Source organism: Haloarchaeobius sp. FL176 (assembly GCF_024609245.1).
In the GTDB taxonomy this organism is placed as follows: Archaea; Halobacteriota; Halobacteria; order Halobacteriales; family Natrialbaceae; genus Haloarchaeobius.
In genome coordinates, this window is sequence record NZ_JANJYH010000001.1 from 165,248 (window position 1) to 220,745 (window position 55,498).

Here is a 55,498-nt window from a genome sequence, read left to right on the forward strand (position 1 = left end):
GTTCGACCGTGACGAGCCCGGTGGGGAACGGCACCAGCGAGTGCAGGTCGACGCGGCGGACGGCACCCGAGAGCGGGACGCCGCAGTCCCGCATCGTCCGGCTGTTCACCAGCCCCACGTCCGCGTCGCCGGCCCGCCGGAACGACTCGGCGACGAACGTCCCGACCGGCGACGGCTCGCGGGCGCGACGGTCGACGCTGCCGTCGACGTGGGTCACGACCTCGTCGAGACCGAGCGCGTCGAGCTGGCCCCGGAGCTCGCCCGTTAGCGCCGGGTCCGGCTCGTGGTCGGTCACGTCGTGGAACCGCGTCTCCGTCTCGCCGTCGTCGATGCGGACCTCGACGAGATGTTCACCGGCCGCACCCGGACGCACGAGTCGGGTCCCCGCCACGACCTCGTCGCGGGGTTCGTGGACGTGGCCCCCGAGCACCGCGTCCACGTCGACGGCGCGGGCGATGGGCTCGTCGTCGCCGCAGTGGGAGACGCAGACGACGGTCTCCGCGTCGGCGTCCCGCAGGGCGTCGACCGCCTCGGTCGCCGCCGCGACCGGGTCCCGGATGTCGAGTTCGAGGTCGGGTTTGATGTCGCCGAGCACTGGCGTGGTCACGGCGAAGAGACCGACCCGGCCCGCCGCGGTGTCGACGACGGTCCAGGGCTCGGTCGCCTCGGCCGCGAACCGGCGGCCGTCGGCCTCGGAGAGGTTCGCGGTGAGCCAGGTCGGCGGCGTCTCCCCGGCCAGCCGGCGGGCGCTCTCCGTCGGCCCGTCGAACTCGTGATTGCCGAACGTCTCCACGTCCGGTTCGACCGCGTCGAGGAACGTCGCGGCGTGGCCGCCGTCGCTCTCGAAGTCCACGACACAGGGCCCGGTGTCGTCGCCACCGCCCGTCACGACGGTGCGGTCGTCGCGGCGCTTGCGGATGGCGGTCGCGAGCCGCCCGACCCGTTCGGGCACGTCGTAGGCGGCCTCCAGATCGGCGTAGTGCAGCAGTCGGAGGGTCATATCCGTGGCTCGTTCGGCCGTGTTCAAAACGGTTCTCCCCGTCGAGACGAACAGACCTAAGCGACCCTATCCCCAAAGCCGTCGCATGAGCGAGCACGCGCTGGAGGAGCTGCGGACGGCCGACGGTGAGACGGTGTACGTGGACCGGCGTGAGGGCGACCGCGGCTCGAAGGCACCGTTCTTCGTCGTCTACCGGACGCCGGACCGGGAGCGCAAGTACGGCTGGTTCTGTGCGAACTGCGAGACCGTCGACAACGCGATGGACTCGATGGGCCGCATCCAGTGCAACGTCTGCGAGAACTTCCGCAAGGCGACCGAGTGGGACGCGGCTCACGAGTGAGTGACCGGTCGCTCCGCCAGCCTCCGGCGGCGAGCCGCTCGAATCGGTCACCAGCGGGATTCCGGCACCACAGCGCCCGTCGACGGCTTTCCGATTGGTAGCTTGGGTGAACGCTTATTACCGTGGCCGTGGTAGTAGCTACCGAATGTGCCCCGTTAACACGAATCGGCACTTGCGGGAGGAAGCGGAGTCGATTTTCAGCCGCCTCGGCTACACCGTCACGACAGACGGCGACGAAGTCCGCGCGGAACGAGACTGGAAAGTCGTCCACGTGACCGCCACCGAGGACCTGCCCAATCCGCCCGAGTCCACCTCGCCCGGTTCGTATCGCTGTTTCGTCACCCGAGCGGAACACGCCGACACGGTCCGCCGTCGCGTCCGCGAGACCGACCCGGAGTACGAGTGGGCCGTCATCGGCGTCGACGAGGAGGCCGACTACCAGGTCGAGCGCGCACCGCCCGCCATCTGACCGGGGACAGATAACGCGCCCCGCTACAGCTTCTTCGCGGTCGCCGCAGCGCCAGCGGCAGGGTCGACGTCTGCGCCCTCCTCTTCCAGCACGCTCCCGAGCGCGTTGACGAGGTAGGTGACGTTCTTCGGCCGCGCCGAGTGGCCCATGCAGCCGATGCGGAATATCTCGCCGGAGAGGTCGCCGAGACCGCCGGCGATCTCGAGGTCGTACTCGTCGAGCAGCCGGGAGATGACCTGTCCGTCCTCGACGCCGGCGGGGACACGGACAGCGTTCAGGCTCGGGAGCCAGTACTCGTCGGGCGCGTTCATCTCCAGCCCCATCGCCTCCACGCCGGCCTTCAGCGCCCCGGCCATGCGCTCGTGACGCTGCCACCGTCTCTCGATGCCCTCCTCGGCGACGAGTCGGAGCGCCTCGCGGAGCGCGTAGACGTTCGTGATGGGTGCCGTGTGGTGGTACGCGCGCTCCTCGCCCCAGTAGCCTTCCAGCAGCGAGAGGTCGAGGTACCAGGAGCGTGCGGGCTCCTCGCGGGAGAGGACCTTGTCCATCGCGTCGTCGTTGAGCGTCAGCGGCGACGCACCCGGTGGACAGGAGAGACACTTCTGCGGGCCGGCGTAGGCCACGTCGATACCCCACTCGTCGACGCGCAGTTCCACGCCGCCGATACTGGTGACGCTGTCGGCGACGACGAGGGCGTCGTGCCCGTGGGCGATGCTGGTGAGTTCTGACACGTCGGGCTGGCGGACTCCGGTACTCGTCTCGGCGTGGACGAAGCCGAACACGTCGGGCTGATGCTCGGCGAACGCGTCGGCGACGTCCGCGGGCGAGAGCGGTTCGCCCCACGGCGCGTCGACGTGGACGACATCGCCGCCGGCGCGGCGGGCCATCTCGGCCATCCGACCACCGAAGTAGCCGTTCGTCGGGACGAGCATCGTGTCACCGGGTTCGACGACGTTGCCGATGGCCGCCTCCATGGCCGCGCTCCCGGTGCCCGACACCGGAATCGTCCACTGATTGTCGGTCCGGAACGTGTACCGGAGCAGGTCCTGCACCTCGTCCATGACCTCGATGAACGAGGGGTCGAGGTGGCCCACGAGCGGTGTGCTCATCGCACGGAGCACCCGCGGGTCGACGTCGCTCGGCCCGGGCCCCATCAGCGTACGGTTCGGCGGTGTGAGTTCGCCCACCTGTGGTGCGTCCTGCATACCGGGTGAATCAGCCCGTCGCGGGAAAAAGCTACCTTGCCGACCCGTGGCGAAGGCGTCCAGCGCCCCGGGAGCCGACCGCCTCCCACGTCCGTCGCCGCGTCCGACCGTCGCTGGGGTCGGCTATAGTTTTACCACCCCCGCGGTCGAGGAACTGGCCATGCAGGACCAGCCCGACCCACCGACCGGCGTCGTCGAGGTCGTCCAGCGCTCGCTCGACCTGTTCGTCACGGATATCACCGAGGCACTTCCGAAGATACTGGCCGGCATCGTGTTCCTCGTGCTCGCCAGCCTGCTGGTGAAGCTCGTGATGGTCGTGGTCCGGCGGGTCCTTACGCGGGCACTCCCCGGCGAGGCACCGGTCTACCGTCAGTTCCTCTCGACCATCGTCGCCGTCCTGCTCTGGTTCGCGGTCGCCCTCTCCTTCCTCTCGGTCGTCGGGCTCTCCGAGCTCGCCGCCGCACTGGGGACCTCCGCCGGCTTCGTCGCGCTCGGTGTCTCCTACGCGCTCTCGGGGATGATCGCGGACGCCGTCGCCGGCGTCTACCTGCTCCGCGACCCGGACTTCAACCCCGGCGACGAGGTGACCGTCGGCGACGTCAGCGGCGAGGTGACGACCATCGAGCTCCGCAAGACCCGGTTCGCGGTCGACGGCGACACCGTCGTCCGTGGGAACGCCGAGATAGAGAAGAAGTGGACGAAACGCGGCGAGCCGAGCGACGCGGCCGTTGCCGAGGACTGAGACGGTATCACACGGTTGGCGAGTGACTTATTACCCGCCGCGACGTATTGAAGTTGACATGATGATCGGGCACTCGCTGCTGGCGTTCGCACTCGTCGCCACGGTAGCGCGTGCCCTCGACGCCTCGCCGGGACGCGCGTTGGCCGCTGGCGCAGCCGCGGGGGCGTTCGCTGCGGTGCCCGACATGGACATGGTGTACGCGCTCACCGGCTTCGCCGGCGCGGAGTTCGACGGCGTGTTCTCCATGACGACGGCGTTCTGGTCGGCGAGCACCGTCGTCCACCGGTCGATGACGCACTCGCTCGTCGTCGCCCCGGTCGCGGCCCTCGCGTTCGCGCTCGTCGTCGTCCAGGGACGCCACGCGAGCCGCGCGACGGTCGGCGGCTTCGCCCTGCTCGGCGGCCTGACCGTCGTCGCCACCACGCTCCACGGCCTGCTCGGCCTCGTCGTCCTCGGCGCGTTCTCGCTCGCCGGCGTCGCCGTCGCGGCCATCGTCCGCGAGAGCAGCCAGCTCGACGCGCGGACGACCTTCGCGGTGGCGGTCGTCGGGCTCGCCTCGCATCCGTTCGGCGACTTGTTCACGGGGGAGCCGCCGGCGATGCTCTGGCCGCTCGACGCCGCCATCTTCCCCGGACGCGTCCTCCTCTCGGCGGACCCGACGCTCCACCTGCTGGGCGCGTTCGCGCTGGAGCTGGCGGTCGTCTGGGCCGCGCTGCTCGCGTTCTGCTGGGTGACCGACCGCCGCCCGCGGGTCAAGCCCCGCGCCACGGCCGGCCTCGCCTACGGCGGCGTCTTCTTCCTGCTCCCGCCACCGACGCTCGACGTCTCGTACCACTTCGTGTTCTCCATCCTCGCGGTCGGGACGGTGCTCGCGATGCCAGTCGCGGCCCCGACCCGGACGAGCATGGCGGTCGAGACCGTCCGCCGGGGTGTCGCGGCCCACGGCGTTCGCTCGGTCACGACCGGACTCGCGGCGGTCACGCTCGCGCTGGTCGCCTACGGCGGGCTCTACCTCCTCGTCTGAACGGGGCGGGATTCCACGAAAACAGACTCTTGTACCTCCGGCCCCTCGGGGTGTCGTATGGCCGAACGACGGGACCTGGGAAAACTGTTCGAGGAGCACCGGCTGAACGCCGTCGTCTCGTGGGTTCTCGTCGCCATCGTCGTCCTGGCGGCCGTCGAGGAGGTAGTCCTCGGCGACTGGCTCTGGACGGTGTTCGCGCTGGCGGTGGCCGCCGTCGCGGTCATCCCACCGGTGAAATACAGGCGCCGGCTCGTGATGCTGCCATGGGAGGTGTTGCTGCTGGCTGCGTTGCCCGTCCTCGGACGGACCGCGCTGGTCCGGGGACTGGTGAACGACCTCGTCCTCGCGACGATGCCCGGGGTTCAGGAGTTCCTCTCCGCTTCGCCGGTGTCGAGCACCGCCGCCTACGTCGCGGTGGCTGCCTTCGCGCTCATCGTCGTCGTCGAGCTGCACGTGTTCACGCCGGTCAAGCTCACGTCCGGCTTCGCCGTGCTCACGGTCGTGGTGCTGACGCTCGCCGCCGCGGGCGTCTGGGCGGTCGTCCGCTGGCTCGCACACATCTACATCGGGACGGCGTTCTACTCGGAGCTCGACCCGCTGATGTTCGAGTTCGTCTACTCCGCCGCGGCGGGCCTCCTCGCCGGCGTCACGTTCGAGGGGTACTTCCGGCGGCGCAATCACACCGCGCGACGGTCGCTCGCGATGGCCGACGAGGTCTCCGAGGAGCTCGGCGAACAGTTCGACCTCGAGGTGGGCGAGAAGTGAGACTCCGGGACAGACTCGGTATCGACGAGGCGTTCCAGCGTCGCGTCACCCGGTTCATGCAGATCACGCTGGTCGGGCTGCTGTTCGTCGGCATCGAGCGAGGGAACCTGGGCATCGTCGTCAACACGCTCGTCGCGCTCGCCGTCACCCAGCTCCCGGCCGTGCTGGAACGCGACTACGGTATGCCGCTCGACGCCGGGCTCACGCTTTGGATCACCACCGCAGCGTTCCTCCACGCGTTCGGGACGGTCGGCATTCCCGGCACGGTGGGAACGCCCTACCGGAACACCACCTGGTGGGACCACATGACCCACGCGCTCTCCTCGTCCGTCGTCGCGGCGGCCGGCTACATCACCGTCCGAGCGCTCGACGAGCACAACCCCGGCATCGACATCCCGTCGCGGCTCATGTTCGTGTTCATCCTCTCGTTCGTGATGGCGTTCGGCGTCGTCTGGGAGCTGGTGGAGTTCAGTATCGGCGTCGTCACCGAGTTGCTCGGGAGCGAGGGCTTCCTCGTCCAGTTCGGCGTCGAGGACACGATGCTCGACCTGCTGTTCAACACCGCGGGCGGGCTCATCGTCGCGGTCTGGGGGCAGGCCTACCTCTCCGACGTGGCGGGCATGTTGCGTGACAGACTCGACGGTCGCGACGACGATTCGGCCGGCGGCGCGACGTAGCTTTAAGTCAGTATGCTCCGTGCTATCACACGGATATGGTGTTCAAGAAGATCACGCTCATCGGGACGAGTTCGGAGAGTTTCGAGGATGCCGCGGACGACGCCATCGACCGCGCGCAGGACACGATAGACAACGTCCACTGGGTCGAGGTTGAGGAACTCGGCGTCGAGCTCGCGTCGGCGCCGGAACGAGAGTACCAGGCGGAGGTGACGGTCGCGTTCGAACTGGACGGCTAGGTTCTGAACGACTCGCCGCAGCCACACTCCGACACCACGTTCGGGTTCTCGACGTGGAAGCCGGCGCCCTGAAGGCCGCCCTCGAAGTCGAGGACACTGCCCTCGACGTAGTTCAGGCTCGACGGGTCGACGAAGACGCGCAGCCCGTGGTGTTCGTAGATGGTGTCGTCCGGCTCCGGCTCGTCGTCGAACCGCATCCCGTAGGAGAGGCCGGCGCAGCCGCCCTGCTGGACGAACAGCCGAAGGCCCGACTCGTCGGTGTCGAGCCCCTCGCCGTCGAGCAACGAGAGGGCCTCGTCGGCGGCCGTCTCTGTCACTTCGATTCGTGGGGTGGTCTCCCCGTCTGCGGTGCCCGTGCTCATACGTTCCCGTACGGTACCGTGGGATGTTAACCCTGTTGCACACGGGGGTCGTTCCGCCGGTAGTTTGAAGCTACTTCCCCTGCTCTCGTCAGTAGATGTCGAGGACCATCCGTGTCCTCCACGTAGACGACGACGAGGCGTTGCTGGGGTTGACGAAGACGATGTTGGAACGGGAGGGGGAGGACATAACCGTCGAAAGCGCCGGCTCCGTCTCCGGCGCGCTGACGTGCCTGCAGGAGAATGGACGTATCGACTGCATCGTGAGTGACTACGAGATGCCCGACATGGACGGGCTCGATCTGCTGGAGACGGTCAGGGAGACGGAGCCGGACCTCCCGTTCGTGCTGTTCACCGGCAAGGGGAGCGAGGAGATCGCGAGTCGGGCGCTCTCTGCCGGTGCGACCGAGTACCTCCAGAAAGGTACGGGCACCGACCAGTACAGCGTCCTCGCGAATCGCATCGAGAACGCGGTCGCGAAGCGACGGGCCGAACGAGAGCGCAACCACACCCAGAACCGCTACCGGGCACTCATCGAACACTCTTCCGACCTCGTCGCCATCATCGACGAAGACGGTGTTTTCAAGTACGTGAGCCCGGCGACGCGCGATGTCCTGGACTACGAGCCGGAGGTCTTCGTCGGCGAACTGTCGTACGGGTTCGCCCACCCCGAAGACCGGTCGGACGTGGTCGACGCGTTCGAGCGCATGACCGAGGACCCGGGTGCGACGCCGTCGGTCAGCTACCGGCTGCGCCACGCCGACGGGAGCTGGCGATACATGGAGTCCAGAGGAACGAACCGGCTCGACGACCCAGCCATCGAGGGCCTCGTTATCAACACGCGCGACGTGACCGAGCGCGTCGAGGCCGAGCGACGACTCAGCGAGGAGCAGGAGCTGTTCGACGCCGCGCTCGACGCCCTCCCGCACGTCTTCTACGTCGCGAACATCGACGGCTCGGGCTGGCGCTGGAACCACAAGCTGGAGGAGGTGACCGGCTACTCGGCCGAGGAGCTCCGGGACATCGGGATCGACGAGATGTTCGCCGCGGCGGACGTTCCCAAGGTGGAGTCCGTCGTCGAACGGGTACTCGATGGTGAGACGGTGACCTACGAGGCACGGATAAAGAAGAAGTCGGGCGAACTCGAGCCGCGACGCATCAGTGCGTCCCTGCTCACCGACGACGGCGGCGACCCGATCGGAATCTGTGGTATCGGTGTCGCTATGGACGCGGACGAGTAGCTCCTACTCCTCGAACCGACGACGAACGCTGTCGGCGTGTGCGCCCAGCCCTTCCGCGTCGGCGAGCGTCGTGACCGTGGACGAGAGGTCGTCGAGCGCGTCGCGGTCGAGTCGCTGGACCGTCGTCGAGCGGAGGAAGTGGTCGACGGAGAGTCCGCCGTGGCGCTTCGCGCCGCCGCCGGTCGGCAGCACGTGGTTCGTGCCGGAGGCGTAGTCGCCGGCGGCGACGGGCGTGTACGGTCCCAGGAAGACGCTGCCAGCGCTGTCGATACGGTCGAGGACGGCCTCCTCGTCGTCGGTCTGGATAGAGAGGTGCTCGGCCGCGTACTCCTCGGCGAACAGGATGGCCTCGCTCATCGACCGCGCGACGAGGACGCCCGAAGCGTCGTTGTCGAGGGCTTCACGGGCCACGTCCTCGCGCTCGGCGTCGGCGACCTGTGACTCGACCTCCTCGGCGATGGCCTCGGCGACTGCCTCGTCGTCGGTCACGCAGACCACGGAGGCGTCGGTGTCGTGTTCGGCCTGCGCGACGAGGTCGGCCGCGACGAAGGCAGGCTCGGCAGTTGCGTCGGCGAGAACGAGCACCTCCGAAGGGCCGGCGAGGAAGTCGATGTCGACGTCGCCCTGGACTTCTGCCTTCGCGGCGGTTACCCACCGGTTGCCGGGGCCGACGATCTTCTGGACCGCCGGGATGGACTCCGTGCCGTAGGCCATCGCAGCGACGGCCTGGGCGCCGCCGACGGAGTACACCTCGTCGGCACCGGCGACGTGGATGGCCGCGAGCGTCACCGGGTTCAGCTCGTCGGCCGGCGGCGTACAGACGACCACGTCCTCGACGCCCGCCACGACGGCCGGCACGACCCCCATGATGACCGACGACGGGTACGCGGCGGTCCCGCCGGGCGCGTAGACCCCGACGCGCTGGAGCGGCCGGAAGCGACGGCCCAGCTCGCGGCCGTCGAAGTCGTCGCGCCAGTCTTCGGGCACCTGCGCCTCGTGGAACTCCCGGACGTTCGCGGCCGCCGTCTCGACGGCCGCTCGCACGTCAGCGTCGATCTCCTCGTACGCTCGCTCGCACTGGTCGGCCACGTCCAGATTGGCGACCTGCACGTCGTCGAACTCCGCACAGAACTCCCGGACCGCCACGTCGCCCTCCTCGTGCACCCGGTCGACGATGTCGGCCACGTCGCTCCGGACCGCGTCGACGCCCGCGTCGCGCTCGAAGACGGCGCGGCGCTCGTCGGGCCCCAGGTCGGCGACTGCTCGTACGTTCATGGGAACGGGTTCGGACGGCCCGCGAAAAACGGTTGCGTTCGGTTCCCCGGGCGGTCAGTCGCCGGCACGACGTCGGACGACCGTCCGGACGCCGTCGAGAAAGAGCACGACGACGATGGCAAAGCCCGTGAGCCCGAACGGGGCCGAGAGCAGCTGTGCGGTGTGGTAGCCGAGGAAGATGCGGCCGAACCCCAGCAGCACGAACCCCACGAGCACGAGCCCGAAGGCGAGGAGTGCGAGCGTGACGTACCGGTCCCGGTCCATACCCGTCCTCGGCAGCGCGTCGTCTAACCCGTTTTGGAACGGCGACCGGGTGGTGCCGCGTTTCCGGGGCCGACGCTCAGGCGTCCTCCCGGCGCGGGTCGTACTCGTAGCCGACACGGCCGCCAGTGCCCTGCGCCCGGAGCTGCCGAGCGAGTTCGGCCACGTCCGCCGGGCCGGCGAACGCGAACGGCCCTGCGACGAACGGGAGCGCGGCTGCCATCCCCCGCGCGGTCGGCTCGAAGCCCGGGGCGGCGGCGAGCGGATTGCACCAGACGACAGCGGCGGCGCGCGCCGAGAGCCAGGCGAGTTCGCGCTCCAGCGCCGCGACCTCACCCATCTCCAGCCCGTCGCTGACCACGAACACGACCGTTCGGTTGTCGACCGCGTCCGGCGTCCGCGTGCGCAGTTCCGCGAGCGAGCCACCGATACGGGTGCCCCCACCCCACGCCGCCTCCGCGTCGGCGAGCGCCTCGGCCGCCCCGCTGGCGGTGCCGTCGTCGAACGCCGACGTGACCTCGCGCAGGTCCTCGTCGAAGAAGAAGACGCGACAGTCGCGCCACGCCGTCCGGCTCCGGCCGAGAATATCGAGCAGGAACCCACGGTCCAGCGTGTCCAGCACGGACCGACTCACGTCAACCAGCCAGGTCGCGCGCACCTCGCGCCGCTTGCGGTCCCTGGTGGGCAGCGAGACGACCGTGCCGCCGGTGCCGACGCTGGCCCGGAGCGCGCGCCGGGCGTCCGTGTGGCGGTCGCCGGCGGTGTCCCACGCCCGCCCCCGGAGCGTCGCGAGCGCGACCGTCAGCTCCTCGACGGCGTCTCCCAGCTCGTCGTGCTCGGCGAACCCCGGGAGCGCCTCGACGGGTGCTCGCGACCCGGTCGGGCTGTACCGCGAGACGGCCAGCGGTTCGTCGTCTCGGTCGTCGAGGTGGGTCGCCAGCGACGAGGAGCGCCAGGCCACGGTGCTCTCCGTGTCGTCGTCGGACTCCGACGCGCTCTCGCTCTCGTCCGTCGCCTCGGGGTCCTCGCCGTCGGCCGGGTCACCCCCGAGTGGTGCCAGCGCGCCCTCCGGCGGGTCGTCCCACCGGGCCGCCGGTCCCGTCTCGCCGAGTCCTGCCGTGAGCCGTCGCCAGAACTCGGGGAACATGCGCTCGAACTCGTCGGCGTCCCGCGGGTCGGTGACGAGCGTCGCACGGGTCGCCGCCCTGGCGCGGTCCTCGTCCGAGAACCCGACCACGACGAGCGACCGTGCAGCCGTGGTCGCGGCGTTCGCAGGCACCGACGCGCCGGCCCGGCGGAGCGCACGGGCGAACCGGACCAGCTCGTCGCGGACGTGCTCGGTGGCGCGGGCGACCGCCTCGCCGTCGATGTCGCCCGGGTCGTCGGTGACGTCCGGGCCGTGTGCCGGCGCTTCGTCCGTCACGACTCGGCCGCCTCCCGCGCGGCCCTGGCGGCCTCGACCAGCGAGTCGAGCAGGTCGTCGTCCACGCGTTCGACGTCCTCGACCTCCTTCAGGACGGCCCCGAGGGTTCGACGGACCTCCGCGTGGGAGAGCGTGCCCTCGCTGCCGTTCTCCCGCAGCGTGGCGACGGCGCGGGCCCAGTCGATGGTCTCGGCCGCACCCGGCGGTTTCCTGAGGGGTTCCTCCCGGAGGCGACGGACGATGCCACACAGCTCGGCGGCGACGGCGTCGTGGAGTTCGGGCACCTTCCGGGCGAGTATCTCGCGTTCCTTCTCGAAGCTCGGCGGCGTGACGTGCAGGTAGAGACAGCGCCGCTTGAGCGCGTCACTCAGCGGCCGCGTCCGGTTCGAGGTGACGACGACGACCGGGGGTGTGCTCGCCGCGATGGTGCCGAGCTCCGGCACCGAGACCTGGAAGTCGCTAAGGACCTCCAGCAGCAGGGCCTCGAACGCCTCGTCGGCTCTGTCGACCTCGTCGACGAGGAGGACGCGGCGGCCCTCCCCCCGGAGCGCCTGCAGCAGCGGGCGTTCGAGCAGGAACGGCTCCGAGAAGACGGACTCGTCGTCGGTGTCGCTCGTCGCACCCTCGGCGACGCCGCCCTCGCCGGCCTGCACCGCGAGCAGCTGCTTCGTGTAGTTCCACTCGTACAGGGCGTTCTCGGCGGCGAGGCCCTCGTAGCACTGCAGGCGGACGAGCTCGGCGTCGAAGCCGCCGGCGAGCACCTTCGCCAGCTCGGTCTTGCCCGCGCCGGGCTCGCCCTCGATGAGCAGCGGGCGGCCGAGCCGGAGCGCGAGCAGCACCGTCGTCACGATCTCGTCGTCCGCGACGTACGACTGCTCGTCGAAGGCCGCCCGGATCTCGGCCTCGGTCACGTCGTCGAACTCGTCTGTCTCGCTCGTGTCGTCGTCTCTGGATGGCATAGATGGTCCCAGCAGCAAAACGTCCCCGGCGGGACGGGTGGTTCAGTCGGCGGCGGCCGGCGTCGCGGTCCGGTCGAGCACCCGCTCCAGCGCGCGCCTCGTGTAGGTGCCGACGAGCTGTTCGCGGAACTCCGCAGACGCCTGCAGGTCCGACATCATCATCGCGGTGTCGAGGCCCTCGCTGGCGCGGTCGGCGGCCGCCGCGATGCTGTCCTCGTCGAGCGACTCGCCCGCGAGTTCGTCCTCGACGCCCTCGAGGCGGACGCCGTGGTCCATGACGCCGTTCGCACCGACGCGAACGGTCGTCACGGTGCCGCCGTCGACCGTGGCCTGCACGCAGACACCGACCATCGCGTAGCCCGACGACGGTGACGGCTTCTTCGCGTACGCGCCGACGGCGTCGGCCGCCGACGGCACCTCGACCCGCGTGACGAGTTCGTCGGGGCCGATGTCGGTCGCGTACATCCCGAAGAAGAAGTCGTCGGCGGAGACCCGACGCTCGCCGTCCGGGCCGGTCACGACGATAGTCGCGTCCGTCGCCAGCGCCGCGCCGGGCAGGTCCGAGGCGGGGTCGGCGTGGGCCAGGTTGCCCCCGAGTGTCCCCCGGTTGCGGACCTGCGTGTCGCCGACCTGCCGGACGGCGTGGTAGAGCGCCGGCGCGTGCTCCTCGGAGACGTCCTCGGCGATGAAGTCGCTGTACGTCGTCATCGCGCCGATGCTGAGCGTGTCCCCGTCGACTTCGACGCCGTGCAGCTCCTCGACCTCGCCGATGTCGATGAGCACGTCGGGGCTGGAGAGCCCGGACTTCATCGCCGGCAGCAGGCTGTGGCCGCCGGCGAGCAGCTCCGTCTCTGCCCCGGCGTGCTCGCCCATGAGGTCGATGGCCTCCGAGACGCTCGTCGCCTCGTGGTAGTCGAACTCGTCGGGGAACATCAGCGCTCACCCCCGTGGTCCGCGTCGTCGCTACCAGGTTCCGCGCCGCCGTCGGCGGTGGCGTTGGCCTGTACCGCGCTCCACACCGATTCAGCGTCCATCGGCATGTCGATGTGGTCCACGCCGAACGGCTCCAGCGCGTCCGCGACCGCGTTGACGATGGCCTGTGGCGCGGCGATGGTGCCGGCCTCGCCGACGCCTTTCACCCCGAGCGGGTTGTGCGGGCTCGGCGTCACCGTGGCTCCGGTCTCCATCTCGGGGACGTGTTCCGCCTTCGGCACCGCGTAGTCCTGCATCGAACCGGTCATCAGGGTCGCGTTGTCGTCGTACTCGGCGCCCTCGTAGAGCGCCTGGCCGACCCCCTGGGCGATGCCGCCGTGGATCTGGCCCTCGACGATCTTCGGGTTGATCTGGTTGCCGACGTCGTCGACGGCGACGTACCGCTCGATCTCTATCTCGCCCGAGTCGGGGTCGACCTCGACGATCGCGGCGTGCGTGCCGAACGGGAACACGAAGTTGTCCGGGTCGTAGAAGCTGGTGGCCTCGAGTCCTGGCTCCATCTCGTCGGGGATGTCGTGCGCGAGGTAGGCCGCTCCTGCAACGTCGGCCATCGACATGCTCCGGTCGGGGGCGCCGGCGACGCTGTACTCGCCGTTCTCGAACTCGATGTCCTCGGGGTCGGCCTCGAGCTGGTGAGCCGCGATCTCCTTGCCCTTCTCGACGACCTTCTGGGCGCTCTTGACGAGCGAGCTGCCGCCGACGGCCGCGCTCCGCGAACCGTAGGTGCCCATCCCCTGGGGAATCTCGTCGGTGTCGCCCTCGACGACCTCTACGCTGTCGTAGGGGACACCGAGCTCGTTCGCGACGATCTGGGCGTACGTCGTGCCGTGGCCCTGGCCGTGACCGGAGGTCCCGCAGTAGGCCGTCACGGTGCCCGAGGGGTGCATCCGGACGAGGCTGGACTCCCAGAGCCCGGCCTGTGCGCCGAGCTGCCCGGCCAGCTCCGAGGGTGCGAGCCCGCAGGCCTCGATGTAGCAGGAGAAGCCGACGCCGAGGTACTTGCCCTCGTCGCGGGCCCGTTCCTGCTCCTCGCGGAAGTTCTCGTAGTCGAGCATCTCCAGTGCCTCGTCCATCGGCTTGGTGTACTCGCCGCTGTCGTAGACGACGGCGACCTGGGTCTCGTACGGGAACGCGTCGTCGGGGACGAAGTTCTGCTTGCGGAACTCGACGGGGTCCATCCCCATCTCCTTCGCGCCCAGGTGGACGAGCCGTTCGACGAGGAAGGAGGCCTCCGGTCGGCCAGCGCCGCGGTAGGCGTCGACCGGCGGGACGTTCGTGAACGCACCCTTCACGTGGCCGTAGATGGCCGGGATGTCGTACTGCCCCGACAGCAGCGTGCCGTACAGATACGTCGGGACGGCGGGTGCGAACGTCGAGAGGTACGCGCCCAGGTTCGCCATCGTGTCGACGCGCAGGCCGACGATGTTGCCGTCGTCGTCCATCGCGATCTCGGCCTTCGTCTCGTGCCCCCGGCCCGGTGCGTCGGTGAGGTACGTCTCCGAGCGCGTCGCGGTCCACTTGATTGGCCCCTCGTGCATCATCGAGCACCACGCGACGAGCGCCTCGTCGGCGTAGTGGTGAATCTTGCTCCCGAAGCCGCCGCCGACGTCGGGTGCCCGCACGCTGAGCTTGTGCTCGGGGTGGCCGAGGACCCCGGCCATGAGCAGCCGGTGGACGTGCGGGTTCTGCGTCGTCATCGCGACGTCCAGCTCGTCCGTGCCGGGGTTGTAGTCCGCGACTGCGGCGCGTGGCTCCATCGCGTTCGCGATGAGCAGCTGGTTATCCAGGTCGATGCTCGCGGTGTGGCTCGCGTCCGCGAACGCGTCGGCGGTCTTCTCGGCGTCGCCGATCTCCCAGTCGAAGGCGACGTTGTCCTCGGCGTCGTCGTGGAGCTGTTCGGCGTCGTCCGAGAACGCCTCGCTCGGATGGACGACCGCGTCGAGTCGCTCGTACTCCACGTCGACCGCGCCCGCCGCGTCGCGTGCCGTGTAGCGGTCCTCTGCGACGACGACCGCGATTCCGTCGCCCTGATGGCGCACCTTGTCGCTCGCGAGCACCGGGTGCTCGACCTGCTTCAGGCTGTCGAGCAGCCACGCCGTCGGCAGCGCGAAGGAGCCACCACCGGGTGTCTCGTCGCTGACCAGGTCCTCGTAGGTGTAGACGCCGTGGACCCCGTCCATCGCCTCGGCCTCGCTGGTGTCGACGCCCTCCAGCTTCGCGTGGCCGTACTGGCTGCGGACGACCGCCATGTGGAGCATCCCGTCGATCTGGATGTCGTCGGTGTACTCGGCGTTGCCCGTCAGTAGCGCGGGGTCCTCCCGGCGCTCGATGGCCGAACCGAGGATGTCCGCCGCGTCGACGTCGTCGGGGTCGAGCGAGTCGACGGTCACTGCTTCTCACCCCCGTCGGTCGCCGGCGTCGGGCCGTCGTCGTCGGTCTCCCCGCCGTCGGCGACGGCCGCCGGCTGCATCTGCTCGGCGGCGTTCTGGACCGCGTTGACGATGTTCTGGTAGCCCGTGCAGCGACAGAGGTTGCCCTCCAGTCCCTCGCGGATCTCCTCGCGTGTCGGGTCCGGGTTCTCCTCCAGGATATCCAGCGCCGTCATCATCATCCCGGGCGTGCAGTAGCCACACTGCAGGCCGTGCTCCTCCTGGAATCCCTCCTGGATCGGGTGGAAATCGTGGCGCGTGCCGAGGTCCTCGACGGTCCGTATCTCCGCGCCGTCGGCCTGCACCGCCAGCGTGGTACAGGACTTGACAGCTTCCCCGTCCATGCGGACGGTACAGGCCCCGCAGAGACTGCTCTCGCAGCCGACGTTCGTGCCGGTGTAGCCGAGCTCGTCGCGCAGCGCGTGGACCAGCAGCGTCCGTGCTTCGACCGTCAGGTCGTGCTCTGCCCCGTTGACCGTGAGTGTGATGTCGTGTTCAGTCATTCAGAATCAGTCGATTTCGACCGGCCCAGCACGCGGTCGACCAGGCTCCGGCCGTCGCTCTCGTCCCCGTCGGACGTCGATACCTCCCCCACGCCGAGGTCGTGGAGTTCCTCCTGTACCGAGGAGAAGAAGCGCTTGACGATGCGGTTGGCGACGGGGTTGATGACCCGCTGTCCCATCCCGGCCACCTTCCCGAACACGTCCGCCTGCGTCTCCCACTCGACGGCGACCCCGTCGCCGTCATCGGTCTCCGAGAGCGCCATCGACGACGACATCTCGAACGAGCTGTCGCCCGAACTGCCTTCGCCGGAGGCGTCCATCCGCGGCCGGTCGCGCTCGTCGATGGTGACGACCGTCTCGAACGTCGGGTTGACCGGGCCGACGCTCACCTGCATCAGCGCGGCGTAGCGCTCTCCCTCCTTGAACGCGCGCTGCGCGATGACCTCGGGGTCGTTCGTGAGCTCCCGGTCGAGCTCCGACGCCTGCTCGGCGAGTTCGTCGAAGTCGGCCTCCTCGCCTTCGACGTGCAACAGGAAGGTACAGCCCGGCAAGGACTCCTGGACGAGCACCGGGTCCGAGAGCGCGAGCCATACCTCGTCTACCGTGGTGTCTTCGAGTTCGAATGTCCCGCTGAATTCCATGTATGTGTGGTCACCTCGTGCCAGACCGTGTCAGGCCGTGCTGTGTCAAATGATAGTCCGTGACAGTAAAACAGTTACCATGGTTATGATAGTCACGGACACGCCAGACACAGGTACCGGCAGTCCGGGGTGGGTATCGTCGCACGCTCACAGGATTTAGTCGGAGTCGTCACGCTCGGCGGCGTGGCACCCGCTGGGTTCCAGCCATCCGCGCGCGACGGGTCGTTACTCGTCCAGCCAGACCGCGAGCTGGACCTCGTCGACGAGTTCGTCGTCGACGCGATAGTGGCCCTCGCGCGTCGACTCGACCGACCAGCCCGCGTCCTCCAGAAACTCGATGGCTCGCTCGTTCGTCGCCGGCAGGCTCTGGGAGACCTTCAGCAGATCCTGTTCGCGCGCCCAGTGGAGGCCGCGCTCCATGAGCGTCGAGCCGAGCCCGTGGCCACGGTACTCCTCCAGCACGCCGACGGTCAACTCGGCGGTGTGGTCCATCATCGGCGAGCTGATGGCTTCGACGTGGAGCCAGCCGACGGCCTCGTCGTTGACCGTCGCGACGAAGAACACCCGGTTCCCGCTCTCGTTGTGCCGCAGGAGTACGTCCTCGCGGGCGACCTGGTCGGCGAGCCGCCGGGCGACCGCGTAGGCGTCCTCGGCCGCTATCGTCTCGACGACCCCCACGATGCCCCCCATGTCCTCGTGTCTCGCCGGGCGGATGGTCGCCTCGAGTTCGTCGTCGAGTTCGACGGTCGACTCGTCCTCGTCCATCGGGAGCGCGACCCTGAGCTTGCCGTCGCGTTCGGTCAGGTAGCCGTCGCGCTCCAGCGCGGAGACGTGCTGCCTGAACTCCTGGAACGACATCGGCGTCGACGGCGGGAGGTTCGGCCCGGAGCGAGCGGGTTTCGAACTGGTCTCCGGCGTCACCAGCACGTTGCGGCGGACCGTCTCCGGCTCTACCGCGCCCTGTGACTCCACGTAGTCGTAGATACGTCGCCGCCGGTCGTGCTCGAACTGCTCGAAGCGACCCATGAGTTCGTGTAGCACGCTCTGCCGGATAGCTGTTCGCCCGGCACCGTCACCCAGGATCCGAATCGAGGGGCGAGGCCCCGTCCAGCCTCCCCTGTCGTACTCATCGGGGCGACCACACCACAAGAGCCGGTATCACAAGTTCCATGCCACCTCGCCGCGCAGTGGGCCGTACTCAGGTGGACACCGGCATGGAGAAACGCGAATACAGCGACGACTACCGAGACAAGACTCTGTACATCCCCGGTCCGACCGAGGTCCGCGACGACGTCATCGAGGCGATGGCGCAGCCGATGTTCGGCCACCGGATGGACCGGATGACGGACCTGTACACGACCATCGTCGAGGACACGAAGGAGTTCCTCGGCACCGACAACGACGTCGTCATCCTCACGGCGTCCGGAACCGAGTTCTGGGAGGCGTCGACGCTCGACCTCGTCGACGAGAACATCCTCGTCCCGACGTGTGGCAGCTTCAGCGAGCGCCACGCCAACGTCGCCGAGCGACTCGGCAAGGACGTCGACCGGCTGGAGTACGAGTGGGGCCAGGCGATCAAGCCCGAGGACATCCGCGCCGAGCTCGAATCCAGCGAGAAGCACTACGACGTGGTCGCGACCGTGATGAACGAGTCCTCCACCGGCGTCCGCAACCCCATCGAGGAGATCGGGGACGTGGTCGCGGAGTACCCGGACACGTACTTCGTCGTCGACGCGGTCTCCGCCCTCGGGGGCGACTACGTCGACATCGACGAACACGACATCGACGTCATCTTCGCGTCCTCCCAGAAGGCGTTCGCGATGCCGCCGGGACTCGCCATCTGTGCGGTCAGCGACGACGCCTACGAGCGCGAGGTCGAGAAGGAGACCTCGTCCTGGTACGGCGGCTTCCGGCGTACCATCGACTACTACGACCGGAAGGCCCAGACCCACTCCACGCCGGCCATCCCCATCATGCTCGCCTACCGGGAGCAGATGAAGTACATGCTGGAGGAAGGCCACGAGGCCCGCGACGAGCGCCACCGCGAGATGGCCGAATACACCCGGGAGTGGGCCCACGAGCACTTCGACATCTTCCCCGAGGCGGGCTACGAGTCCCAGACCGTCTCGTGCATCGAGAACACGCAGGGCATCGACGTCGCCGCGACCATCGAGCGGGTGAGCGAGGAGTACGACTTCGCGTTCTCGAACGGCTACGGCTCCCAGCTCGGCGAGGAGACGTTCCGCATCGGCCACATGGGCGAGCACGACGTCGACTCCATCCGCGCACTGACCGACGCCATCGAGGACGTCGCCGGCCTGTAACGGGCGATTGGGCCGTTCGACCCGCGTTCGAACGCGGGGCATCGAGGCAGGAACGACTAAACTGCAGCTCCCGAACACGTGGACGATGACCGCCCGGCACCCTCCCGGTGTGACCCACATCGACTGCCGGACCAGAGACTGACCGAACGTCTAGCTCGTCGACGACGGTGCCCTCACGCTCGTCGACGCTGGGTTGCCCGGCGACGACCGCCCACCGCGGACCCCCAGGAACGGGCTGGAAGCGCTCCACCGGCTCTACTACCACCGACTCGACCTCCCTGAACTGGACGTCGAGCCGGTCCGGGACGCCCCGCTCCCGGCGGACAGTCGCGTCGAACGCTACGAGGACGCGGACCACTACTTCCAGCACGTGACCGCGCCCACCGGCTTCTTGAGCCTCTACTTCGGCGGGAACGTCTCCGAAGCGGTGGTCGCCGACCTTGCCCACTGGGTTCACGACACGCCACCGCGGTGACCGTCGGCCACGGCGGTACCGGGAATCAGGCGACTTATCCCCGACGGAATCGAGAGACACGGACGACAGAGTGGTCTCGGACGACATTCCCGACGACGAACGCGAGGCGCTCCTGACCATCGGCCACGGCGCGGTCGTCACCTCCGGCGGCCAGTCCCTCCAGCGCGTGCTGACGACTGCGACCGAGTACGCCCTCGCACAGGGGCTCGGCCCGGTCGTCTACGGCGTCTACGCCTTCGCATGGCGCATCACCCAGCTGCTGTTCCGGCTGGTGAACTTCGGGTCGGTCGGGACGCTCCAGCGCTACCTCACCGCCTACAGCGACGACCAGGACCGGCAGGGGCGCGTGGTTGCGCTGGCTTACCTCACGACGGTGGTGGTCGGCCTCGTCCTCGCCGGCGGGCTGTTCCTCGGCGGTGACTGGCTCAACAGCAGGACCGTCTCGCACCCGGAGTTCCCGCCGACCGTCCGCCTGTTCGCGGCCCTGATACTGCTCGTCGGACTGGTCAACATCCACGCCGGCATCCTCCGTGCGATGCAGTCGGCCCGCGGCGAGGTACTGTTCAACCGGGTGCTCCGGCCCGCCGTCAGGCTGGTCGGGGCCGTCGGCGCGCTCCTGCTCGGGTCCTCGGTCGTCGGCGTCGCCGGCGCGTTCGTCCTCGGGATGGCCGGCCTCGCGCTCGTCGGGTTCCCGGTTGTCGTCTCTGCGACCGGCATCCGGCCCGTCCTGTCGGGGATTCGGTCGGAAGCCCGCCGCTTCTACAACCACTCCGGCCCCATCGCGCTGAGCAGCCTCGGCAAGGTGTTCCAGAACCGCGTCGACGTGATGCTGGTCGGCTTCCTGCTGACCGCGAGTGCGGCCGGCGTCTACAACGTCGTGCTCGTGCTGGTGTCGCTCGCGTGGATTCCCCTGCTCTCGTTCAACATGCTCCTGCCGCCGGTCGCCTCGGGGCTGTACGCCGACGACGAGATGGCGACGCTGAACGCGGTGTACTCGGCGGTGACGCGACTCATCGTGACCTGCGTCGTCCCCATCCTCGTCGTCCTGCTCGTCTACGGCGAGGCGATCCTCTCGGTGTTCGGGTCGAGCTTCACCGCCGGCTACGTCCCACTGGTGGTGTACCTCGGCGGGGTGCTCGTCGGCAGCGCGGTCGGCGCGACGGGCTGGCTGCTGATGATGACCGACCACCAGTACGCCCGGATGGGACTGGACTGGCTGCTGGCGGTGCTGAACACGCTGCTGACGTTCGCGTTCGTCCGGGAGTACGGGCTGGTCGGTGCGGCACTCGGCACGGCCGTCGCCATCGCCGTCCAGAACGGCATCCAGGTCTTTCTGCTGCGGCACTTCGAGGGACTGTGGCCGTTCGACGCGACGTTCCTCAAACCGCTCGGTGCGGGCACCGCGACGGCCGGGGTCATGTTCCTCGTCCGCGAGAGTCTCGCGGGGGTCGGTGGGGTCGTGGCCGGCCTCTCACTGGGGGCCGTGACGTACGTCGGCACCCTCGTGCTCCTCGGCGTGAACGACCGCGACCGGCTCGTCGTGGGGACGCTGGCCAGCCGGTACCGTCGGGCGATAACGACGGTCGTCGGCGAGCGCCGTTCGTAGGACAGGCGGGAAACACCCGGGACAGTGTCGCGACTCTCGGTGTAGAGATGTACGCCCGGAACACTAACGGCCGGTCTCATCCCGAGGCGGCGTGCCAAGTCGACCGGGAAACCCTCGTGCCGGGCGGGCAGTGTGCCAGCACCGCCAGATGCCGACCGGCGTGAACCTGGTCGGCGGGCCGCAGAGCGGCCGGCGCAATGTCGCGTGCCTGGGTTCTCCGCCAGTTCATCGCTCCCGAAATGGATTGGCTCGGGCGGGGACTAATGGCACGCAGGCGAGGATAGCCGGGCGACGCGGTAAGGTCTTGCGGGTCGGACGCTCAGACGGTGAACTCGTCCTCGCGGATCTGGACGAAGCCGTTCTTCAGGAGGTTCCGCTTGCGCTTCTTGTACTGGTAGACGAGCTTCAGGCCGCCGATGCCGCCGGAGAAGTTCGTCTCGATGAGCTCGCTCGCCGCGTCGGCCATGAGTTCGTTCGCGATGCCGAACGTCCGGTCCCAGTCGTCCGGCTCGTAGTCCTTCACGATGTCCGCGAAGGAGAGGTTCCGGACGAGCTCCTCGCCGATGATGTTCTTCCAGACGTCGTTGTAGCGGTGGAGCGAGTCGACCGCAGCGAGGCGGCCCGCGAGCTTGCCCGAGCGCGCGGCCACGTGGTAGCCGCCCTCGTGGAACGCCGAGGTGGTCCCCATCGCGCCGCCGGCGACGGCGACGCCGGCCCCGACGGGCGAGTCGATGGGTCGCGTCGAGGAGATGGGGTAGGTCTCGGTGCCGCCGGACTTGCCGCGGTCCTCGACGAGCGGGAAGTCCTCCTCGATGTCGTACTCGTCGCCGTACTCGATCTCGAGCAGCCGACGGATGTACTCGCCGGCGCGGGGGAGGCTGTCGTCGTCCGGCTCGAGCAGGCGGTACCCCTCGGGATGCTCGACGTCGTCGAGGGTCATCCCGATGGGCATCGTCAGGCCGATGCGGGCGATGTTCTCGTCGTTCGGGAAGATCCAGGGGTAGGCTGTCTCGCCGGGCATCCAGCCCCACCAGAACTTCAGCATGTTCTCCTCGAACACCTCCTCGGGGACGCGCCGGTGCTCCTGGTAGGCGATGTGGTTGGCCTTCGTGGAGGCCATCACGTCGGTGACGCTGCGGTCACCGGGGAGGAACTGGTCGAGCGTCGGGATGGTGACGGTTCGCTGCGGGCCGTCGGCGAGCACGAGGTACCGGGCGGCGACGTCATCGCCGTCGGCAAGGTGGACGGTGTGGCGGTGCTCCGCGTCGAGGTCGGAGTCCACGCCCCTGACGGAGACGCCGACGCGGTACTGTGCGCCCTCGTCCTCGGCGCGCTCGCGCAGCCAGTCGTCCATCCGGGCGCGCTGGAAGGTGAAGCCGAACCGGTCGTACGACGAGTCGATGCCCGTACTGCTCATCCGGGTCGTCGTGGCAGGGCCGATGAAGTCAACGCCGTCTAACTCCTGCAGGACCACGTCGTCCGGCAGCTCGGAGACGTCGAGGTCCATGAGGTCGATCCAGTAGTCGAGCATCCCCGCCGCGTCCGTCGAGTCGGGACCGAGCCCCTCGCGGTCGGCGCGCGGGACGCCCTTCTCCAGCACCACAGTGTCGGCATCGTGGTATGCCGCCTCGATGGCCGCGCTGGTCCCCGCTGGACCGCCGCCCACGATAGCTACGTCCACGTGTTCCATACCCAGACTGGTTTCATGGCGGCGTATTAAACCCCCTGAACCGCCTCGGCGGATTTTTCACGGTGCCACCCGCAGGTCGGGACATGACCGACGGAGCCGACGACACAGACGGAGCCGGAACGTCCGACAACGTGACCGTCGAGCGGAACGACGGCGTCGGGCGCGTCACCCTGAACCGCCCCGATGCGTACAACTCGCTCGACGCGGCGACCGCGCGGGACCTCCGCACCGCAGTCGTCGAACTCGCAGAGGACGACGACGTCCGCTGTCTCGTCCTCGGCGGCAACGGGCCCGCCTTCTGCTCGGGGGCCGACCTCGGCTCCTTCGAGGGCGACGAGACCGACCGCAAGCGACTCGACGCCGTGGCGACGCCGCTGCACAAGGCTGTCGAGACGCTCGCGACGGCGCCGAAGCCGACAGTGACGGCGGTGGGTGGCGTCGCGGCTGGCGGTGGTCTCGGACTCGCACTCGCTGCCGACGTGGTCCTCGCTCACGAGGACGCGCGGTTCGAGTTCACCTACACCCGCATCGGTCTCTCCGGGGACGGCGGTTCCACCTGGTTCCTCCCGCGCCTCCTCGGCTACCGGCGGGCCCGCGAGTTCGCGCTGCTCGACGAGCCCATCGCCGCCGAGGAGGCTGCCGCCGAGGGGCTCGCGACGGAGGTCGTCCCCGACGACGGGTTCGACGACCGCGTCGACGAAGTCGCACGGGAGTTCGCGTCCGGCCCGACGAAGGCCTACGCGAGCATCAAGCGACTCCTCGCACGCGGCGAGGACCGCGACCTGCCGGCGCAGCTCGCGGCGGAGAAGGACACCATCACGCGACTCTCCCGCACTCAGGACTACGCGACGGGCTACGAGGCGTTCTTCGGCGACAATGAACCCGGGTTCGAGGGACGGTAGGTCAGCCCCGCAGTTCGACGACGACGCTCTTCCCCGGCAGGCAGTCGCGCCGACGGTAGGTCGCGGCGTCGCCGGACCGGTCCAGCTCGAACAGCTCGAACGTCACGACGAGCCGGCCGTCCGTGACCGTCGCTCGACAGACGGGGCCGACGCTCGTGACCGCGACGTAGGGCGGTGCGGCGACCGGGCTTGCCTGGAGCTCGTAGCCCGCCGCCGCGACGGTGCTGGCGAGCAGACTCGGGAGCCGCTCCAGCACGCCCGATTCGCCCATGACGCCCCGGAGCGGCTCGACGACACCCGCACGGTCGGTCGGCGGCGTCTCCCACGCCCCGGCGACCTGGTCTGCGCACGCCGCGACCGCTTCGACGAGGTCGGCGTGGTCCTCGACGACGTGTGAGCGGGCACGGGCCGGGGCCTGAGAGCGCGGGTCCTCTGGTGACACTGACGGTGCTTCACCCGCCCCCGACAAGAGCGCAGCGGACCGTCGTGACCGCCGAGACAGCAGCCGACCGTCTCGCGCCGCACTGTCCGCTCGGCCCAGTCGCCCTCGCATCCTGTTCCAGGTGGACGCAGTCGCGGCGAACGCGCTCATCCCGGAGCAGAGCCTCGACATCCACGACAACGACACTGCCTGCTCGACTACGTTGTCGCCCCGTCCGTGTTCGACTACGAGGACGGGTACATCCAGGGACCCGACGGGCCGGGACTGGGTGTCACAGGTGACGAGGATGCAGTCGTCGCCGCAAGCCGGGAGCCCGACCGGCACAACCCCATCCGGCGGCGTGCCGACGGTGGCGTCACGGAGTGGTGATTGTCGGCTCGCTCAGGTCAGAAGACCTTTACGTCCACTCACGGAACGCACGGGCATGAAAAGACCCTCCAGACGACGTCTCCTCGCCGCGACGGGCGCTGCCGCTGCATCGTTCTCCCTCGCCGGCTGCTCGTCAAACTCGAGCGATGACGCCGACGACACACCGACTGGAACGGCCCCGCCCACAGACGGGACGACAACCGAAGACCCGAACACGACACAGGACACTGGCGGTTCCGGCGAGCCGGTCGGTGCCGATCAGCTCCGCCACTGGGTGCCGGTCAATGGGGCGTACGAGTTCGACGTCCAGGCGGCCGTCATGTACGATGGAGATCTGGAAGCTATTCGAGAGTACGAGAGTGATTTCTACACCGGAACGTACGACCAAATCTCGCAGACTCTGCTCGGACCGGCACTCTCGAGTATCGTCCCGCCCGAGAACCGCCGGGATGTCGTCCAGATTGCGACGGCGGCCACGGTCATCGCGGAGACCTCGATGGGCAACGATGAGCTCGGGACCGCACTCACCGACGCCGGACTCTCCGAATTCAGGACCGAGGGCGACGCGACACTGTATGAGGGCGAATTGAACGGAAACCCGACGGCCGCGGCTGTCGTTGAGGGCGTCGTCGTCCAGTCTTTCGGCTCGAACGCCACGACCACGGTTGAGACGGTTCTCGGCGCCCGATCGGGTGAGGTCGGCCGTTTGGTAGACAATTCGACCGCTGTGAGCCAGGTTTTCGGTGCTATCGGTGACGACGAACTCACCGTCCTCACCGAGCGCGCCGAGGACTCGCCATCAGGCGACCCGTCGCTTGACGGTGCGACCGCGCTCGGCTACGGCTGGGAGTTCGGCTCCGACAGCGCCGGCCTGACGCTCGCAGTTACATTCGGTAGCGTGGACCAGGTTGGTGACCCTTCCGCAGTCGCCTCCTACTTCGGCGAGCAGGACGGCTTATCCGACTACGAAAACATCCAGAGCTCAGCCGACGGAAATCTCGTCCTCGTAACGGGTAGCATCGCGACGAACGAGTTCGACCTCCTCGCCGCTGGTACGCCCGGTGAATCGGGTGGCGGGGGCACGACGGCCCCGCAGGTGCAGTTCGCCTTCGAGTTCACTAGCGACACCATGACCGTGACCCACGAGGCGGGTGACACGATACAGGCATCGAACCTCACGCTCATCGTCGGCAACGGTCAAGCCAGCACGCAGTTCGTCGACGAGTACGAGGAAGTCACCGCTGGCGACAGTATCCCTGTTGACATCTCGAACACAGACAGCGGTAGCCAGGTCGCGCTCGTCTGGAGCGATGGACAAACCAACTCGATTCTCGCTCAGACACAGGTCCCCTGAGTCGCTACGCTGATCCGGGAAACAGTGTGTTTTTTACGCACTTATCTGCTTTAGTACAGTATGCAAAGGCCCTCCAGACGAGAAATACTCGCGAGCGTCGGGGCAGCCGGCGCGACGGTCGCGCTCGCGGGCTGTCTCGACGACACCACCGACGCGCCACCGGCCAGCGAGTTCCGGCGCTGGCTCCCCGCACCGTCCGTGCTCCGAGCTGGCGCCGTCACCCTGTACGATGCTGACGTGGCCGCCGTCGGGGAGCATCGGGACGCGATGGTGCCGAGTACGTTCGGTAACCTCGTCGAGACAGTTCTCACCGGGCCCTTCGCCCAGTACCTCGAGATAGAGCACGTCCGGGAGGTCGTCCAGCTGGCCCAGGAGCGGGTCGTGCTGGTCCGGACCGACCGTTCCGATGCAGCGCTCTCCGAAGCGCTCACCGACGCCGGACTGTCCGAGGTCGCCACGTACGGCGACGTGCCGCTGTACTCACGGCGCGCCGAGCCACCGACGACGACGCGGATGGACTCACCCGAGGCTGACGACCCGGACTCGGCGACGGTGACGAGGAGCACCGACGACACAGCTGCGGCGGGAGGGCCGTCGAGCGCGGCGTGGCCGGAGACCGTCGCCGTGGTCGACGGTGTCCTCGTCCAGGGAGCCGACGAGCCCGGTCGTGACAGCGTCGAGACTGTTCTCGACGCCCGGAAAGGCGAGGCTGACAGGCTGCTGGAGACGAGTGACACCCACGGGACGCTGTACGACAGGATAGGCGAGAGCAACGTCCGCGCGGTCGGCCCGCCGGTGGTGGGTGCGGAACGGAACTCTCTCCCCGGCGTCACCGGCCTCGCGTTCACCTGGGAAGTCGGAGCGGCGACGACCGGGTTCGCCGCTGTCTCGACTTTCCGTGACGGCGAGGCACCGACCGCCGAGCAGTTCGCGTCGTTCGTCCAGTCGAAGCTCCCGACGGACCGGTACGAGGCGTTCGAACCGACCGCAGACGGGCACGTGCGTACCGTCACCGCGTCGGTCCCCACCGACCGGTTCGCCCCCTTCTCGAGCGGTGCCCCGGAGGACTCGGACGGTGCTCCCGTCATCGAGTTCGAGTTCGACTACGACATGGACGCCGGGACGGTGACTATCGCCCACGGTGGCGGTGACGCGGTCGCTGCGGAGCGCCTCCGCGTGGACGTCGCCCGTTCGCGTGCCGACACCCAGTTCGCGGACGAACACGGGACGTTCGCGGCGGGTGACGCCATCACCGTCGACATCGCCGACGCCGATGCCGGTGCGGAGGTGACGGTGATATGGACGAGCGCGGATGGCGACGCGGCACAGATCGTCGCCGAATCGACCGTTCCGGAGTCAGCTGTCGACGTGGACTGACCGGGAGAGGGAGCGACGGATAGCAGGTTTTTACACTCTCTCAAGAAGTGAATTCTGTATGCGCAATCCCTCCAGGCGACGACTACTCGCTGGCTTCGGTTCGACGACCGCAGCCCTTGCCTTCGCTGGCTGTCTCGACGACGACAGTGGCGACGACAACACGACAGGGACGCCGACTGCACAGCAGACGACCGCGAGCGAAGACGCCGGACCGGTGCCCGCGCTCGTGGACTGGGTCCCCACGCCCGACGCACTCGAGACCGAGTCCGTCGCGTTCTACCACACCGACCTCGCGGCGCTCCGCGGGATGCGGGACTCGCTCACGGCGGGCCTCTACGACAGCACGGTCCGTGGGATGGTGACGGGCGGACGGGACCCCATCGTCCCGGCCGAGCGACTGCAGTCGGCGATCGCCATCCAGAACGTGCGGACGGTGGTCGTCCGGACGGACATGGACAGCGAGGAGCTGAGGAGTGCCGTCGTGGACGCGGGCTTCGAGGAGGACGGGACCCACGGCGAGGCGACGCTGTACATGGGAATCGACGACGGAGGGAATCGGTCCCCCACGACGCTGGCGGTCCGCGACGGCATCATGGCACGAGGACCCGGTAACAGCGTCCGGACCGTCGTCGGCGCCGCGGCGGGTGACCAAGCCCGGCTCACCGATGAGACCGACGACGTGGCCACGCTGTACGAACGGACTGCGGACGCTCACGTCCGCGTCCTCGGCACGGACCCGGCGGCCGCGACCGGCGGCGGGGAGAACCTGCTCTCCGGAGCGGAGACGCTCGTCTACGCCTGGGAGCTCGGGTCGTCCGAGACGACGTTCACCGCCACCGCGGTCTACCCCGGTGGCTCCGTTCCGGCGACGTCAGACTTCGTGACGTTCGTGGAGGAGGAAGCGACCCCGGCTCACTACAGTGGTTTCGAGGGCGCAGTCGACGGGCGTATCGTGACGACGACCGGCACGCTTGCCACCGAGGAGTTCTCGGTGTTCGGCGGTGGTGGGAGCAACACCGGCTCGAGCGACACCGGGGCGCCACAGGTCATGTTCGGCTTCGACTACGACGAGGCTGCCGAGACGGTGACCATCGTCCACGAGGGTGGGGCCTCGGTCGAGGCGAGTCGACTCACCGTTGAGATGGACGGGGAAGACGGGTCTATTCCGTTCGGCGAGAACGGTGAGACGATCACCGCGGGCTCGTCGGTCACGGTCGACGTCAGCGGCCTCGCCCGTGGCAATTCCGTCCGGGTCGTCTGGACCGGGCCGGACGGGTTGAGACAGGTGATCGGAAGGTTCACACCGAACTGAGGCCACCGTGGAATCGGTCGGTCTCGGGCTTCGAGAGAAAGCGGATCGCTACCGTCTCAGAGCACGATGCTCTTCTTCCGCATGAACGCGTGGATGGAGGCGTCGATGCCCTCGCGGCCGATGCCGGAGTCGCGGTTCCCGCCGAACGGGATGTCGCCGAGTCCGTGGCTCGGAGCGCCGTTGATGCGGACCGCGCCGGCGTCGATGACGTTCGCGAGCCGCATCGCGCGGTCGTAGTCACCGGTGAAGACACAGGCGTCGAGCGCGAGGTCGCCGCCGTTGGCGATGTCGACGGCCTCGTCCTCGTCGGCGACGGACGTGACCGCACAGACCGGGCCGAACTGCTCCTCCTGCAGGATGCGGGCGTCGTGCGGGACGTCGGCGAGCAGCGTCGGCTCGTAGACGAGGCCGTCGCGGCCGCCACCGCGGACGAGCGTCGCACCCTTGTCGAGGGCGTCCTCGACGAGCTCTTCGACCCAGTCCGCCTGGTCCTCGGAGATGAGCGGCCCGAGGTCGGTGTCCTCGTCGAAGAGGTCGCCCTGCGTCCAGTCGTCCATGGCGTCCTCGATGCGGGCGACGAGGTCGTCGTGGATCTCCTCGTGTGCGAGGACGCGAGAGACCGCGGAGCAGCGCTGGCCGGCGTACTTCAGGGAGCCCTTCGCGGCTGCCGCGGCGGCCTCGTCGAGGTCCGCGTCCGGGAAGACGAGCTCTGGTGCGTTGCCGCCGAGCTCCATGTGCAGGTTGACCATTCCGGACTCGTAGGCGACGTGCTTGCCGGCCCCCGAAGAGGCGGTCATCGCGATGGCGTTGACGCGATCGTCGCCGGCGAGGACATCGCCGATCTCGGAGCCGCGGCCGGTGACGAGATTGATTGCACCCTCCGGCACCACGTCCCGCATCACGTCGGCGAGGATGGCTCCGGCGACGGGCGTCTTCGTCGCGGGCTTGAGCACGATGCTGTTGCCCGCCGCGAGGGCCGGCGCGACCTGGAGCGCGGTCGTCGCGAGGGGGTAGTTGTACGGCGTGATGCAGAGTACGGTGCCGACCGGCTCGTGCTTCACGACGGCCTCCCAGCCCTCGTGTCCGCTGGTGGTGCCCTCGCGGAACTCGCCTTTGATGTGGCGGATCTCCTCTGTTGCGCGGCGGAAGCGCTCTGCGGCACTGCCGACCTCGCCACGGGCGCTGGAGATGGGCTTGCCGGCCTCGCGGACGATGACCTCCGCGATCTCCTCTGTCCGGGCTTCGAGTCGGGTCGCGATCTCCTCGCACCACTCACCACGCTCGACGATGGTCGTCTCCCGCATCGTCGCCTCCGCGCGCTGGGCGGCGGCGAGGGCGTCCTCGGCCTGCCCGGGGGTGGCTGCGACGACCTCCGCGAAGTGGCCGCCGTCGGCGAGGTCTGTGACCGGAATGACGTCTGCGCCGTCGACCCACTCGCCGTCGACGAGCAAGCGTTCCTTTCGCTGTGCGGTTCTGGTAGCCATACACAAGGCATGGACTCCGCAGCACAAAAATTTACTCATGGGTGAATAAAGGGGTTAAAGGCGGCAGTAAAGAATCGAGTCTTGGTCGAGAGAGCACCACTGGTCTCAAAGTGGGAAACTGAGTTTAGGATAGCCAAAGAATTGTTTTCCACGTGTGAAGTTTTAAGTGGGTAGCGACCGAAGCTATGGACGCAATGAGCACACAGAAGACGGTCCTCCAGGAAGCTGGCACGGTCGAAGAGAGTTCGCTACGGCTGGACGTCGAGAAGGCCGAACAGATCATCGACGCACTGAACACGGACCTGGCCGCCACGTACACGTTCTACCATCAGATCCGCAAGCACCACTGGAACGTCGAGGGCGCGGAGTTCCGCGACCTCCACATCTTCCTCGGTGAGTTCGCCGAGGACCTCGAAGCGGCCGCCGACGAGCAGGCCGAGCGGCTCCAGGCCCTCGGCGGCGTCCCGGTCGCCGGGATGGAGGCCCTCGCGGAGCGCTCGCCCGTCGAGCCCGAGGACGAGGACGTCTACGACATCCGCACGTCGCTGGAGAACGACCTGGAGATGGGCGGCGAGATCATCGAGACGATGCGCGAGCACATCGAGGTCGCCCAGAACCTCGGCGACCACGCGACCGCACACATCCTCCGCGAGGAGCTCACCGAACTGGAGGAGAACGTCCACCACATCGAGCACTACCTCGAGGACGACTCGCTGAAGCAGTAGGCCGGTACGACCCGGCGGTAGAACAGCGCGTTTTCCCGTTATCGCTCGACGGCGACCGTCAGGTCGGTCGCGATCCACGCGTCGTTGTTGTCGTCCTCGGAGAAGACGACCTTCCCAGGTGCGGTCTCGTTGGCCCTGACGACGGTTTCTTCGGTGGATTCCTGACGCGGCGTTTGACTCATCACCTGAGATTAGGTGGGCCTAAAGCAATAATGGTTTTGGTTCGCCTAAACGAGTGGCTGAGCTGCCGAAGGTGGATTGATGTGACCGCCGTGAGAGTGGCCGCCATGGACGAACTGCCACTCGATTCCTACTACGACCACAGGACGCCCGGCTCCCAGCTCGCCGTCTCGCCGACTGGCGAACGCGTCGCCTACACCGTCACGGAGTTCGACGCCGACGAGGACGACACGCACGGCTCGCTGTTCGTCGTCCCGACGGACGGCAGCCGGAAGCCACACCGCCTGAACCACGCCTCCGACGCCGGGCCGGCGACGTGGAGTCCGGACGGCGAGCGCCTCGCGTTCGTGGCCGGGCGCGACGAGGACCTCGAACTGGGCGTCGCCGGGGACGAGGCAGACGCGGAGTCGGAGGAAGACGGTGCAGACGCACCGAACGGCGACGAGGAGTCGGACGCAGACGCTGCTACTGCGAACGACGAGGAACCCGAGCCACAGGTCTGGCTGTTCGACCTCGACCGCGGCGGCGACGCCAGACAGGTCACGACGTTCGACGAAGGCGTCACCGACTTCGACTGGGGTCCGGACGGCGAGCGCCTCGTGGTCTCGGCCCGCGACCCGACGGAACGAGAGGAGGCCGATGCCGCTGTGCGCGAGGACGGCCCGGTCGAGACGGAGACGGAGCGGCTCCAGCACGTCCACGAGGGACAGGGGTTCCTCGACGACGCCAGCACGTATCTGTTCGTCGTCGACGTCGAGACGGGGGACCAGCGGCGGCTCGACGACACCGCCGACGCCACGGCGGCGGGGAAACGCGGTCTCGGCCCGGCGTGGAGCCCCGACGGCGGCCGCATCGCGTTCTTCGCCAACCAGCGCGACGATGCCGACGACAGCTACACACGGGACCTCCACAGCGTCGCGCCAGACGGCACCGACCACACGGTCCACACCGACGGCAGTCTGAGTGGCGGGCGGGCCGCGTGGGACGACTCCGGCGACCGGCTCGCCTTCGCCGCGAGCCCGGCCGACGACGTGTACGAGCCGACCGAGCCGTACGTCCTCGACCGTGAATCCGGGACCGTCCGGTCGGTTGCGGCCGGCCTCGACCGCACGCTCTGGTACTTCGGCGGGCCCTGCTGGGTCGACGGCGACGTGCTCGCGCCGGTCGGCGACCAGGGACGCACCCGGTTCGTGCGGTTCGACGCCGACGGCAGCGGCGCGACCCGGCTGTACGAGGGGCAGCGGGACGCCGAGTCGCTCCTCACCTTCGACGCCGACGGCGGTACCGTCGCGGGGGTGTTCTCCGCGCCCGACGACGGCGTGGACGTGTACGGCCTCGACGCGACGGCACTGACCGCCGGGGGTGACGTGGAACGGACCCGGCTCACCGCGCTCACCGACGACCTGCTCGACCGGTACGAACAGCCCGGCTGCCGGAAGCTCACCGTGGACTCCGGCGACGCGTCCGTCGACGCCTGGACGTTCTATCCACCGGGCTTCGACCCGGACGACCCGGAGCCCCGCCCCACCGTCCTCGCCATCCACGGCGGCCCAGCGGTGTACGACCAGCCGCGGTTCCAGTTCCTCGACGCCGTCCTCACCACCCGTGGCTACGTCGTCTGCCGCGTGAACTACCGCGGCTCGACCTCCTACGGCAGCGAGTTCTCCGGTGCCCTGCGGGGCCGCTGGAACTCCGTCGAGGTCGACGACCTGCTCGCCGTCACCGACGCACTCGTCGAGCGCGGCTGGGCCGAGCCCGACCGGCTGTTCGCCACCGGGTTCTCCCAGGGCGGCATCAACACCGCCTACCTCGTCACCAACACTGACCGGTTCACCGCCGCAGCCGCCGAACACGGCATCTACGACGCGCGCTCGGCCTTCGGTACCGACGACTCGCACGTCTGGTGGGGCCAGGAGTTCGGCCTGCCCTGGGAGGACGGCGACACCTACGACGCCATCTCCAGCCTCCCTGATGCGGGGCGGGTCGACACGCCGACCCTGCTCACCGCCGGCGCGAACGACCGCCGCTGCCCGCCCGAACAGGCCGAGCAGTTCTACGTCTCCCTCCGGAAGCAGGGGCTCGATGCCCGACTCGTCGTCTACGACGATGGACACGACGTCTCCACGCCCGACCGCGCCATTCACCGGTTCGAGGAGCTGCTCGGCTGGTTCGACCGTTTCGACCCGGCGACCGACGATGTGTCGCGCGAAGCGTACGATCCGCACGGGCGGGACGTGGCGGACGAAGCCGACGGTGAGGGCGAAGACGGCGAGGAGTGAGTTCGGGCCGCCTCCCGGCCCAGCAGCGGCCGGCCGGAGTCCCCAGTTTCAGGGCCATGGCTCACGAACACCATCCCACCCATGCAGTTCACCGTGGTCCAGGGCGACATCGCCGCACAGTCCGCCGACGCGCTGGTCAACGCCGCCGGCACGAGCCTCCGGATGGGCTCGGGCGTCGCCGGTGCGCTCCGCCGCGGCGCGGGCGACGAGATAGACGAGGCCGCGATGGCGAAAGGGCCGGTCGACCTCGGCGAGTGCGCCGTCACCGACGCCTTCGACCTCGACGCCGAGTACGTCGTCCACGCCGCCGCGATGCCCCACGACGGCGACGGCCGGGCGACCGAGGCGAGCATCCGCGACGCGACGCGGAACGCGCTGGCGGCGGCAGAGGAACGCGGCTGCGAGTCGCTCGTGATTCCGGCGCTCGGCTGCGGGGTCGCCGGGTTCGACCTCGAAGACGGTGCGCGCATCATCTGCGAGGAGCTGACGGCGTGGGAGGCGACGACGCTGGAGGACGTACGGTTCATCGCCTACAGCGGCGCGGAGTGCGAGACGATACGGCAGGTGGCAGCAGCGTTCGACTGAGCTACTCGTGCCCGGAGACCCGGACCGGCTCGTACGGCTCCTCCAGCCACGCCACGTCGCTGTGGCTGAGGTCGATGTCGAGCGCCTCGACGGCCTGCTCCAGGTGCTCGATGCTGGTCGTGCCGACGATGGGCGCGTCGACCACGTCCTTCGAGAACAGCCACGCGAGGCCGATCTGTGCCATCGTCACGCCGTGTTCGGCGGCGAGTTCCTGGACGCGCTCGTTGATCTCCCGTCCGCCGCCCTCGAAGTAGGGGTGCTCGCGGGCGAACTGGTCGCTCTCGCCGCGTGCCGTCGCGTCGAACTCCTCGTGGGGGCGGGCGAGGTAGCCCCGGGCCAGTGGTGACCACGGGATGACGCCGATGTTCTCCTTCGCACAGAGCGGGAGCATCTCGCGCTCCTCCTCGCGGTAGAGCAGATTGTAGTGGTTCTGCATGGTGAGGAACCGCTCCGTGCCGAGGCTGTCGGCGGTGTAGAGCGATTCGGCGAACTGGTGGGCCCACATCGAGGAGCCGCCGATGTAGCGGACCTGGCCACGACGGACGGCGTCGTCGAGCGCGCGGAGCGTCGTCTCGATTGGCGTGTCGTCGTCCCAGCGGTGTATCTGGTAGAGGTCGACGGTGTCCATCCCGAGCCGGTCGAGACTGTTCTGGAGCGCCTGCTCGATGGCTTTCCGGGAGAGTCCGCCCGAGTTCGGGTCGTCCTCGTCCATCTGGAAGTAGCCCTTCGTGGCGACGACTGCCTCGTCCCGCTGCCCATCGAGGGCCTCGCCGAGGATACGCTCGGACTCGCCGTCCGAGTACATGTTCGCGGTGTCGAAGAAGTTGATCCCGAGGTCGAGGGCGCGGTCGACGAGCTCCTTCCCCTCGTCCTCGTCGAGGACCCAGCCGCGCCAGTCCGGGTCGCCGAAGCTCATGCAGCCGAGGCAGATGCGACTGACCTCCAGTCCGGTGTCGCCGAGAGTCGTGTACTCCATAGTGGGCACCACGAACCGGGGGGAGAAAAACGTGAGCGGAACGCTTATTTTCGGGCTGGGAGCACGTCGAGACATGTCGACGTATCTGAATGCCCTCCTCGCACTGTGCTGTCTACTGGGCTGTGCTGTGGGTGTCGCGGTGGCGGACACGCCCGCTCAGGCGGCCGACGACGGCCCCAACGTCACCGTCTCGGCCCCGGACCAGGCCGTCTACAACGCCACCTCGACGTTCGAAGTGGCGGTGACGAACGCGACCGGCGACGTGTCGGTCGAGTGGACGTTCCCCGACGGCTCGAATGCGACCACCAGACAGGCGAGCTACCGGTTCCAGCAGGAGGGCAACGTCACCGTCACCGTCGCCGTCACCGACGACACCGGGACGACGACGCGCACGCTCGACTACGAGGTGTACCGGTACAGCTCCGGGCAGGGGGACTCGCAGGCCCTGCCCGTGCTCGGGATGCTCGGCGTCGTCGTCGGCCTCATGACCTTCGTCGTCGCGCTCTACTTCAAGGTGCTCCCCTGGTTCTACCGGAACATCTAGAGCCCTTCCGGGTCGATGAAGCCGATGGCGAGTCTGGTGCCGAGGTACGCGACGACGCCCAGACAGGCGTAGACGACGACGAACGCCCAGGTCCACTCGCCGGGGCTGCCGATTGCCAGCCGGGCGACGGTGTTTGCCGGGTGCTCGGGCAGCAGGCCGGCGACCGTGATGGTGCCGAGCACGCCCGTCGAGTAGAGGAACTGCGCCTGCCGCCGGTCTGTGGCCGCGAGCGCGATACCGATGCCGACGGAGACGACGAGCACCGCGAGCGCGGCGACCAGCCCGACGAGGACGAGCGGGTTCGATATCGCCGTCCCGTTGAACCAGAGCAGGCCGATCCAGAGCGCCGCCTGCACGGGCGCGAGCGTCGCCGTCGCGAGCAGCTTCGCGTCGACGATGCCGCCCAGCGTGACGGGCGCAACTCGGAGCAGTTCGAGAGTCCCTCGCTGGCTCTCCTCCGTGAGCGAGTCCACCGCGATGGAGCCGGAGATGAACACCGGCAGGAACATCAACAGCGGCACCAGCACGGTGTAGGTGAAGCCGAAGTACGGGCTCGACCCCTCCTTGGGGGGCACGTCGAGCACCGCCCGGTCGAGGCTGGTGCGGTACTCCTGCCGCAGGTTCTCCTCCATCGCCTGCAGCGTCTCCCGCACCTGGACGATGATGACCGTCGTGCGCAGGTTCTCGTCCGGCACCGTGGCCTGGACCGCCACCGTCCCGTTACCGGCGTGTCTCGCCACCATCACGGCGTCGACGCGCCGATTCCGGAACCCCTCTCGGGCGTCGGCCGGCGTCTGATACCGGACGACTTCGATGCTGGGGTCGTCGTCGACGACCTCGATGACCTCGGCGGAGGCGTTGCCGCCGACGGCCATCTGGAGCGTGTAACCCTCGACGCTCCCCGGGTCGTACAGCGAGACCAGCCCGACGACGAGGAACGAGGAGAACGACGCCACGAACAGCTGGATGAGCAGCGCGAGGACGATGGTCTTCTCCGACCGGAGCGACGCGACCTCGCGCTTGGCGATGGCGAGGCGAGCGCGCACCGCGGCGCGTCGGCTCCGCTCACCCGTCGGCTCGTCGTCGCTTCCGCTCCCGTGGTGAACCGGCGGGCCGTCATCCGACAAGGCCGGACACCCCCAGGTTGTAGACCAGATGGACGACGACGGCGACGCAGAACGCGCCGAGGTACGCACGCCTCGACCGCTGTGCGCCGAGCGCGGAGATGGTGGCCGTGACCGTGTGCAACAGCAACGGCAGCGCCAGCAGGCCGAGCGCGATCAGCGGGTCGATACCCCCGACGGCCGCGTCGGGGAACACGCTCTGGCCCTCCGGGAGCGTCTGGAGCTGGACCAGCTGGACGAGCAGCGTCAGCTTCTCCGCGATGAAGAACCCGACGCCGCTCGCGATACCCAGCACGACCGCCGCTCGCTTCGACCGCTCGAACCGCGCGTACTCGAAGCCGGCGTAGACGTGGACGCTCTTCGCGATCTCCTCGATGACCGCCACGGTGAGAAACAGCGCGGGGACCGAGACGGAGCGTGGGAGGATGAACACGAGTGCGATGGCGAGCAGCTCCGCGAGGAAGACGAACGGCAGCAACAGCATCGTCACGACGGCAACGGACCCGACGCTCCGTACCCGCGTCGCGATGGCGTCGAGCGCCTTCTGGTGGACCGGGCGCTGGCTGAACATGTCCTCCTCCCGGTAGGTGCCCGCACCGAGCGTGAACAGGACGAGCGCGGTGAGCAGGAACGGCACCGTCGCGAAGGTGAACTCGCCGAGCCCCACCGCCTGTCCCTGCAGGTCCATCACGACGACGGTCAGGGGCGAGATGAGCGCGATGGGCGTCACGTCGGTGAAGATGGCGGGGACGAACACGTACGACGTGAGGAACACCGACACCGCGATGGTGACGAACGTGAGCTCCTTGAACGACCGTGCGAACATCCCGCCGACGAACGTCGAGGCGAGAAAGAGCAGTGCGATGGGGATGACCGCGCCGACCGAGGCCAGGCCGCCGCCGATGGCCCACGCGATGCCGACCGTGACAGCGACCAGCCCGAGGAAGTACGGGAGCGTCTTCCCCGCGATGATGTCCCGCCGGGAGACGGGCGCGACGAGCAACAGCTCGCCACGGCGGTTGATGCGCTCGTTGATGATGGTGCTCCCGTACGCCTGGATGACGAAGTTCATCGGGACGATGAACAGGAACGCGAGCACGAGCGAGCTGAACGGGAACGGCGGGCTGATGCTGCTCGGGTCGCCCGAACTGGTGCCGCTGCCGAAGCCGCCGCTGCCGCCGAGGTTCGGGGCCGAGACACCGTCGTCGCCGTCAGCGGCGGTGTCGCCCCCGCCAGCCGTTCCGTCCCCACTCGTGCCGGACCCGTCGCCGCCGTTGCTGGTGCCGCTCCCGTCGGCGTCCGTTCCGTCGGTCCCGTCGGTGTTCCCGGCTCCGGCGTCGGTTCCGCCGTCCGGCGCGAATCTCGAGCCGCCGCGTGACTCGTAGAACACGTCCACGGCGACGGGGAACGCGGCGCTCTGGTTGTCGTCCAGACGCATCTGCCCGTCGTTGTACTCGACCACCGCCGTGCGGAACTCGGCGTAGGCCGCCTGCCCCTTCCGCGTCGAACGCGGAATGATGGGGCCGCGGTCGGTGACGAGCAGGTCGATCTCGCCCCTGTTCAGCGCGGTGGCGGAGGCCTGCCCCGGGCGGGCGTCGAACTTGGCGCTCTCCTGGACGACCTCGTGGTACGGGTCGCCGGGCTCGACCCCGACGCGGTAGATGCCGTCGTCGAGGCCGGGGCCCTGTTCGACGACGGCCGGCGCGGCGAGCCCGCCGACGACGAGCATGAGGACCGCGACGGCCGCGGTCCGCCTGTCGATGGTCCCGGCGCTCTTCTCTACCTCCCAGCGGGCGATTCGGAGGGTCTTCCGTGGGGATAGTGGGGGCCAGCCGTCGCGGAGTCGGGACGGGAGCGAGCGGAGCCGGGTGATGACTGCGGTGAGGCGCGAGCCCCGCGTCACGTCTCCGCCTCCACGGTCCGGTCGCGTTCGCCTTCGCTCGCCTCCTCGGGCGTCTCGCCCGCGATGTCGAGGAAGATGTCTTCGAGGCTCGGGTCTCTGGTCTGGATGTCGACGACCGAGCCGCCGAGGGCGCCAGCCTGCGACCGGAGCGCCTCGACGGCGTCCATGTCGCCGACGACCGACTCGTAGCGTTCGTCCCCCGCGGGTTCGGCGGCGTCGAGCTCCACGTCGGTGTACACGTGGTACTCGGTCGAGCCGTGTTCGCGTCGAATCTCGTCCAGGGTGCCGCGGGCGATGATCTCGCCCTGATTCATCACGATGACCCGGTCGCAGATGCTCTCGACGTGGTAGAGGTTGTGCGCGGAGAAGACGATGGTCTTGCCCTGCTCGGCGAGCTGTTCGGTGAACTCGATGATGTAGTTGGTCGTCAGTGGGTCGAGCCCCGACGCTGGCTCGTCGTAGATGAGCACGTCCGGGTCGTTGACGAGCGACCGGGCGATGGCGACCTTCCGCTTCATCCCCTTGGACATGTCGCCGATACGGCGCTCGCGGTGTTCGAGGTCGAGCCGGTCGAGCGCCTCGGTGATGCGCTCGGCGGCCACGTCGTCGGGAACGTCGTAGAGGTCCGCGAAGAACTCGAGGTACGATATCGCCGTCATCTCCTCGTACAGCGGGGACTCCTCGGGGAGGAACCCGAGGTTACGACGCATCTCGGGGTCGTCGGCCGCCCGGCCGGCAACCGAGACCGTCCCGCTCGTCGGCTCGATGAGCCCTGCGAGCGTCTTGAGCGTCGTCGTCTTGCCGGCCCCGTTCGGCCCGACAACGCCGAAGACCTCGCCACTACCCACCGAGAACGTGCTGCCGTCGACCGCGACGAAGCCGTCGTACTCTTTGCGGAGGTCCTCGACCGTTATCATCCGTTGTCATCTGCCAAGGACCCGCGAGATTTGAAGATACCGGCCCCGTCTATCGTTTCCGTTGACACGAACGGGCGGCGTCCGGGGGCCTCGACGGTACGCTTATCGGGCCCCACACCGCAGTGTGAGGCGTGTCCGCAGGAACGTCGGTCCAGCTCGGCTCGACCCCCGACGGCCGCCGCATCGAGGTCGCCCGCGAGGTGAGCGTCGACCACCGCCGCGCCTGGGAGCTGCTGACCGACACGTGGCGCTGGCCCGAGTGGGGACCGACCGTCGAGGACGTGAAGGCCCCGGCCCGGTTCATCTCCGAGGGAAGCCACGGCAGCGTCAAGGTCCTCGGGGCGTTCTGGGTCCCCTACGAGGTGACGAGCTGCGACGATGGCCGGTGGACGTGGGACGTGGCGAAGCTGCCGGCGACCGGTCACCGCGTCGAGCCGGTCGACGAGGACCGGTGCCGCGTCATCTTCGAGATTCCGCCGCTCGCGGCCGGCTACGTGCCGGTGTGTCGCCGTGCACTTTCGAAGATCGAATCTATCCTGCTCGCGGACGAACGCGCTCGCTGACCGGTGGCGCGTGGTGCCAGTTACAGTAGCGGCGCGACGAGTGCCGCCGCGATGTCGCCCGTCGCGACGCTGTACTCCCACTGCGTGCCGGCGAGGACGAGGAAGCCGAGTGCAGCGCCCAGCATGACGACGTTCTTCAGGAACGCCGTCATCTCGTTCTGCTGCTGTTCCGGGTCGTCAACCGTCCAGAAGTCGTGCATCACCGGTGTGGTCACGACGAGGAACACCGCGATGGCACCCGCGCCGACGACCGGGTAGAACCCCAGCGCGATGGAGAGCCCCCCGAAGAGGAGCATGCCGCCGGTGAACGGGACCATCAGGTCGGGAGCCGGCACGCCCTTCATGCCGGCGTAGCCCGCCATGTCCTCGGCGTTCAGGAAGTGGTTCACGCCCATGAAGGCGACGACGCCCCCGACGAGCACCCGCGCGACGAGGAAGACGACGGCCGCAGTGCCGGTTATCTCGAGCGTCATTCCTGTGTCTCCGTGCGGTTCTGGGCGGCTCGGGTCGATACAAGTCGCGGTTCGCAATCTGGTATCATTACGTTACCTGATTCTATTCCGAACCTATATATACTTCAGGCGACAATTGAGTAACCAGATACCATCGATGTCATCGGAAGCACTCGACTCGACGGAGAAAGACGGTACCGCGGAGAAGAACGCGGGCGCCTGTCCGGTCGTCGAATCGCTCGAACAGATCGGTTCGCAGTGGCGGCTCGTCGTCCTCCACGACCTCGCGGACGGCGAGAAGCGGTTCAACGAGCTGAAGCGGTCCACCGGCGCGAGCTCGCGCACCCTCTCGCGCGTCCTCGACGACCTCAGTGACCTCGGCTTCGTCGAGCGGCGCGTGGAGGCCGACGCACCCATCGCGTCCTACTACAGCCTCACCGACAAGGGGGCGTCGCTCTGTCCCGTCTTCGACGAGATCGAGAGCTGGGCGACCGACTGGCTCTGAGATGGCGGCGGACCTGCAGGAGAAGACCGACCGCTACCACGACCTCCTCGCGGAGGCGCTGGAGGAGGTGAGCGTCTCCGCACCGGAGGACACGCCGATGGGCGAGGCAGCACTCGACTGTCTGGAGATGGCCGCCTCGTACCTCGACGACGGCGAGCACTTCCGCGAGAACGACGACCCCGTGAACGCGCTGGCGGCGTTCTCCTACGGCCACGCGTGGCTGGATGCGGGTGCCCGGGTCGGCCTGTTCGACGTCCCACGCGAGGGACACCTGTTCACCGTCTGAAAACTCTTCCTCAGCCGTCCAGTTCCCCGGAGAGCACGGCCTCGACGATTTCCGAAAGAATCGGGAGTGCCCGCTCCGCATCGCCGACGGGGATGGACTCGTCGACGGTGTGGGCCTCCGAGAGCGAGCCGGGGCCCCACACCACCGCCGGGGTTCCGTCCGCGACGAACTCCCGGGCGTCCGTCGCCGCGGCCATCCCCCAAGGGTCGTCGGGGGCGAGGTCGCCGGTGCGGTCCCGGACGAGTTCGGCGAGCGAGTGGTCCGCGGCGATGCCGGCCGAGGCGTAGTGCTGGACCGTCTCCCGGTCCGTGGCGACGCCGTCCTCGCGCTCGGCGGCGGCGAGCAGGTCGTCGACCTCCCGGTCCACGTCCGCGATGGACTCCGCCGGGAGGATGCGCCGGTCGAGCAGGAACTCGGCGCGGGCGGGAACGACGGCCATGTTCGAGCCGGTGCCCGCCTCGAACGCGGTGACGTTCGCGTACGCCTTCCCGACGAGCGGGTCGCTGCGCTGCCGGAGCTGCGCGTCGTACTCGTCGATGCGGTCCAGCAGCGTCCGAGCCGCGTCGATGGCGTTCGTCCCCTCGTCGGGGTTGCTCGCGTGGGTCGACTCGCCGTGGACGCCGATCCGGTAGGTGACGACGCCCTTCGCGCTCGTCGCGACGCGGAACTCGGTCGGTTCGAGGACGACGGCGTAGTCGCCGCCGTACCCCTCGTCGATGAGGGTTCGGGTCCCGGGCAGGCCGGTCTCCTCGCCGGCGGCCGCGTGGACGACGAGCGTCCCCGACTGGTCGTCGTCGGCACGTTCGCGGTTCCTGGCCGCGACCATCGCCAGCGCCAGCCCGGTCTTCATGTCCGCGCTGCCGCGGCCCCAGAGCCGACCGTCCGCCACCACGCCGGCGAAGGGGTCGTGGGACCACTCGTCGGGGTCGTCGGCCGGCACCACGTCGGTGTGGCCGTTCAGCACGAGCGTCGGGTCGCCCGAGCCGACCGTGGCGACGGCGTTCGGGCGGTCCGTGCCCGGCGTCGGCACCAGCTCGGCGTCGACGCCGTGTTCGGTGAACCAGTCGACGACGTACTGGGCACAGAGGTGCTCGTTCCCCGGCGGGTTCTCGGAGTCGAACCGGACGAGACGGGCCGCGAGGTCGACCACGTCGTCGGGATGCTCGGCGTCGGATGCCTCGACCATGGCTCAGTCCAGTGCCACGTCGAGCGCCTGCGCCAGGTCCGCGACGAGGTCCTCCTGGTGCTCGATACCGACGCTCAGCCGGACCAGCCCCTCGTCGATGCCGGCCTCGGCCAGCTCATCGGGCGAGAGGTCCTGGTGGGTCATCAGCGCGGGCACCTCGACGAGGCTCTCGACGCCGCCGAGGCTCTCCGCGAGCGCGAACACCTCGAGTCCGGCGGCGAACTCGGCGACGGTCTCCCGGTCGCCGTCGAGTTCGAACGCCACCATCCCGCCGAAGTCGGCCATCTGCCGGGCGGCGACCTCGTGGTTCGGGTGCGACTCGAGTCCGGGGTAGTACACCGGGTCGACGCCGGGCTGGTCGTCGAGGAACTCGGCGACTGCCCGTGCGTTCGCGCAGTGTCGGTCCATCCGCGCCGAGAGCGTCTTCATCCCACGCAGGACGAGGAACGAGTCGAACGGCCCGAGGATGGCGCCCCGGGTGTACTGGGTGTACTCTATCTCCTCCGCAACCTCGGGGTCGTTCGTCGCGACCGCGCCGGCGAGCACGTCGGAGTGGCCACCCTGGTACTTCGTGAGCGACTCGACGACGATGTCGGCCCCGAGTTCGAGGGGGCGCTGGAGGTAGGGCGACGCGAACGTGTTGTCGTTCGCGAGCAGCGCGTCGTGCTCGTGGGCGGCCTCCGCGGCCGCCGCGATGTCGCCAACACGCAGCACTGGGTTCGTCGGCGTCTCGAAGTAGACCAGCGCGGTGTCGGGCCCGATGGCATCGGCGATGGCGTCGGCGTCGTTCACCGGGACGTGCGTCGTCTCGACGCCGTACTCGGCGTAGACGTCCGCGAGCAGGTCGTGCGTCTCAGCATAGAGGTTCTTGGCGGCGACGACGTGGTCGCCCGGGGAGAGAACTGACGCGAACACCGCATCGATGGCGGCCATCCCGCTGGCGAAGGCGTACCCGTGACTCCCGCCCTCCAGCATGGCGAAGGACTGCTCCAGTGCGTCACGGGTCGGGGCGGACATCCGTGAGTACCGGTGCTCGCTCTGTTGCTCCGTCGGCGAGGCGTACTCGTAGGTGGCGTTCGCGTAGATCGGCGGCATCATCGCGCCGTACTGGTCGTTTCTGGTGTGTGAGTGTACCTCCCGTGTCTCGAAGTGACGCTCGTCCATACGACACCCACGACGGGTTCTGATTTATACGTGTTCCCCGGAGCATCCCCTGCCGCTGCCCGGAATACCGCCGTTCGTTGGCGATGGAATTACAAGGGGTGCCCGAGTCGAGACGTACTGATGGAGGCTGTTCTCTGGTACGTGATGACCGGGACCCGCGGTGGTGAGAACCGGGTCCGAATCCTCCGTGCCATCGACGAACGGCCACGCAACGCGAACAAGCTCGCCGAGGAGCTGGATCTGGACTACAAGACGGTCAGACACCACCTCGACGTGCTGATGGAGAACGACATCGTCGAGAACAGCGGCGACGACTACGGCGCCGTCTACCTCCCGACGGGGCAGGCACGGGACCACTGGGACACGGTCGAGCAAATCATCGAACAGGTGGACTGAGCACTACTATGGCCGAAATTGGGAAAGAGTATTTCATGGGACTCTTCATAGGTGGAGACAGATGAGCATCTGGGTGGACCTGGCGAAGGTTTCGACCGGCGTCAACGTGCTGTTGTTGCTGGTGCTGGGCTACATCTGGGGCCGCAACTACCTGCAGTTCCGTTCGAAGCACACCCTCGGACTGCTCATATTCTCCGTCTTCCTGCTGGCGGAGAACGCGCTCGTGCTGTACTACTACCTCGTGGACCCGACGCTGTCGGTCTGGTGGCACGACCAGGTATCGCCGGTCTGGCGGGCGCAGATGATAATCAACGGGATGCAGTCGTTCGGCCTCGCTTTCCTGGTCTGGGTCAGCTGGGACTGATACTGCCACGATTCTCGCCGGGCTGAAACGGGCAACTGGTTACCGGAACCCTTTATCCTGCCGTCCAGTACCACAGCTGACGCTGCCGTCCGACGGCGGTTGCGGCGATAATCGCGTTACTGCGGGCACATGTGGAACGAAATTGGGTGAGAGGCGGGCCGCAGTTCGGAAAATCCCTTTTTAACACCTTCCCGTCGGTCTGGGTATGCGAGACAGATTGACAGTACTGATCGTCGTCGTCGCACTCTGTACCAGCGCGGTCGCAGGGGTCGCGGCGGCAGGCACCGACACGACGGCCGAGTCGAACCACGCCTCGGTCACGTTCGAAGCACAGACGTCCGGCGGCCACACGGTGACCGTCGACGAGGTGACGATGGCGGAGGGTGGCTTCGTGACGATCCACGACGCGAGCGTCACCGAGGGCAACGTCTTCGGCAGCGTGCTGGGAACCTCGACGTACCTGGAAGCGGGCACGCACGAGGACGTGACCATCACGCTGGACGACCGGGTGAGCGAGGACGCGACGCTCGTCGCGATGGCGCACCGTGACACGGACGGCGACCGCTCGTACTCGTTCGTCGCGTCGAACGGTGAGACGGACGGCCCGTACACGGCTGACGGCAGCGCCGTCGTCGACACGGCCGCGATCACCGTCTCCGCGACTGTCTCGATGGACGACGGCGTCGTCGCGAACGACACGGTCGTCGTCGACCGCGTCGAGCTCTCGGAGGGTGGCTTCGTGACGGTCCACGACGCGACCGTGACCGAAGGTGCCGTGTTCGAGAGTATCCGTGGCACCAGCCAGTACCTCGAAGCGGGCGTCCACGAGAACGTCCGCGTCACGCTCTCGGAGCCGCTCGAGGGGGACACGACGCTGGTCCCGATGGCCCACGTCGACAGCGACGGTGACGGGACGTACACGTTCGAGGAGTCCGAGGGCGGCGCTGACGGCCCGTACACCGCGAACGGGAGCGCCGTCGTCGACACGGCCGCGGTCACGGTCAGTACCGAGGCGACCGTGAGCTTCGCGAACCAGTCCACCGGCGGCGAGCGCGTCGTCGTGGACGAGGTGTTCCTGCCGGAAGGTGGCTTCGTGACGGTCCACGACGCGACCGTGACCGAGGGCGCAGTGTTCGACAGCATCCGCGGTACCTCCACGTACCTGGCCCCGGGTACGCACGAGGACGTCGAGGTCATCCTCGAGGAGCCGCTCGGAGAGGACACGACGCTGGTCCCGATGGCTCACATGGACTCCGACGGTGACGAGACCTACACGTTCGAGGAGTCCGAGGGCGGCGCTGACGGCCCGTACACGGCTGACGGCGCCGCGGTGGTCGACACCGGTGTGGTGACGCTCGGCGCGAGCGTCTCGATGGCCGACCAGACCGCCGACGGCCACACGGTCGTCGTCGAGGACGTCGACCTCGCTGAGGGCGGCTTCGTGACGGTCCACGACAGCTCGCTGTTCGCGGGTGCGGTGTTCGAGAGCGTCGTCGGGACGTCCGAGTACCTCGAAGCCGGTCACCACGAGGCGGTGACGGTCACGCTCGACCAGCCGGTCCGCTCGACGCAGACGCTGGTCCCGATGGCACACATGGACTCCGACGGTGACGAGACGTACACCTTCGCCCAGAGCGAGGGTGCGGCGGACGGCCCGTACACGTACGACGGCGGTGCGGTGGTCGACACCGCCCGCGTGCAGGTCGGGGCGTACGTCAGCATGAGCGACCAGGAGACCGACGGCACGACGGTCGTCGTCGACTCCGTGACGCTGCAGGATGGCGGCTTCGTGACGGTCCACGACGCGACCGTGACCGAGGGCGCAGTGTTCGAGAGTATCCGGGGTACCTCCGCGTACCTGGCCCCGGGCACCCACGAGAACGTCGAGATCGCGCTCTCGGAGCCGGTCACCGAGGACACGACGCTGGTCCCGATGGCCCACTACGACACCGACGGTGACGAGACGTACACGTTCGAGGAGTCCGAGGGCGCTGCTGACGGCCCATACGTCTACTCCGGTGGCGCAGTCGTCGACACCGCCAGCGCGACCCTGACCGGCGGGATAGACGACGGCACCGAGACGACGGCGGACGACGACTCGATGGACGACGGGACGACGATGATGGAGGGGACGACCGAGATGGACGGCACGGGGATGAACGGTGAGGGCGAGTCCGACGATGGTGGCTCGCCCGGCTTCGGTATCGCCGTGGCACTCGTGGCGCTCGTCGCGGCTGCCGGCATCGCGCGGCGGCGCGCAGCCCGGTAAGGCAGCCAACCGACACCCAAGTCTTTTATACCAGCACGTTACCGAGTAGCACAGCAGTATATAAGGGTTTCACCGCTGAGCGTCTGCGAGATGTACTCATCGGCGCTTTGTTTATAAAGCAAGGCAAAAGTTTATATACTTGCCGCACTAACTAAGGGTGAAGAGTACTCCGGGAAGGGCGTCCTTTCTTTCTGGCCCGAACGGAGGCGAGCTTCAGGAGATCAACATGAGCGATTCAATAACCACCCGTTTCACAGACGAGACACAGGCGACCGAGACAAACGCGACCGAGACAAACGAGCGAACGCGGACGGAGACGAGCGAAGCCGAGACGACCTGCCCCGAATGCGGCGGTGACGTGCGGTTCGACGCCGAGCACGGCGAGACAGTCTGCACCGACTGCGGCCTCGTCGTCGACGACCAGAACATCGACCGCGGCCCGGAGTGGCGTGCGTTCGACGCGAGCGAGCGTGACTCGAAGTCGCGCGTCGGCGCGCCGACGACGAAGATGATGCACGACGACGGCCTGTCGACGAACATCGGCTGGCAGAACAAGGACGCCTACGGCCGCTCGCTGTCCAGCCGCCAGCGCAAGAAGATGCAGCGGCTACGCACCTGGAACGAGCGCTTCCGCACCCGCGACAGCAAGGAGCGCAACCTCAAGCAGGCCCTCGGCGAGATCGACCGCATGGCGAGCTCGCTCGGCCTCCCGAAGAACGTCCGCGAGACGGCGTCGGTCATCTACCGCCGCGCGCTCGCGGAGGACCTGCTCCCCGGCCGCTCCATCGAAGGCGTCGCCACTGCTGCGCTGTACGCCGCGGCCCGACAGGCGGGGACGCCGCGCAGCCTCGACGAGATGGCGGTCGTCAGCCGTGTCGACAAGATGGAGCTGACCCGGACGTACCGCTACGTCGTCCGCGAGCTGAAACTCGAGATTCAGCCCGCCGACCCCGAGAAGTTCGTGCCGCGGTTCGCCAGCGACCTCGACCTCAGCGACGAGGCCGAGCGTCGGGCGCGCAAGCTGCTCGAGAACGCCCGCGACGCGGGCATCCTCTCGGGGAAGTCGCCGGTCGGTCTCGCGGCGGCGGCCATCTACGCGGCCGCCCTGCTGACCAACGAGAAGGTCACCCAGAGCGAGGTCAGCGATGTCGCGAACATCTCCGAGGTCACCATCCGCAACCGGTACAAGGAGCTGCTGGAAGCATCGGATACGGGCTTCGCGTCCGCCTGATCGGGCGGCGTCCACCACGAATCGCTCCGGTCCCGAGGCTGTAGCCTCAACCTTTTTCTCCCCAGGTGGTGTTATCCCGTGGCATGGTGGAAACCTACGTCCGGCTTCTCTGTCCTGAGTGCAACAAGGAGTGGGAGCTGGGACCGGACGAGCTCCCCGGCCCGAAGCGCAACTACAGCTGCCCGACCTGCCACGCGACGCGTCGCGTGGCGGAGTTCATGCGGACGGAACGCGACCTCGAGACGCTGAAGCAGCTCCGGTGACTACAGGTCGGGGACCGCCGAGAGGGCCCCGCACGCATCGCACTTCAGTACCGTCGTCCCCTGCTCGGTGACCAGCCGCGTGTCCGGCGAGGAACACTCCGTACAGCGGACGAACGAGTCGACGTACTCCTCGAGCGCGTCGGCGATGCGGTCCTGCCGGAACTCGCCTTTCAGCCGCGCACGGCCGCGTTCGTCGATGTGGCCGCTGGTCCCCAGTTCGTCTTGGAAGAACTTCATCACGTGCGACGGCTCGCGGTTCAGGGTGTCCGTCGTCGGCTTGAAGTTCTCGTAGACGGTCATCTTCCCCTCCTGGCGGACCTCGGCGTCGGGGACGCTGAAGCGCTCGCCCGTGGAACTGAACTCGGGCGTCTCGTCCAGCGCGCGTTCCAGTTGGTCCTCGTAGTCCATACCTACACGAACGTGGCGACGGAACTAAAATTGCTTCGTACTCGCCCGGGACGGCTACGCGCCGCCGCCGAACCGCTCCTGCAACCAGTCGAGCTGCCGGGTCAGCTCCGTGGAACGCTGTCGCTCGATGACCGTCGCGTCGAGCACCTGCCCGACGATGGCGACGTCGAGCGCGAACTCGGTCTCGGCGGTGACCTCGCACGATTCGGTATCGCCGGTGACGGTGTACCAGGTGGTCATCGACTCGAAGATGCCGTCGCGTTGTTCGAGGACCAGCGTCTCCGGGTCGTCTCTCGTCACGACGAGTTCGAGCTGTATCTCCAGCAGTCCGACGTGGTTCGTGATGGTGACGACGTCCTCCTCGACGGTCACCCCGTCGAAGCCCGCGGCCTCGGTGAACGCCTGGAGGTCGCCAACCGCGTCCCTGACGGCGTCCGCCGACCCGTCGATCGACCGCGAGAGCGTGACTGTGTTCATCGGTTCTGATTCGTCGCGCCGTCGGAAAAGTCCCGGTGCGAACACGTTCGCGACTCGCCGCCCCGCTCAGTACGCCGCCTCGAGCACCGCCTCGATATCCTCGCGTGTCGCGTCGAGCTCCGGCGGTGCGTTCCGCATGAGGGAGTCGTCGAGGATGGTCTCGGCGACGGCCTGGAACGCCTCGGGCGCCGGCCCGTCCACGTCGCGGAGCTGGGTCGGCAGGTCGAGCGCATCCCGGACCGCGGTGACGGCCTCGACGACAGCGGTCGCCGGTTCCGCGGCGTCCCCGACGCCGAGTGCTTCGGCGATGAGCTCACGGCGGGCATCGACGTGCTCGAACAGGTACTCGAGGACGTGCGGAACGACGACGGCGTGGGCGACGCCCTGCTGGACGCCGTAGCCACGGGTCAGCCCGTGGCCGAACGCGTGGACCACGGAGAGCGTCGTCTCGGACCGGCGCGAGATGCCGTACTGGACCAGCGTGGTGCCCTCGACGACGGGCTCGAGGACAGCGGGTGTCGCACCCTCGCGTCCGAGTCGCGGGAGGTGCTCTGCGAGCAGCCGGAGGCCGCGACTCGCGGTGCCGTCGGTCACCGGCGTCCGGGTGCTCGCGTACAGCGTCTCGAGGCCCTTGTCGAAGCCGTTCATCGCCGAGCCGACGAGCACCGACTCGGGCGTCGTCGCGACGAGCTCGGCGTCGCCGACGACGGCGGTCGGCATCAGGCGCTCGTCCCAGACGCCGCCGGAGACGAACGTCTCGACCAGGCTCGACGACGGGTGGGCCGTGAGGCCGGCCACCTGCGAGAGGTCGGCCCCGGCCAGCGTGGTCGGCACCGCGAACACCGGCGTGAGATCGCCGTCCGGGATGGAGACGCTGCCGGTCTCCGCGAGTTCGGCACCGACCCGGTCCGGGGGCCGTTCGTCGGCGTGCAGGACGCTCATCACCTTCGCCACGTCGATGCTGCTCCCGCCACCGACCGCGACGAGTGCGTCCGCGTCGTGGCGTTCCATCGCAGCGACCCCGTCGTAGGCGTTCGAGAGGCGTTTGTCGGGTGTCGTCCGCGGGAACTCGCCGGCGAGGCGGCCGCCCAGACCAGCACGGACCGGCTCCATCACGGCGCCGGTCCCGCCGACGGTCGAGCCACAGACGACCAGCGCACGCTCGCAGCCAGCCGACGCGAGCTCGGAATCGAGGGAAGCGACCGACCCGGAGCCGAGCCGGAGCGTCGGCCCGTCGTACGCGAACCGGGCACCGTCGGAAGCATCGTATTGCATGATGCATCGGAGTACGCTCTCCCACGGTATGTCGTTTCGCCCGTCAGCGACGACAGACCGAGTCACGGTACACGACAACATGTGCTGCATATTTACTCCCGTTCCTGCCGAACGCGAACCATGAGCTGTCCGCATCTGGCGTACCGGCAGGGAGCGACGAGCACATCTTCGACGAGCGCCGAGCACTGGGGGAGACACCGCGACGCGGGGTCAGTGGTCGGTGAGTGACGTGGCCTACGCCGACTCCCTCGACCGCGAGCCGGTCGTCGTCACCGCCGCGTTGACCGGCGGCGTCCACGGCAAAGAGGCGAACGCCAGCATCCCGGAGACCCCGGAAGAGATCGGCAGGGCGGCCGCAGAGGCGGCGGCCGCGGGAGCGACTCGGCCGCTGACAGCCAGCTGTTGCCTCTGGCGAACCGCCGCAAGTTACCTACGGCGTCGCTGTCAAGTAACGTCTATCCGCAGCGCGCGGGACACGCCACGATGGGAGACGACACACTACCGACCGACCTCGATGCCCTCGTCCAGCACGTGCCGGGGCTCGCCATGGTCATCGACCGGGACGCACGTATTCGACGGACGAGCGAGACCGTCGAACAGGTGCTCGGGTACGTCCCGGGCGAGTTGACCGACCATCACCTCGGGGAGTACGTCCACCCGGACGACCGGGCGGCAGCGCTCGCCGCCGTCGCAGAACCGGGAGACCCGACCGAAGAGCCGACGGAGTGCCGTCTGGCGACGGTGGACGACGGCTGGTCCCGCCTGACAGTCGTTCCGAGCGCCGGGACGAACACCGACCTTGGTGGCTACGTCATCCTGGACGGGACCGACGCGGTGCAGCCCGACGACGGCCAGACGCCACTGCCAGAGGGGATGAACGACGGGTTCCTCGCCGTGGACGACGACCGGGAGGTCACCCGGGTCAACGAGCGGGCGGTCGAACTGCTCGGCCGAAGTCGGGACGCGGTCGTGGGGGAAGACCTCGCGACCGGACTGCAGGACGAAGCCGGCGCGACGCTCGACGACCGTCTCGCGGCCGCGATAGCGAGCGGCGACTCACCCTCGTTCGACCTCGACTACGACCCCACGGGCTCGCTGCTCGCGGTCCAGGTGTACCCGTCCGGGGATGGCGCGACCGTCTACGTCCGCGACGTGACCGAGGAACGACAGGTGGCCACGGAACTCGAGGAGAGCGTGGCCGCGCTCCATCAGCTCTACAAGCTGGCGTCGAACGCGGAGCTCAGCTTCGAGGAGAAGCAGTCGCGGGTGCTCGAACTCGGCCGCTCCTACCTCGGCCTGCCGTACGGCTTCGTCTCGAAGACCGACGACTCGACACAGTACATCGTCACCGCGACCGGCGACCACGAGCTGCTGCAGCCCGGAGAGAGCTGTCCGATCGACCAGTCGTACTGCCGAAAGACCGTCGAGACCGACGGTATCCTCGCGATGCACGACGCCCTCGCGACCGGGATGGACCCCGACGATTCGGCCTACGAGCTGTTCGATCTCGGCGCCTACGTCGGCGGGAAGCTCGTCGTCGACAGCGAGCTGTACGGGACGCTCTGCTTCGCGGCGACGGCCCCCCGCGACCGCGAGTTCACCGGGAGCGAGCGGGCGTTCGTCGAGGTCGCCAGTCGCTGGCTCGCCTACGAGATCGAGCGCCGCGAGTACCAGGCCCAGCTCGAGGAGCGGAACGAACGGCTGGCGGAGTTTGCGAACTTCGTCAGCCACGACCTCCGGAACCCGCTGAACGTCGCCGAGGGAGAGCTCGAACTCGCGATGACGGCGGTGGACAACGAACACCTCGACGAGGTTGCCTGGGCCCACGAGCGGATGCGCGAGCTCATCCAGGACCTCCTCTCCGTGGCCCGCGGCGGCGACGAGGTCCGGGACCCCTCGGCGGTCGACCTGGCGTCGCTCGTCGACGCCTGCTGGCGGAACGTCGAGACCGACCCGGCGACGCTGGTCGTCGAGGCCAGCGGTGTCGTCGCGGCGGACGAGGGCCGGCTCCGCCAGCTGTTCGAGAATCTCTTCCGGAACGCCGTCGAGCATGGCTCGACGAGCCCCCGCTCGACTTCGTCTCACGAGGACGCCGTGGAACACGGTTCCACGAGCAGTCGGACGGGGTCCGACGACGCCGTCGAGCACGGCTCGACGGGCGCTGGTTCGGGGGCGCACGAGGACGAGCAGAGCGCCACCGGGCTGACGGTGACTGTCGGCGACCTGCCCGACGGGTTCTACGTCGCCGACGACGGACAGGGTATCCCCGAGGACGAGTGCGACAAGGTGTTCGAAGCCGGCTACACGACCGCCGACGAGGGCACCGGCTTCGGCCTGCAGATCGTCGAGCAGGTCGCCGGGGCCCACGGCTGGACTGTGACGGTGACCGAGAGCAAGGACGGCGGGGCACGCTTCGAGTTCACCGGCGTCGACGGTCGGTGACGGCCGTCAGTCGGCCTCGCTCTCCTCGGTGTCCCCCTGCTCGGCCTCGATGTTGAGTTCGGCGAGCAGCCGGGCCGTGACGACCTGTTCGACGATGTCGACGAGGTGCCGGTCGTTGGACGTGTAGTCGGCGAAGATGCCGAGCGGGATCTCCGCGCCGGCCATCTCCCGGTGGCCGCCGCCGCTGCCCGCGTCGTCGAACGCCTCGTGGAGGACGTCGCCGACGTTGACCCGCGAGTCCGTCGTCCGGCCGCTCAGCTGGATGGAGTCACCGACGATGCCGAAGACGAACGTCGTTCCGACGCCCTCGAGCGTCGCGAGGTAGTCGGCCGCCTGTGGCAGCGCGTCCCGCTCGCTGGTCCGGCCGACGTTCGAGAGCAGCACCGGACCGTACACCTGCCGGTTCTCGATGGCGTCGGCGATGGCGTCGACGGTCGCGCTGCTGACTGCGGGGCTGGAGAGCTGTCGGAGGAGGTCGCGGTCGGCCTGCTCGTGGAGGAACCCCGCGGCCCCGTACTCGGCGGCGGTCGCCCCGCGCAGGAACCCGAGCGTCTCGCGCCGGATGGCGAACAGCAGCGCCGTCGCCAGCCGGTCGTCGACCTCGGTCTCGAGCTCGCGGACGTACTCGGTGAGGATGGTGGCCGTCGCGCCGACGTCGGCGCGATGGTCCTGGAAGCGGGCTTCGATCTCGTCGCTCGGGTGGTGGTCGATGACCACGTCGACCAGCGTTCCGTCGGGGACCTGGTTGTTGACGCCGGGGACCGAGTGGTCGACGAACGCGAGCAGCGACCCCGGCTCGCGGTCACGGACGATGTCGGGGTCGAACTCCTGGAGCTCTATCTCGAGCAGGTTGACGAGCGCGCGGTTCTGCTGGTGCGAGATGTCGCCGCTGTAGAGGATGCGTCGCTCGTCGATGCCCGCGTCCGCGGCGATGCGGCCAAGCGCGAGCGCGCTCGCGAGGCAGTCGGGGTCCGGGTTGTTGTGGCAGACGATGGTCAGCTCGTCGCCCTCCGTGAGGAGGTCCCGGAGGTCGGTGGCAGCGTTCATCGTCTCCCGCTTCGCAGCGAGGCATCAAGCCTCTGGTGCCGTCAACTCTCCTCGACGAGTGCGAGGCGTCGCACGGACCGCCGGATGAGATCGCCGCGACCGGGACGTCCTGTCCGCCGCTGTGGACGACGATGCTGTCGACGCCCCGGGAGTCCGAGAGGCGGCAGTGGATCTCCACGTCCTCGGCCGTCGAGCCTGCTCCCGACACCATGGGAGATAGTCGGTCGAAATCTCCCGAGTTGCTGCTCCCGAAGGTCTTCGCTTCCCGGGCTCCCGCGGCGGTTCCGTCAGCCATCCGGGCGCGGACTCGTCCCGAATCATTTACGACACCCGGCGTACAAATCCGGGGCATGACCGAGGAGATACCGGACGAAGTCGCCGCGCTCGTCGACAAGATGGCCTCGGAGTACGTCCAGTCTGAGTACGAGATCGCCGAGGCCCTCGCTGCAGCAGAGGGCCCGCTGACACTCGACGAGCTCGTCGAGGAGACGGGGTACACCGAACGAACCGTAGAGAAGCGAACGGGCACCCTCGAGGACCGGCTCGGCGGCGAGCCACTGTTCCAGCGCGACGAGGACGACAACCCGATGCTCCACCCGGTGCTGGCACGCGCCATCCGCAACGGCACAGACGAGTAACGCCACGCGGCGAGGCCAGCCCGAAGGCCACAGCGGCGGTGCTATCGCTCGTCGCCGCGGGACGGCGGCGACAAACGTTTTCATGCAACCCGTCTGATGTGTGGATATGCAAGACGGTCAGCTGTTGCCGTTCGCCGGGTGGGGGCTCGCCGGACTCCCCGTGGTGGGGACGTTCCTGCAGGCAGCGTTCGCACTCGCGGGCGTTGAGGCGCGCACGCTCCCGGTCGTCGGTGGCGTCGTCGACGCGTTCATCTCGCTGCAGGTGTTCAGGGAGGCGGCCATCCAGTTCAAGGCGAGCACGGCGGTCGTGCTGGTCCTGTTCGTGCTCATCGCCGCCGCGTGGGTGGGCCAGGGCGTCGCCATGGGGCTACTACGGAACCGTGACGTGACCTTCGCCTGCGCCGGCCTCGTCTCCGTGCTCTTCCTCGTCCTCTTCTTCGGTGTCTACTCGTCGCTGTTCGGCAGCGGCATCGGCGTCGCACAGCTCGCGCTGTTCTTCGCCGTCCCGTTCGTCGCCAGTGTGGGCGCGCTGGGCGGTGCCTGGCTCCGCGACTGGGAGATCGACCTCGAGTCAGCGGCCGCCGAGGACCTCGCTCAGGCGGTTGACCTCGTCGACCGGAAGCGGGAGACGTTCGAGTCCGAATACCGCCGGGCGATTGGCGAAGATACGCTCGACGCCCTCGCGGAACTCGCCCCGAACGCCGTTGCCGAGGCGCGAGACGCGGTGGACCGCGAACGCGGGGACTACGACGAGCTCGCATCGAAGATAGAGCGCGTGCGGTCGTCCGTCGCGGACGCCAGCGAGGGCCGGCGGCGCGCCGCGGAGCTGCTCGAGACCGCGAAGCGACGCGACCCGGAGGGAGCGGTCGAACGCATTCAGGCCGACCTCGCCGACGGCGTCGATGCAGCTGTCGAACGCGGGGACGTAGACCTGACAGTGCGCTCGCGCTACGGCCGCACCTACGAGATCGTCAACCTCCAGAGCACGTTCCGCGAGGTCAGGCTCCCCCCGAGCAACGAGCCGACCCACGTCGGCGAGGTCGACCGGACCGTCCGGCGGCTGCTCGACCGCGACGACGTCGACCTCGCGACGGTCGCCGACGTCCTCGACGAGATTCGCGTCCACCAGGAGCGCATCGAACGGCACGTCGCCGACACCGAGGAGACGTTCGACGAGGCCCACGAGGCCGCCGAAGCCGACGTCGAGCGTGCTCGCGACGAGCTCGACCGGCTGGCGGGCGCGGTTCGCGAGCGCGTCGAGTCGAAGCTGGTCGAGGGTCACGACCCGGACATCGACAGCGTCCACAGCGTCGAAACCCAGCTCCGCGAGGCCCGCGAGGCGCTCCACGACTGTCGCTTCGACGAGGCCGAACGGCTCGTCGAAGACGCCCGGAACACCGCCGACAGCTTGCTGACGTCGGT

Annotated in this window: 57 protein-coding genes and 2 pseudogenes (2 of these 59 cut by a window edge); 32 read left to right on the forward strand and 27 right to left on the reverse strand. The window is 68.6% G+C overall.

What is annotated here, in order from left to right:
* A protein-coding gene (locus NO978_RS00885; RefSeq protein ID WP_257297621.1) for a bifunctional UDP-sugar hydrolase/5'-nucleotidase crosses the window boundary here: on the reverse strand, positions 1–1,000 show its 5' portion. 350 nt of this gene lie to the left of the window's left edge; 1,000 of the gene's 1,350 nt are visible here — the first part of the coding sequence; the start codon lies at positions 998–1,000; its stop codon lies off the left edge, out of view.
* 100 nt (positions 1,001–1,100) lie between these two features.
* Here NO978_RS00885 and NO978_RS00890 point away from each other — a divergent pair, with 100 nt between their 5' ends.
* Together NO978_RS00890 and NO978_RS00895 are read left to right on the forward strand one after the other, a co-directional pair.
* Positions 1,101–1,340, forward strand: coding sequence for a DUF5816 domain-containing protein (locus NO978_RS00890; protein ID WP_089732796.1), 240 nt, complete (start codon positions 1,101–1,103; stop codon positions 1,338–1,340).
* 145 nt (positions 1,341–1,485) lie between these two features.
* Complete coding sequence (locus NO978_RS00895; protein WP_257297623.1) at positions 1,486–1,809, forward strand: hypothetical protein; 324 nt, start codon at positions 1,486–1,488, stop codon at positions 1,807–1,809.
* A 23-nt stretch (positions 1,810–1,832) separates the two neighbouring features.
* Here NO978_RS00895 and NO978_RS00900 read toward each other — a convergent pair whose 3' ends face one another.
* Positions 1,833–3,014: an alanine--glyoxylate aminotransferase family protein gene (locus NO978_RS00900; protein WP_257297624.1), complete on the reverse strand. Its 1,182-nt coding sequence runs from the start codon at positions 3,012–3,014 to the stop codon at positions 1,833–1,835.
* A 160-nt stretch (positions 3,015–3,174) separates the two neighbouring features.
* Between NO978_RS00900 and NO978_RS00905 the strand changes: the two genes are divergently transcribed.
* The 5 genes from NO978_RS00905 to NO978_RS00925 are packed head-to-tail and all read left to right on the forward strand — an operon-like array spanning position 3,175 to position 6,458.
* Positions 3,175–3,756, forward strand: a complete 582-nt coding sequence (locus NO978_RS00905) for a mechanosensitive ion channel family protein (RefSeq protein ID WP_257297625.1) — start codon at positions 3,175–3,177, stop codon at positions 3,754–3,756.
* A 58-nt stretch (positions 3,757–3,814) separates the two neighbouring features.
* Positions 3,815–4,780, forward strand: coding sequence for a metal-dependent hydrolase (locus NO978_RS00910; protein ID WP_257297626.1), 966 nt, complete (start codon positions 3,815–3,817; stop codon positions 4,778–4,780).
* Between the two features lie 57 nt (positions 4,781–4,837).
* Entirely contained in the window at positions 4,838–5,545 is a 708-nt protein-coding gene (locus NO978_RS00915) for a hypothetical protein (protein WP_257297627.1), read from the forward strand.
* Positions 5,542–6,222 (forward strand): hypothetical protein, encoded by a 681-nt coding sequence (locus tag NO978_RS00920; protein WP_257297628.1) that lies wholly within the window; start codon positions 5,542–5,544, stop codon positions 6,220–6,222. The genes NO978_RS00915 and NO978_RS00920 overlap by 4 nt, the downstream gene beginning before the upstream one ends.
* Before the next feature lie 35 nt (positions 6,223–6,257).
* Positions 6,258–6,458: a dodecin gene (locus tag NO978_RS00925; protein WP_257297629.1), complete on the forward strand. Its 201-nt coding sequence runs from the start codon at positions 6,258–6,260 to the stop codon at positions 6,456–6,458.
* On the opposite strand, the gene NO978_RS00930 is transcribed toward NO978_RS00925, so the two are convergent.
* Entirely contained in the window at positions 6,455–6,820 is a 366-nt protein-coding gene (locus NO978_RS00930) for an iron-sulfur cluster assembly accessory protein (protein ID WP_257297630.1), read from the reverse strand. The two genes, NO978_RS00925 and NO978_RS00930, sit on opposite strands and share 4 nt — an antisense overlap.
* Before the next feature lie 95 nt (positions 6,821–6,915).
* On the opposite strand from NO978_RS00930, the gene NO978_RS00935 reads away from it, so the two are divergent.
* Positions 6,916–8,058, forward strand: coding sequence for a PAS domain S-box protein (locus tag NO978_RS00935; RefSeq protein ID WP_257297631.1), 1,143 nt, complete (start codon positions 6,916–6,918; stop codon positions 8,056–8,058).
* 3 nt (positions 8,059–8,061) lie between these two features.
* Here NO978_RS00935 and hisD read toward each other — a convergent pair whose 3' ends face one another.
* From hisD to NO978_RS00980, 9 genes are all read right to left on the reverse strand, one after another.
* Positions 8,062–9,333, reverse strand: a complete 1,272-nt coding sequence (gene hisD, locus NO978_RS00940) for a histidinol dehydrogenase (protein WP_257297632.1) — start codon at positions 9,331–9,333, stop codon at positions 8,062–8,064.
* Between the two features lie 54 nt (positions 9,334–9,387).
* On the reverse strand, positions 9,388–9,597 hold the full coding sequence (locus NO978_RS00945; protein WP_257297633.1) for a hypothetical protein: 210 nt from the start codon (positions 9,595–9,597) through the stop codon (positions 9,388–9,390).
* Positions 9,598–9,673: 76 nt separating this feature from the next.
* The gene (locus tag NO978_RS00950) at positions 9,674–11,017 is read right to left on the reverse strand and encodes a VWA domain-containing protein (RefSeq protein ID WP_257297635.1); all 1,344 of its coding nucleotides are present in this window, start codon (positions 11,015–11,017) and stop codon (positions 9,674–9,676) included.
* Positions 11,014–11,976, reverse strand: a complete 963-nt coding sequence (locus NO978_RS00955; RefSeq protein WP_257297637.1) for a MoxR family ATPase — start codon at positions 11,974–11,976, stop codon at positions 11,014–11,016. The genes NO978_RS00950 and NO978_RS00955 overlap by 4 nt, the downstream gene beginning before the upstream one ends.
* 42 nt (positions 11,977–12,018) lie before the next feature.
* Entirely contained in the window at positions 12,019–12,909 is an 891-nt protein-coding gene (locus NO978_RS00960) for a xanthine dehydrogenase family protein subunit M (RefSeq protein WP_257297638.1), read from the reverse strand.
* Positions 12,909–15,359, reverse strand: a complete 2,451-nt coding sequence (locus NO978_RS00965) for a xanthine dehydrogenase family protein molybdopterin-binding subunit (protein WP_257297639.1) — start codon at positions 15,357–15,359, stop codon at positions 12,909–12,911. Before NO978_RS00965 ends, NO978_RS00960 begins: the two co-directional genes overlap by 1 nt.
* Positions 15,356–15,901, reverse strand: coding sequence for a (2Fe-2S)-binding protein (locus tag NO978_RS00970; RefSeq protein WP_257297640.1), 546 nt, complete (start codon positions 15,899–15,901; stop codon positions 15,356–15,358). Before NO978_RS00970 ends, NO978_RS00965 begins: the two co-directional genes overlap by 4 nt.
* Positions 15,898–16,542 carry a CoxG family protein gene (locus NO978_RS00975; protein ID WP_257297641.1) on the reverse strand — a complete coding sequence of 215 codons (645 nt, stop codon included), beginning with the start codon at positions 16,540–16,542 and terminating at the stop codon, positions 15,898–15,900. Before NO978_RS00975 ends, NO978_RS00970 begins: the two co-directional genes overlap by 4 nt.
* Before the next feature lie 225 nt (positions 16,543–16,767).
* Positions 16,768–17,568: a GNAT family N-acetyltransferase gene (locus tag NO978_RS00980; protein WP_257297642.1), complete on the reverse strand. Its 801-nt coding sequence runs from the start codon at positions 17,566–17,568 to the stop codon at positions 16,768–16,770.
* 188 nt (positions 17,569–17,756) lie between these two features.
* Here NO978_RS00980 and NO978_RS00985 point away from each other — a divergent pair, with 188 nt between their 5' ends.
* The 3 genes from NO978_RS00985 to NO978_RS00995 all read left to right on the forward strand — a co-directional run bounded on the left by NO978_RS00985 (position 17,757) and on the right by NO978_RS00995 (position 20,947).
* Positions 17,757–18,866, forward strand: a complete 1,110-nt coding sequence (locus NO978_RS00985) for an alanine--glyoxylate aminotransferase family protein (protein WP_257297643.1) — start codon at positions 17,757–17,759, stop codon at positions 18,864–18,866.
* A 193-nt stretch (positions 18,867–19,059) separates the two neighbouring features.
* The gene (locus NO978_RS00990) at positions 19,060–19,341 is read left to right on the forward strand and encodes a hypothetical protein (RefSeq protein WP_257297644.1); all 282 of its coding nucleotides are present in this window, start codon (positions 19,060–19,062) and stop codon (positions 19,339–19,341) included.
* A 70-nt stretch (positions 19,342–19,411) separates the two neighbouring features.
* The gene (locus NO978_RS00995) at positions 19,412–20,947 is read left to right on the forward strand and encodes an oligosaccharide flippase family protein (RefSeq protein ID WP_257297645.1); all 1,536 of its coding nucleotides are present in this window, start codon (positions 19,412–19,414) and stop codon (positions 20,945–20,947) included.
* Positions 20,948–21,266: 319 nt separating this feature from the next.
* On the opposite strand, the gene NO978_RS01000 is transcribed toward NO978_RS00995, so the two are convergent.
* Positions 21,267–22,637, reverse strand: a complete 1,371-nt coding sequence (locus tag NO978_RS01000; RefSeq protein ID WP_257297646.1) for an NAD(P)/FAD-dependent oxidoreductase — start codon at positions 22,635–22,637, stop codon at positions 21,267–21,269.
* A gap of 83 nt (positions 22,638–22,720) precedes the next feature.
* Here NO978_RS01000 and NO978_RS01005 point away from each other — a divergent pair, with 83 nt between their 5' ends.
* Positions 22,721–23,539, forward strand: a complete 819-nt coding sequence (locus NO978_RS01005) for an enoyl-CoA hydratase/isomerase family protein (protein WP_257297647.1) — start codon at positions 22,721–22,723, stop codon at positions 23,537–23,539.
* Between the two features lies 1 nt (position 23,540).
* Here NO978_RS01005 and NO978_RS01010 read toward each other — a convergent pair whose 3' ends face one another.
* Entirely contained in the window at positions 23,541–23,981 is a 441-nt protein-coding gene (locus tag NO978_RS01010) for a hypothetical protein (RefSeq protein WP_257297648.1), read from the reverse strand.
* 71 nt (positions 23,982–24,052) lie between these two features.
* Between NO978_RS01010 and NO978_RS01015 the strand changes: the two are divergent.
* The 4 genes and pseudogenes from NO978_RS01015 to NO978_RS01030 all read left to right on the forward strand — a co-directional run.
* Positions 24,053–24,350 (forward strand): annotated as a pseudogene (locus NO978_RS01015) (enolase C-terminal domain-like protein); the annotation flags it as partial.
* 55 nt (positions 24,351–24,405) lie between these two features.
* On the forward strand, positions 24,406–25,704 hold the full coding sequence (locus NO978_RS01020; protein ID WP_257297649.1) for a hypothetical protein: 1,299 nt from the start codon (positions 24,406–24,408) through the stop codon (positions 25,702–25,704).
* Between the two features lie 60 nt (positions 25,705–25,764).
* Positions 25,765–27,081, forward strand: coding sequence for a hypothetical protein (locus NO978_RS01025; RefSeq protein ID WP_257297650.1), 1,317 nt, complete (start codon positions 25,765–25,767; stop codon positions 27,079–27,081).
* Between the two features lie 58 nt (positions 27,082–27,139).
* Entirely contained in the window at positions 27,140–28,393 is a 1,254-nt protein-coding gene (locus tag NO978_RS01030) for a hypothetical protein (protein ID WP_257297651.1), read from the forward strand.
* A 56-nt stretch (positions 28,394–28,449) separates the two neighbouring features.
* Here the strand turns inward: NO978_RS01030 and NO978_RS01035 are convergent, their stop codons facing one another.
* The gene (locus NO978_RS01035; RefSeq protein WP_257297652.1) at positions 28,450–29,877 is read right to left on the reverse strand and encodes an aldehyde dehydrogenase; all 1,428 of its coding nucleotides are present in this window, start codon (positions 29,875–29,877) and stop codon (positions 28,450–28,452) included.
* A gap of 194 nt (positions 29,878–30,071) precedes the next feature.
* On the opposite strand from NO978_RS01035, the gene dpsA reads away from it, so the two are divergent.
* The gene (gene dpsA / locus NO978_RS01040) at positions 30,072–30,602 is read left to right on the forward strand and encodes a DNA starvation/stationary phase protection protein DpsA (protein WP_257297653.1); all 531 of its coding nucleotides are present in this window, start codon (positions 30,072–30,074) and stop codon (positions 30,600–30,602) included.
* 38 nt (positions 30,603–30,640) lie between these two features.
* Here the strand turns inward: dpsA and NO978_RS01045 are convergent, their stop codons facing one another.
* A complete protein-coding gene (locus NO978_RS01045; protein WP_257297654.1) occupies positions 30,641–30,784 on the reverse strand; it encodes a hypothetical protein in 144 nt (47 codons plus the stop codon).
* 105 nt (positions 30,785–30,889) lie between these two features.
* Between NO978_RS01045 and NO978_RS01050 the strand changes: the two genes are divergently transcribed.
* Positions 30,890–33,061 (forward strand): S9 family peptidase, encoded by a 2,172-nt coding sequence (locus tag NO978_RS01050; protein WP_257297655.1) that lies wholly within the window; start codon positions 30,890–30,892, stop codon positions 33,059–33,061.
* 81 nt (positions 33,062–33,142) lie between these two features.
* Positions 33,143–33,646 (forward strand): macro domain-containing protein, encoded by a 504-nt coding sequence (locus NO978_RS01055; protein ID WP_257297656.1) that lies wholly within the window; start codon positions 33,143–33,145, stop codon positions 33,644–33,646.
* 1 nt (position 33,647) lies between these two features.
* Here NO978_RS01055 and NO978_RS01060 read toward each other — a convergent pair whose 3' ends face one another.
* Positions 33,648–34,622 carry an aldo/keto reductase gene (locus tag NO978_RS01060; protein WP_257297657.1) on the reverse strand — a complete coding sequence of 325 codons (975 nt, stop codon included), beginning with the start codon at positions 34,620–34,622 and terminating at the stop codon, positions 33,648–33,650.
* 73 nt (positions 34,623–34,695) lie between these two features.
* On the opposite strand from NO978_RS01060, the gene NO978_RS01065 reads away from it, so the two are divergent.
* Positions 34,696–35,166, forward strand: a complete 471-nt coding sequence (locus tag NO978_RS01065; RefSeq protein WP_257297658.1) for a PKD domain-containing protein — start codon at positions 34,696–34,698, stop codon at positions 35,164–35,166.
* Here NO978_RS01065 and NO978_RS01070 read toward each other — a convergent pair.
* The 3 genes from NO978_RS01070 to NO978_RS01080 form a co-directional block, all read right to left on the reverse strand.
* Positions 35,163–36,293, reverse strand: a complete 1,131-nt coding sequence (locus NO978_RS01070; protein WP_257297659.1) for an ABC transporter permease — start codon at positions 36,291–36,293, stop codon at positions 35,163–35,165. The genes NO978_RS01065 and NO978_RS01070 overlap by 4 nt on opposite strands.
* The gene (locus tag NO978_RS01075) at positions 36,283–38,088 is read right to left on the reverse strand and encodes a PrsW family intramembrane metalloprotease (RefSeq protein WP_369684089.1); all 1,806 of its coding nucleotides are present in this window, start codon (positions 38,086–38,088) and stop codon (positions 36,283–36,285) included. Before NO978_RS01075 ends, NO978_RS01070 begins: the two co-directional genes overlap by 11 nt.
* A 101-nt stretch (positions 38,089–38,189) precedes the next feature.
* Positions 38,190–39,110: an ABC transporter ATP-binding protein gene (locus NO978_RS01080; protein ID WP_257297661.1), complete on the reverse strand. Its 921-nt coding sequence runs from the start codon at positions 39,108–39,110 to the stop codon at positions 38,190–38,192.
* A 131-nt stretch (positions 39,111–39,241) separates the two neighbouring features.
* On the opposite strand from NO978_RS01080, the gene NO978_RS01085 reads away from it, so the two are divergent.
* Positions 39,242–39,673, forward strand: coding sequence for an SRPBCC family protein (locus NO978_RS01085; RefSeq protein WP_257297662.1), 432 nt, complete (start codon positions 39,242–39,244; stop codon positions 39,671–39,673).
* A 20-nt stretch (positions 39,674–39,693) separates the two neighbouring features.
* Here the strand turns inward: NO978_RS01085 and NO978_RS01090 are convergent, their stop codons facing one another.
* Positions 39,694–40,146, reverse strand: a complete 453-nt coding sequence (locus NO978_RS01090; RefSeq protein WP_257297663.1) for a DoxX family protein — start codon at positions 40,144–40,146, stop codon at positions 39,694–39,696.
* A 136-nt stretch (positions 40,147–40,282) separates the two neighbouring features.
* Between NO978_RS01090 and NO978_RS01095 the strand changes: the two genes are divergently transcribed.
* Complete coding sequence (locus NO978_RS01095; protein WP_257297664.1) at positions 40,283–40,630, forward strand: helix-turn-helix domain-containing protein; 348 nt, start codon at positions 40,283–40,285, stop codon at positions 40,628–40,630.
* A gap of 1 nt (position 40,631) precedes the next feature.
* Positions 40,632–40,916: a DUF357 domain-containing protein gene (locus NO978_RS01100; protein ID WP_257297665.1), complete on the forward strand. Its 285-nt coding sequence runs from the start codon at positions 40,632–40,634 to the stop codon at positions 40,914–40,916.
* Positions 40,917–40,926: 10 nt separating this feature from the next.
* Here the strand turns inward: NO978_RS01100 and NO978_RS01105 are convergent, their stop codons facing one another.
* Together NO978_RS01105 and NO978_RS01110 are read right to left on the reverse strand one after the other, a co-directional pair.
* Positions 40,927–42,102 (reverse strand): M20 family metallopeptidase, encoded by a 1,176-nt coding sequence (locus tag NO978_RS01105; protein WP_257297666.1) that lies wholly within the window; start codon positions 42,100–42,102, stop codon positions 40,927–40,929.
* A gap of 3 nt (positions 42,103–42,105) precedes the next feature.
* Positions 42,106–43,266 (reverse strand): PLP-dependent aspartate aminotransferase family protein, encoded by a 1,161-nt coding sequence (locus tag NO978_RS01110; protein ID WP_257297667.1) that lies wholly within the window; start codon positions 43,264–43,266, stop codon positions 42,106–42,108.
* A gap of 120 nt (positions 43,267–43,386) precedes the next feature.
* Between NO978_RS01110 and NO978_RS01115 the strand changes: the two genes are divergently transcribed.
* The 5 genes from NO978_RS01115 (at position 43,387) to NO978_RS01135 (ending at position 47,789) form a co-directional block, all read left to right on the forward strand.
* Entirely contained in the window at positions 43,387–43,662 is a 276-nt protein-coding gene (locus tag NO978_RS01115; RefSeq protein ID WP_256398672.1) for a winged helix-turn-helix domain-containing protein, read from the forward strand.
* Between the two features lie 61 nt (positions 43,663–43,723).
* A complete protein-coding gene (locus tag NO978_RS01120; protein WP_257297668.1) occupies positions 43,724–44,026 on the forward strand; it encodes a hypothetical protein in 303 nt (100 codons plus the stop codon).
* 205 nt (positions 44,027–44,231) lie between these two features.
* Positions 44,232–46,295 carry a PGF-CTERM sorting domain-containing protein gene (locus NO978_RS01125; RefSeq protein WP_257297669.1) on the forward strand — a complete coding sequence of 688 codons (2,064 nt, stop codon included), beginning with the start codon at positions 44,232–44,234 and terminating at the stop codon, positions 46,293–46,295.
* 226 nt (positions 46,296–46,521) lie between these two features.
* Positions 46,522–47,526 carry a transcription initiation factor IIB family protein gene (locus NO978_RS01130; protein ID WP_257297670.1) on the forward strand — a complete coding sequence of 335 codons (1,005 nt, stop codon included), beginning with the start codon at positions 46,522–46,524 and terminating at the stop codon, positions 47,524–47,526.
* Positions 47,527–47,609: 83 nt separating this feature from the next.
* A complete protein-coding gene (locus tag NO978_RS01135; protein WP_089731793.1) occupies positions 47,610–47,789 on the forward strand; it encodes a hypothetical protein in 180 nt (59 codons plus the stop codon).
* On the opposite strand, the gene NO978_RS01140 is transcribed toward NO978_RS01135, so the two are convergent.
* From NO978_RS01140 to NO978_RS01150, 3 genes are all read right to left on the reverse strand, one after another.
* A complete protein-coding gene (locus tag NO978_RS01140; RefSeq protein ID WP_257297671.1) occupies positions 47,790–48,197 on the reverse strand; it encodes a translation initiation factor IF-2 subunit beta in 408 nt (135 codons plus the stop codon).
* 54 nt (positions 48,198–48,251) lie between these two features.
* Positions 48,252–48,674 (reverse strand): SRPBCC family protein, encoded by a 423-nt coding sequence (locus NO978_RS01145; RefSeq protein ID WP_257297672.1) that lies wholly within the window; start codon positions 48,672–48,674, stop codon positions 48,252–48,254.
* A gap of 66 nt (positions 48,675–48,740) precedes the next feature.
* On the reverse strand, positions 48,741–49,949 hold the full coding sequence (locus NO978_RS01150; RefSeq protein WP_257297673.1) for an iron-containing alcohol dehydrogenase family protein: 1,209 nt from the start codon (positions 49,947–49,949) through the stop codon (positions 48,741–48,743).
* Between the two features lie 229 nt (positions 49,950–50,178).
* Between NO978_RS01150 and NO978_RS01155 the strand changes: the two are divergent.
* Together NO978_RS01155 and NO978_RS01160 are read left to right on the forward strand one after the other, a co-directional pair.
* Positions 50,179–50,328 (forward strand): annotated as a pseudogene (locus NO978_RS01155) (3-keto-5-aminohexanoate cleavage protein); the annotation flags it as partial.
* Positions 50,329–50,432: 104 nt separating this feature from the next.
* Positions 50,433–52,391 carry an ATP-binding protein gene (locus NO978_RS01160; protein WP_257297674.1) on the forward strand — a complete coding sequence of 653 codons (1,959 nt, stop codon included), beginning with the start codon at positions 50,433–50,435 and terminating at the stop codon, positions 52,389–52,391.
* A 6-nt stretch (positions 52,392–52,397) separates the two neighbouring features.
* Here NO978_RS01160 and NO978_RS01165 read toward each other — a convergent pair whose 3' ends face one another.
* Positions 52,398–53,438 (reverse strand): bifunctional oligoribonuclease/PAP phosphatase NrnA, encoded by a 1,041-nt coding sequence (locus tag NO978_RS01165; RefSeq protein ID WP_257297675.1) that lies wholly within the window; start codon positions 53,436–53,438, stop codon positions 52,398–52,400.
* 350 nt (positions 53,439–53,788) lie between these two features.
* On the opposite strand from NO978_RS01165, the gene NO978_RS01170 reads away from it, so the two are divergent.
* Together NO978_RS01170 and NO978_RS01175 are read left to right on the forward strand one after the other, a co-directional pair.
* On the forward strand, positions 53,789–54,076 hold the full coding sequence (locus NO978_RS01170) for a hypothetical protein (protein WP_257297676.1): 288 nt from the start codon (positions 53,789–53,791) through the stop codon (positions 54,074–54,076).
* A 106-nt stretch (positions 54,077–54,182) separates the two neighbouring features.
* On the forward strand, positions 54,183–55,498 hold the 5' portion of the coding sequence (locus NO978_RS01175; RefSeq protein WP_257297677.1) for a hypothetical protein. It continues 565 nt past the right edge of the window; only the first 1,316 of its 1,881 coding nucleotides appear in the window; the start codon lies at positions 54,183–54,185; its stop codon lies beyond the right edge, outside the window.

Excerpts from the sequence above, each read along its gene's own strand:
- NO978_RS01035 (WP_257297652.1), bottom strand. The coding sequence starts at position 29,877 with ATGGCTACCAGAACCGCACAGCGAAAGGAACGCTTGCTCGTCGACGGC.
- NO978_RS01120 (WP_257297668.1), top strand. The coding sequence starts at position 43,724 with ATGAGCATCTGGGTGGACCTGGCGAAGGTTTCGACCGGCGTCAACGTG.
- NO978_RS01165 (WP_257297675.1), bottom strand. The coding sequence starts at position 53,438 with ATGAACGCTGCCACCGACCTCCGGGACCTCCTCACGGAGGGCGACGAG.
- NO978_RS01025 (WP_257297650.1), top strand. The coding sequence starts at position 25,765 with ATGCAAAGGCCCTCCAGACGAGAAATACTCGCGAGCGTCGGGGCAGCC.
- NO978_RS01105 (WP_257297666.1), bottom strand. The coding sequence starts at position 42,102 with ATGGTCGAGGCATCCGACGCCGAGCATCCCGACGACGTGGTCGACCTC.
- NO978_RS00925 (WP_257297629.1), top strand. The coding sequence starts at position 6,258 with ATGGTGTTCAAGAAGATCACGCTCATCGGGACGAGTTCGGAGAGTTTC.
- NO978_RS01140 (WP_257297671.1), bottom strand. The coding sequence starts at position 48,197 with ATGGACTACGAGGACCAACTGGAACGCGCGCTGGACGAGACGCCCGAG.
- NO978_RS01060 (WP_257297657.1), bottom strand. The coding sequence starts at position 34,622 with ATGGAGTACACGACTCTCGGCGACACCGGACTGGAGGTCAGTCGCATC.
- NO978_RS01000 (WP_257297646.1), bottom strand. The coding sequence starts at position 22,637 with ATGGAACACGTGGACGTAGCTATCGTGGGCGGCGGTCCAGCGGGGACC.
- NO978_RS01100 (WP_257297665.1), top strand. The coding sequence starts at position 40,632 with ATGGCGGCGGACCTGCAGGAGAAGACCGACCGCTACCACGACCTCCTC.
- NO978_RS01065 (WP_257297658.1), top strand. The coding sequence starts at position 34,696 with ATGTCGACGTATCTGAATGCCCTCCTCGCACTGTGCTGTCTACTGGGC.
- NO978_RS00915 (WP_257297627.1), top strand. The coding sequence starts at position 4,838 with ATGGCCGAACGACGGGACCTGGGAAAACTGTTCGAGGAGCACCGGCTG.
- NO978_RS01110 (WP_257297667.1), bottom strand. The coding sequence starts at position 43,266 with ATGGACGAGCGTCACTTCGAGACACGGGAGGTACACTCACACACCAGA.
- dpsA (WP_257297653.1), top strand. The coding sequence starts at position 30,072 with ATGAGCACACAGAAGACGGTCCTCCAGGAAGCTGGCACGGTCGAAGAG.
- NO978_RS01160 (WP_257297674.1), top strand. The coding sequence starts at position 50,433 with ATGGGAGACGACACACTACCGACCGACCTCGATGCCCTCGTCCAGCAC.
- NO978_RS01135 (WP_089731793.1), top strand. The coding sequence starts at position 47,610 with ATGGTGGAAACCTACGTCCGGCTTCTCTGTCCTGAGTGCAACAAGGAG.
- NO978_RS01115 (WP_256398672.1), top strand. The coding sequence starts at position 43,387 with ATGGAGGCTGTTCTCTGGTACGTGATGACCGGGACCCGCGGTGGTGAG.
- NO978_RS01150 (WP_257297673.1), bottom strand. The coding sequence starts at position 49,949 with ATGCAATACGATGCTTCCGACGGTGCCCGGTTCGCGTACGACGGGCCG.
- NO978_RS00930 (WP_257297630.1), bottom strand. The coding sequence starts at position 6,820 with ATGAGCACGGGCACCGCAGACGGGGAGACCACCCCACGAATCGAAGTG.
- NO978_RS00970 (WP_257297640.1), bottom strand. The coding sequence starts at position 15,901 with ATGACTGAACACGACATCACACTCACGGTCAACGGGGCAGAGCACGAC.
- NO978_RS01145 (WP_257297672.1), bottom strand. The coding sequence starts at position 48,674 with ATGAACACAGTCACGCTCTCGCGGTCGATCGACGGGTCGGCGGACGCC.
- NO978_RS01090 (WP_257297663.1), bottom strand. The coding sequence starts at position 40,146 with ATGACGCTCGAGATAACCGGCACTGCGGCCGTCGTCTTCCTCGTCGCG.
- NO978_RS00980 (WP_257297642.1), bottom strand. The coding sequence starts at position 17,568 with ATGGGTCGCTTCGAGCAGTTCGAGCACGACCGGCGGCGACGTATCTAC.
- NO978_RS01170 (WP_257297676.1), top strand. The coding sequence starts at position 53,789 with ATGACCGAGGAGATACCGGACGAAGTCGCCGCGCTCGTCGACAAGATG.
- NO978_RS00935 (WP_257297631.1), top strand. The coding sequence starts at position 6,916 with ATGTCGAGGACCATCCGTGTCCTCCACGTAGACGACGACGAGGCGTTG.
- NO978_RS01045 (WP_257297654.1), bottom strand. The coding sequence starts at position 30,784 with ATGAGTCAAACGCCGCGTCAGGAATCCACCGAAGAAACCGTCGTCAGG.
- NO978_RS00985 (WP_257297643.1), top strand. The coding sequence starts at position 17,757 with ATGGAGAAACGCGAATACAGCGACGACTACCGAGACAAGACTCTGTAC.
- NO978_RS01050 (WP_257297655.1), top strand. The coding sequence starts at position 30,890 with ATGGACGAACTGCCACTCGATTCCTACTACGACCACAGGACGCCCGGC.
- NO978_RS01055 (WP_257297656.1), top strand. The coding sequence starts at position 33,143 with ATGCAGTTCACCGTGGTCCAGGGCGACATCGCCGCACAGTCCGCCGAC.
- NO978_RS00910 (WP_257297626.1), top strand. The coding sequence starts at position 3,815 with ATGATGATCGGGCACTCGCTGCTGGCGTTCGCACTCGTCGCCACGGTA.
- NO978_RS00945 (WP_257297633.1), bottom strand. The coding sequence starts at position 9,597 with ATGGACCGGGACCGGTACGTCACGCTCGCACTCCTCGCCTTCGGGCTC.
- NO978_RS01005 (WP_257297647.1), top strand. The coding sequence starts at position 22,721 with ATGACCGACGGAGCCGACGACACAGACGGAGCCGGAACGTCCGACAAC.
- NO978_RS01020 (WP_257297649.1), top strand. The coding sequence starts at position 24,406 with ATGAAAAGACCCTCCAGACGACGTCTCCTCGCCGCGACGGGCGCTGCC.
- NO978_RS01030 (WP_257297651.1), top strand. The coding sequence starts at position 27,140 with ATGCGCAATCCCTCCAGGCGACGACTACTCGCTGGCTTCGGTTCGACG.
- NO978_RS00900 (WP_257297624.1), bottom strand. The coding sequence starts at position 3,014 with ATGCAGGACGCACCACAGGTGGGCGAACTCACACCGCCGAACCGTACG.
- NO978_RS00895 (WP_257297623.1), top strand. The coding sequence starts at position 1,486 with ATGTGCCCCGTTAACACGAATCGGCACTTGCGGGAGGAAGCGGAGTCG.
- NO978_RS01080 (WP_257297661.1), bottom strand. The coding sequence starts at position 39,110 with ATGATAACGGTCGAGGACCTCCGCAAAGAGTACGACGGCTTCGTCGCG.
- NO978_RS00955 (WP_257297637.1), bottom strand. The coding sequence starts at position 11,976 with ATGCCATCCAGAGACGACGACACGAGCGAGACAGACGAGTTCGACGAC.
- NO978_RS00975 (WP_257297641.1), bottom strand. The coding sequence starts at position 16,542 with ATGGAATTCAGCGGGACATTCGAACTCGAAGACACCACGGTAGACGAG.
- NO978_RS00960 (WP_257297638.1), bottom strand. The coding sequence starts at position 12,909 with ATGTTCCCCGACGAGTTCGACTACCACGAGGCGACGAGCGTCTCGGAG.
- NO978_RS00905 (WP_257297625.1), top strand. The coding sequence starts at position 3,175 with ATGCAGGACCAGCCCGACCCACCGACCGGCGTCGTCGAGGTCGTCCAG.
- NO978_RS01130 (WP_257297670.1), top strand. The coding sequence starts at position 46,522 with ATGAGCGATTCAATAACCACCCGTTTCACAGACGAGACACAGGCGACC.
- hisD (WP_257297632.1), bottom strand. The coding sequence starts at position 9,333 with ATGAACGTACGAGCAGTCGCCGACCTGGGGCCCGACGAGCGCCGCGCC.
- NO978_RS01095 (WP_257297664.1), top strand. The coding sequence starts at position 40,283 with ATGTCATCGGAAGCACTCGACTCGACGGAGAAAGACGGTACCGCGGAG.
- NO978_RS01125 (WP_257297669.1), top strand. The coding sequence starts at position 44,232 with ATGCGAGACAGATTGACAGTACTGATCGTCGTCGTCGCACTCTGTACC.